Origin of the sequence: Streptomyces sp. NPDC090083 (genome assembly GCF_044747445.1) — a bacterium.
GTDB lineage: Bacteria > Actinomycetota > Actinomycetes > Streptomycetales > Streptomycetaceae > Streptomyces.
Map to the genome: position 1 here is coordinate 227,974 of NZ_JBIVED010000012.1, position 55,652 is coordinate 283,625.

Below are 55,652 nucleotides of genomic sequence, written 5' to 3' on the forward strand. Positions count from 1 at the left end.
CGGGAGACGCCGGCGCGGGTGGCGCGGGCGTACAAGGAGATATTCGCGGGGTTGTGGCAGCGGCCCGAGGACGTGCTGACGACGACGTTCGATCTGGGGCACGACGAGATGGTCCTGGTGAAGGACATCGAGGTGCTCAGCTCGTGCGAACACCATCTGGTGCCGTTCGTCGGGGTCGCGCACGTCGGGTACATCCCGTCGGCCGACGGGAAGATCACCGGGTTGTCGAAGCTGGCACGGCTGGTGGACGTCTACGCCCGGCGGCCTCAGGTGCAGGAACGGTTGACCACACAGGTCGCCGACTCGCTGATGGCGATCCTGGAGCCGCGTGGGGTGATCGTCGTGGTCGAGTGCGAGCACATGTGCATGTCGATGCGGGGCGTGCGGAAGCCGGGCGCCAAGACCATCACGTCCGCCGTACGGGGACAGCTGCGGGATCCGGCCACCCGCAACGAGGCGATGAGCCTGATCATGGCCCGCTGAGACGGCCGCCCTTTTTCGGGGCGCTCAGGGGGCCTGCGCATCCCGTCAGGTGACCGGGGTCGCCCCGGCCGTGTTGTTGTCGTCGTCCTCCGGGAGTTTGCAGATGCGCTCCAGGAAGAGGGCCGCCGCTATGACCGCGATGCCCGCCACGACCGAGAAGCCGGCGTAGATGGCCTGGTCGCGGCGGGCCGGGATGTCGAGGGACTCCAGGAGGTAGACGCCCGTACCGCCGTACATGCCGGCGACGAGGGCGGCCACCAAGGCGCTGGCCTGGCCGAAGACGACCGCGCGGGCGGCCATCAGGGGATCCACGCCCTTGGCGCCGGGGCGGCGCTCTCGCTGCGCCTTGAGGCGGGCGCGCAGGGAGAGCGCCGTGGCCAGCAGGACCACGGCGATCACGGCGAGGACGATGGGGGCGGCCAGTGGCACGCTCGGCAGGGTCCCCACCGCGCTCCACAGCCGGGCCCCCGCCCAGGACAGCACTCCGGCGATCACGAACACGCCGGCCAGCACCCTGATCCGCAGCTCTCTCACGGTGTCCCTTCAGCTCCCCGTGCCCTGTCCGGGCGTAGTGGTCGTCTCGACCTTAACGACTACTCGGGCAGCCGGAGTTCCAGGTCGCCGCGGGGCGCGACGCCGTCACGGGTGACGGCGTCGAGGAGGGCGGCCACCGCACCGCGGCCCGGCAACTGCGCCTCGGGCTCGACGTCGTGCCACGGCGCGAGCACGAAGGCCCGCTCGTGGGCGCGCGGGTGGGGGAGCGTCAGGACCGGGTCGTCCGAGACGACGTCGGCGTACGCGACGATGTCGACGTCGATCGTGCGCGCCCCCCAGTGCTCCTCGCGGACCCGGTGGAAGGCCTCCTCGACCGCGTGCGCCCGCTCCAGCAGGGAGGACGGGGGCAGGGTGGTCTTGAGGACGACGACCGCGTTGAAGTACGACGGCTGGCTGTCCGGGTCGACGCCCCACGGCACCGTCTCGTAGACCGGGGACACGGCCTTGATACGGACTCCGGGGGTGTCCTCCAGGGCGTCGATGGCGCCCTGGAGGGTCTCCAGGCGGTTGCCCAGGTTCGCGCCGATGGAGATCACGGCGCGCCTCGGGTTGCTGAGCGTGGTGTCGGCGGCGTCCACCTGCTGCACCACGGAGGCGGGCACCGGCTGGACGGTCGGGTCGCTGTGACCCTCGGTGAACGAGAAGGTCATACTCGGCTCCGGGTGATGGTGACGGTCACGTCGTCGAAGGGGACGGTGATCGGGGCGTCCGGCTTGTGGACGCGGACCTCGACCTCCTCGACCCCTTCGTGCTTCAGGCAGGTCTGCGCGATGCGCTCGGCGAGGGTCTCGATGAGGTTGACGGGCTCGCCCTGGACGACGGCCACGACCTCCTCGGCCACGATGCCGTAGTGCACGGTCTTCGTCAGGTCGTCGTCGGCGGCGGCCGGCCGGGTGTCCAGGCCCAGGACGAGGTCCACGATGAAGGTCTGGCCCTCTTCGCGCTCCTTCGGGAACACGCCGTGGTGCCCGCGGGCCTTCAGGCCGCTCAGCGCGACACGATCCACGCGAATCACTCCTGCAATCGTCGGTGGTGGCCGGTTCGTACCGTGTGCGGGCGGTACTACGGCCTCGAACGAATCTACCTGCGGGCACTGACAGTGCCGGGCCGCGGGGGCGGGGGCACCGTCCGGGACCAGGGGGGTCCGTCGAGCGTTTCCCCTGGGGAACCCGGTGGCTCATGGGTCGGTAGCCGCCCCTACCCGCACGTTCGTGATTCCAACCACTTCTTGGTCCCGACGGGTTTCCGACGGGTGTGCGACGCGCTCGGACGAGCCCGGTCGGGCGCCCGGCGGGTCTCCAGGAGGGTCGCCTACCCACTCAGGTGGGGGTGTCCTCGCCCTCGTCCTCGTCGTTTTCGGCCATCACCGGGGACGCGTGGTGCGACCACAGTTTCCAGCCGTCGGGTGTGCGCCGGAACACGTTGGTGGCGACCACCAGCTGGCCCACCAGCGGGCCCAGTTCGTCGCTGTCGTCGGGGGCCGGGCCGCCGCTGAGGATGTTCTCCGTGCAGGTGACCAGCGCGGTGTCGCCGGTCACCGAGACATGCACGTCGGTCAGGAAGAACTGGATGTACTCGGTGTTCGCCATGATCAGCGCGTACGACCGGAGGACCTCGCCGCGCCCGGTCAGCACCGGCCAGCCCGGGTGCACGCAGGAGATCACGCCGCTGTCCGCCGGGTCGTGGTACTCCTCGTCGACGCCCAGGTCGGCCGGGGTGAGCCAGAGCGAGGACAGCTCGTCGAAGTCGCCGCGCTCAAGGGTCTCGTAGAACGCGGTGTTGGCGAGTTCCACCTGTTCGACGTCGGTGTGCGGGGTGGTCACAGGGCCGCCTCGGAGTCGGTGTGCGGGGCCGGGTGGGCGCCGGGGGCGCGCGCCCCTTCCACGGCGCGTGCCACCCGTACCGCGTCGGCGGTGGCGCGGACCTCGTGGACGCGCACCGCCCACGCGCCGGCGTGCGCCGCGAGCGCGGAGACGGCGGCCGTGGCGGCGTCGCGCTCGCGCGCGGGCGGGGGCGCGCCCTCGGGGCCCGCGAGGACGCGGCCGAGGAAGCGTTTGCGCGAGGCGGCGACCAGGAGGGGGTGGCCGAGGGAGAGCAGGCGGTCGAGGTGCGCCAGGAGGACGAGGTCGTGCTCGGCGTCCTTGGAGAAGCCGAGTCCCGGGTCGACGACGATCCGGTCGGGTGCGACACCGCCGGCCAGAACGGCCTCCACGCGTGCGTGCAGTTCGTCGACGACTTCGGAGACGACGTCCTCGTAGACCCCCTTCACGTTGCCGCCCTCCAGGAAGCCGCGCCAGTGCATGACGACGAAGGGGGCGCCCGAGGAGGCGACGACCGGGATCATCGCGGGGTCGGCGAGGCCGCCGCTGACGTCGTTGACCAGGACGGCGCCCGCGGCGAGGGACTGCTCGGCGACGGAGGCGCGCATGGTGTCGACGGAGACGGTGACGCCCTCGGAGGCCAGGCCGCGCACCACGGGGATGACGCGCTTGAGTTCCTCGGCCTCGCTCACGCGGGCGGCGCCCGGGCGGGTGGACTCACCGCCCACGTCGACCAGGTCGGCGCCCTCGGTGACCAGATGGAGGCCGCGTTTGACGGCCGCCGTGGTGTCGAAGAAGCGGCCGCCGTCGGAGAAGGAGTCCGGGGTGACGTTCACGACTCCCATGACCGCGCAGCGGTCCCACTCCGGAAGGCCCGTGACGTGCCCGCGTCCGCTCTGCTTGCTCATACGGCCAGCGTAGGCCCAGAGGGAGGGCGTACGGCTCTGCGGGCCGGGTGGAAGCGGCCTGGTCCGGCGGGGGACCGCAGGCCGCTGGACCAGGCCCGGGCGGGCCCGCCCCGGGGGGAGGCGGGGTGCCCGCTCGGGCCCGGCCGGTCCGTCAGGCCGCGCGGACATCCCGTTCCGCCAGCCCGTGGGCGCACGCCGGGGCCGCGGTCGTACGGCGGCGCAGGAAGCGCGGCAGCGGGAGGGCCAGGTTGACGAAGCCCTCGGCCTGCATCGCGGCGAAGCCGATGCGGGGGAGGTCGCCGGAGGCGCGGTAGACGACGAAGCGGGGTTCCCAGCGGGGCTGGAACTTCGCGTTGAACTTGTACAGGGACTCGATCTGGAACCAGCGGGACAGGAAGACCAGCAGTCCGCGCCAGGCGCGCAGCACCGGGCCCGCGCCGATCTTCTCGCCCCGGGCGAGCGCCGCGCGGAACATCGCGAAGTTGAGCGACACGCGCGTGATGCCGAGCTTCGGGGCCGCCTGGAGGGAGGCGACGATCAGCAGTTCGTTCATCCCGGGGTCGGCCGCGCGGTCACGGCGCATCAGGTCGAGCGACATGCCGTCGGTGCCCCAGGGCACGAAGTGCAGGATCGCCTTCAGGTCGCCGTACTCGCCCGGCTGTTCGTCCGCCTTGTGGGCGGTCGCGACGAAGCAGTCGCCGTCGGCCGGGTCGCCGATGCGGCCGAGCGCCATGGAGAAGCCGCGCTCGGTGTCGGTGCCCCGCCAGGCCTCCGCGGCGAGCCGGATGCGGTCCAACTCGCCCTCGCCGAGGTCACGTACACGCCGTACCCGGGTTTCGTAGCCGGCCCGCTCGATGCGCTTCACCATTTGGCGTACGTTGCGCATCGCGCGCCCGGCGAGCGAGAAATCCGCCACGTCGACCACCGCCTCGTCGCCCAGTTCGAGGGCGTCGAGACCGGTCTCACGCGTCCACACCTCGCCGCCCGTCTCCGAGCAGCCCATGACGGCGGGGGTCCAGGAGTGGGCCTTGGCCTCGTCCATGAACCGCTCGATGGCGCCCGGCCAGGCCTCCACGTCACCGATGGGGTCACCGCTGGCGAGCATCACCCCGGAGACGACGCGGTACGTCACCGCCGCCTTGCCGCTGGGCGAGAAGACGACGGCCTTGTCGCGGCGGAGCGCGAAGTGGCCGAGCGAGTCGCGGCGGCCGTGCTTCTCCAGGAGGGCACGCAGACGCGTCTCGTCCTCCGGGGTGAGCCGCGCGGCCGGGTGTTCGGGCCGGAACGCGAGGTAGATGGTGGTGACCGCCGTGAGCAGCCCCAGGGCGCCCAGCGAGAAGGCCACCGTCCAGGAGGTGCTGCCCTCGTAGTCGACGGGTCCCTCGAAGCCGAACAGGCCGTACAGGACGTGCGTGATGCGGTCGGCCAGGCTCGGGTCGCCGACCATGCGCTTGGAGTGGACGCTGACGATGACCAGTCCGAGGAGGAGGGAACCGGCGCCCATGAGCACGAAGTTGGCCAGCGCGCGCCAGCGGCTGCGCGGGTCGGGCAGCGCCCGGAACTCGTCCCGGTGCATCAGCAGCGGCGCGAGCAGCGCGGCCGAGATGACGACTCCTATGAGGGAGTGCCGGTAGGCGAACTGCGCCACGGCGCCCGCCGGGAGCAGCGCGACGGCGGCCCGCCAGGCACGGCGCTTGCGTCGCCTGAGCCCGTGCGCGAGGAGCAGCAACAGCACACCGGCGCTGAGCGAGAGGGCCGCGGCGAAGGGGCCGAGCGCGCCCGGCAGCACCTCCGCCATCGTGTGCATCCGGCTGTGCCGGAAGCGCGGGAACACCCCTGCGGCGATGTCCAGCAGGCCGACGAGGGCACAGGCCCTGGCGACGAGCGTGGGAACGACCTCGGGGCGCGGACCACGGACTATGCGCCGGACCCGGCTTGTTCGGCTAGGAACCTCGCCCGACATTTCCCCATCTATCCTGACAGACATCGCATCCCATAGTTCCGCGAGAGACCTTGGATCCGGGCCCGATCAGGGCATCCGGCGACATTGCGCCCTCTAGGACGGTGTCTAGAGGAAGGAGGTTCCTTCCTCAGCGGAAAGCCGGTTCAAAGGCAGAGGAAAGCCCGGGGCAAACGTTCGCGAAACTCGCGTGCGCGCGGCGGGCGGAAAGCGCGGGCGGGAACAGCTCATGGGACTCACGAGCAGGAAAGTGCTGGTACTGGCGATCGCGTGCGCCGTGCTGCTGTTCATCGGCACGGTGTGGCTGTGGCCCCGCCTGGCCAGGCGGAACTGGCTGGCCGTCAGCGGACGCGTCGGCCTGCTCCTGGCCACCCAGCTGGTGCTCTTCGCGTCCGTCGGCCTCGGCGTCAACCAGGCCTTCGGCTTCTACGCCAGCTGGGCCGACCTGTTCGGCAAGGAGACCGACCAGGGAGTGGTCGTCGACCACTCGGCGCTCCAGGGCTCCGGCGGCCCGCTCCACGTGGTCGACACCCGGCGGGTGGACGCCCCGGGCGGCTCGGTACGGCCGCAGCGCGTGGGCCAGGTGCAGCGGGTCGACATAGTCGGCCGTACGACCCACATCGCCACCCCCGCCTACGTGTACCTGCCGCCGGAGTACTTCCAGCCGCAGTACCGCACCCGCTTGTTCCCGGCGACGGTCGTCCTCACGGGGTACCCGGGCACCGCCCAGGCGCTCGTCGACAAGCTGAACTACCCGCGCACCGCCCTGCAGTTGGCCAGGACGGGCCGGATGCAGCCGATGATCCTGGTGATGCTGCGGCCCACGGTGGCACCGCCGCGCGACACGGAGTGCGTCGACGTCCCGGGCGGACCGCGGACCGAGTCGTTCTTCGCCAAGGACCTCCCCGACGCCGTGACGAGCCACTACAGGGTGAGCAGGAAGCCCGGGAGCTGGGGCATTATCGGCGATTCCACGGGCGGTTACTGCGCCCTGAAGCTCGCGATGCACCACCCGGGGACATATGCCGCGGGGGCGGGCCTGTCGCCGTACTACAAGGCGCCGAAGGACCCCACCACGGGAGACCTCTTCCAGGGCGACCGGACGCTGCGGAACGAGGCCGACCTGTCCTGGTACATCAAGCACCGTCCCGCGCCCGACACCTCACTGCTCGTCACCAGCAGCAGGGTCGGGGAACACAACTACAAGGACACCCTGAAATTCATCGGCCAGGTGCAGGCCAGGAACTCCACCCGCATCGCGTCGATCATCCTGGACAGCGGCGGCCACAACTTCAACACCTGGCGGCGCGAGATCCCGCCGGCCCTCCAGTGGATCAGCGGGCGGCTCACCGAGTGGTGAAAGCGACCACGGGATTCGGGTGAGGGAACAGGGGTGGCTGGGTTTTTACCGGGCGGGGCACCATGATTCGCCTACGCGCGGTAAGTTTCTGGCCATGCCACGTGGACGTCATCGCCATTCCCCGCCGTTGCACCGGTTGTTGCCCCCCTCGGCGATCGCGGGCGTGTCGCTCGTCTGCGCCTTCGGGCCCTGGGTCTTCTCGCAGCCGGCGGCGCTCCGCATAGTGGCGGCCGTCGCCGCCGCGACCGCGCTCGTCGGGGCGGCGTTCATGCGCCGCTGGGACACACAGGCGGGCAAACAGGTCGCCGACCTGATACGCGCGCGTACGAGCGACGAGTGGCGCTACGAGGAGCGGCTCGCCGAACTCGAGTCCGACCTCGACGAGTCGCGCGAGCTCCGCGTCAAGCTGGAGCACAAGCTGCGCGCCAAGCGCACCGAACTCGCGGGCCTGCGCAACGAACACGCGGCACTGCTGCGCCGGTACGCCACGGCGGAGACCGAGCGCGCGAGCGCCCTGGAGGGCCGCCGGCTGCTGGAGATAGAGGCCGCGGAGCCCGCGCGCGCGTTGCCGCCCGTTCCGGTGGCGGGCGAGGACGTCGTGGCGGACGTGGAGCCGGAGTTCGAGGACGACGCTCCCGAGGTTCCCGAGACCGACGACACCGAGGCTGTGGCTGCCTCGGTCGCCGCCGAGGACGGGACGGACGCGGAAGCCGACACCGACGCCGAGGACGCCCAGGACGCCCAGGACACCGAGGACGCCGGGGACGCCGAGCCGGAAGCGGGCGAGGTCGCCGCCGCGGAGGAGCCCGCGGTGGCCACGGTGTTCTCCCCGGAGGGCTCCAAGCTCTTCCTGCGGGCCAAGGCGGCGCTGGGCCGGCGCGGGGACGACGGCGGGACGCCCGGACCCGAGGACCCCGCTCCCAAGGACCCCGCGTCGAAGGACGCCGGGCCCGAGGAGTCGGCGCCGAAGGACGCCGGGCCGAAGGACTCCACGTCGGCGGCCCCGGTGTCGAAGGACGTCGCCTCGAAGGGCGAGGAGTCCGCGGGCGCCGAACCCGCCCCGGTGCGGGCCGACGGCGGCGGCTCCGAGCCGGAGGCCGCGCAGGAGGACGAGGCGGAGGGGAAGCCCGAGGCGGTCGACGGGCACGAGCACGCGGCCGCCGTTCCCCCGGCCGCGCACCCCGCCCAGCCTGCCCAGTCCGCGCAGCCGTCGGGGCACTTCACCGTGCCGACCGCGGTGGCGGTCGTCCCCGCGGCCCCCGTGCGGCGCCCGATGGTCGAGGGCGGCTTCGACTTCTTCGGGATGCAGAAGGGCGCGACGTCCGCCGCGATGGACGCCGTGCAGAACGAGGACCTCGCCGACGTCGTCGGCCAGGAGGCCCTCGCCGTGCACAAGGCGGAGGCCGAGGCGCAGTTCAAGCCGGCCGACGAGCGCTCGCGCGATGTCGGCGTCGGTCAGGTCATCGACCTGACGGCACACGACGAGACCGAGCAGATCAACCTCCACGGGCTGCGCAGCGCGGCCTCCTGAGCCGCCGTCAGGCCATCCAGCGGTCCGGCCGGGCGTCCCTGCGCCCCGTCCGTGACCGCTCGGCCTGGTCGCGCAGCAGCTCAGCGGCCTCCTCGACGCCCCGCAGACGGGCTGTGACGGTCTTGTTGGCCCCCGTGTCCACGTGGACCTCCGCGAGCCGCCAGAGGCGCTGCCAGGGCCCCTGGGTCAGCCGTACGCTCTGCACCTTCGCGTGCGGAACCAGCGCCGTGCTCCGGCGGAGCAGGCCGTGCCGGGCCACGAACACGGTGTCGGTGACCGCGAGGCCGTAGCCGCGCCACCACAGGGGTACGCACCGGCCCGCACGGCGCGGGGGACGGGACAGCGCCTCGCGCGGCGGCACGGTCACGCCGGGCAGCACCCGCGCGACGACCGACTCGGCGACCTCGCGCGGGGCGACCGGCACCAGCACCGAGTTCGACGAGCCGGCCACGTCCAGTTCGACCCGCACCCAGCCGCGCCGCCGCCACAGCAGCGGCTCCACGATCCGCACCGTCTGCACGCGCCCCGGGGGCACCGTCTCGTGCGTGCGGTCCAGCAGCCCGTGGTCGATGCGCAGCCCGTCCGGGGACTCGCCCACCGTCCAGTCGTACTCCCCGACGAACCGTCCCACACTGCTCGCGCCCGCCGCGCCCAGCAGCGGCAGCGCGGTCGCGAGGACCGTCCACACGCTGTGGGTGGCCAGCCACAGGAGCGGCGGTACGACGAGGGCGGCGGCCAGCGAGCCCCAGGTGGCGCCGGTCAGCACCAGGGACGTGGCGAGGACGCCGCCCGGTACGTGCAGCAGCTGCCGCGCGGGCGCCTCGCCGACCTCGTGCGCGGTCTCCGGCGCGAAACCGGCCGCCCGCGCGAGGAGTTCGGCCCGCAGCGCCCGGGCCTCGCCCTCGCCCAGGAAGGCGAGTTCGTCCTTCTTGTCGGTCCCCACGACGTCCAGCTTCAGCTTGGCGACACCCGCCACGCGCGCGAGGAGGGGCTGTGTGACGTCGACGGCCTGGATGCGTTCCAGCCGGATGTGCGCGGTGCGCCGGAACAACAGGCCGGTACGGATGCGCAGTTCGGTGTCGGTCACCGCGAAGTGCGTGAACCACCAGGTCAGGAAGCCGTACAGGCCGGCGGCCGGCACGATCACGGCCAGGGCGATCAGCAGGGTGACGGTGGTCAGCCTCGTCAGCTGTTCCTGCGCCTGGTTCGGGTCGTGCACCGCCCACCCGATGACGACGGCGACCGGCGCCCACGCCCGCCGCAACGGCGTCACCGGATGCAACCGCCGCTCCACCACGGGCGCGCGCTCCCGTATGGCACCGACGCCCTCGGGTACGTCCTTCTCGGCGCCCGGCGTCGTCACAGCCCCGCCGATCGGGCCTCGCCCAGCTCGGTGAGCCGGTCGCGCAGCCGCTCGGCCTCGGCCGGCACGAGCCCCGGGATGGTCGCGTCGGTGGCCGCGGCCGCCGTGTGCAGCTGCACGCTGGCCAGCCCGAAGTGCCGCTCCACGGGCCCCGAGGTGACCTCCACGAGCTGCATCCGCCCGTACGGCACGATCGTCTCGTGGTGCCAGAGCACGCCCCTGGTGATCAGCAGGTCGTCCGCGCGCTCGGCGTACCTCCAGGAACGCCAGTTGCGGCCCAGCACCACCCAGCCCCACACGATCAGGGCGAGCGGCAGCAGCGCGAAGGCGGCCCACCCGGGGCCGACGAACAGCCCCAGCGGCACTGCCAGGGCCACGGCCAGCAGCCCCAGCCACACCACCAGCAACAGGCGTCGCATCTTCAGCAGCCCCGGCGGCAGCCCGGTCCACACCGGCTCGCTCGCCGTGCCGCCCTGGGTGGCAGTCCCCGTCTCCATGCCGCAAGCGTACGTACGACAGACTGTGTCCATGACTCCCACGACGGAGACCACGGTCGGGATCGGCGGCGCCGCGGAGAGCACCGACATGGTGCTCAACATCGGCCCCCAGCACCCCTCCACACATGGCGTGCTGCGGCTTCGGCTCGTCCTCGACGGCGAGCGCATCCAGCGGGCGGAGCCGGTGATCGGCTACATGCACCGCGGTGCCGAGAAGCTCTTCGAGGCGCGCGACTACCGCCAGATCATCATGCTCGCCAACCGCCACGACTGGCTGTCGGCCTTCTCGAACGAGCTGGGCGTCGTCCTCGCGGTGGAGCGCATGCTCGGCATGGAGGTGCCCCCGCGCGCGGTGTGGACGCGCACGCTGCTCGCCGAGCTGAACCGGGTCCTCAACCACCTGATGTTCCTGGGGTCGTATCCCCTCGAACTCGGCGGCATCACCCCGGTGTTCTACGCGTTCCGGGAGCGCGAGGTCCTCCAGAACGTCATGGAGGAGGTCTCCGGCGGGCGCATGCACTACATGTTCAACCGCGTCGGCGGCCTCAAGGAGGACGTCCCGGCGGGCTGGACGGCACGCGCGCGTGAGGCCGTCGCCGCGGTGCGCTCCCGGATGGACCGCTTCGACGACCTGGTGCTCGGCAACGAGATCTTCCGGGGCCGCACGCGCGGGGTGGGCGCGCTGTCGGCGGAGGCCGTGCACGCGTACGGCGTGAGCGGGCCCATCGCGCGTGCCTCGGGCGTCGACTTCGATCTGCGGCGGGACGAGCCGTACCTCGCGTACGGCGAGCTCCAGGACACCCTGAAGGTCGTCACACGCCAGGAGGGCGACTGTCTCGCCCGCTTCGAGGTGCTCCTGGAGCAGACCCACAACGCGCTCGACCTCGCGGACGCCTGCCTGGACCGGCTCGCCGAGCTGGAGCCCGGTCCGATCAACCAGCGGCTCCCGAAGGTCCTCAAGGCGCCCGAGGGGCACACGTACGCGTGGACCGAGAACCCGCTCGGCATCAACGGCTACTACCTCGTCAGCAAGGGCGAGAAGACCCCGTACCGGCTGAAGCTGCGCTCGGCGTCCTACAACAACATCCAGGCGCTCGCGGTGCTGCTGCCGGGGACGCTGGTGGCGGACATGGTGGCGATCCTGGGGTCGCTGTTCTTCGTGGTCGGGGACATCGACAAGTAGGCGGCGGTTCCGCCGGCCGGCTGGCGGGCGGGGGCTGTTCAGGGCTCGTCGAGCGGGTCCGGGATGCCGGCCGGCCGCACCAGCCAGCCGAAGTCGCCGAGGCCGCCCGGCGCGGTGAGTTCGGCCGCCTCACCGGCGCTCGCGAGGGCGCGGACGTAGGCCGCCGGGTCGGTCGAGGCCAGTGCGAGCGGGGGGCGCGTGCCCGTGACGCCGAGGGCGCGCAGGGCGGCGCGTTGGGTGAGCAGGCGTGCGCCGGGGAGCGCGCCCGCCGGAGCGTCGGCCGCCGCGCTCGCGCAGGCGTCCAGGGCGACGTGCGCGGTGATGTCGCACGACCCGTCCGGTACGGGTGCCGTCCCGCGGCCCTCGCGGAAGCCGGTGAGCGTGCCGAACGGGGGGCGGGTGTCCCGGGTGTGCGCGTAGTCGACGGCGATCGCGAGCCCCTGGTCGACGGTGGCGACGGCGGATCCCCAGGCGGTGTCCCTGGGGAGGCCGATCTCGGCCCGCAGCCCCTCCTCGGGAGCCAGCGGCCACCACCGGGCGAGCCACGCGGCCTCCGCGCCGGAGACGGGCTCCCCGAGCCGCTCGGTGCCGTCCTCCCGTACGAGGACGATCCGCGGGACGCCTGCCGGGTCCACCTCCGCCACCTCCAGGGGCACGTTGTCCAGCCACTCGTTGGCGAACAGCAGCCCGGTGATCCCCTTCGGGGGCTCGGCCGTCCACGCGACGCGGGGATCGAGTCCCACGGGACGGTCGGCGAGCTCGACGGCGTGGGCACGCACGCGTGCGGCCACGGCTTCGGGGAGCGCGGCGAGGACGCCGGTCACCAGCTCGCCGCGGCCCGCGCCGAGGTCCACGAAGTCCAGGGCGGCCGGAGCGCCCAGCGCCCGGTCCACCCGGCACAGCAGCCGCGCCACGGCGCCCGCGAAGAGCGCCGAGGCGTGCACCGACGTACGGAAGTGCCCGGCGGGCCCCTCGGGCCTGCGGTAGAAGCCCTCGGGCCCGTACAGGGACTCCTGGGACGCTGTCCGCCAGCCACGCCACCGGCCCGAGGTGTCTTCCGTCACGTGGTCAGACTAAGTGCACAGGACAACGGGGCCTCCACCTTGGGGAGTACGCCGTACGTATACGGATCGATCCTCCGGTTGACCCCCGCACACCGCACGCGTCCCTACGCTGGGTTACGTGCAGCGCCTCTATGACTTCCTCCGCAGACACCCGACATGGGTCGACACCTTCTGGGCTGTCTTCCTGCTGGGGCTGAGCGGCGTGAGCATCGCGAGTACCAGCTACGTGTCGGACCGGCACGGGACGACCGCCGGGGCGATGGCGGTGTCCGCCGTGATGTGTGTGGCGATCGCGCTGCGCCGCCGCTGGCCGGAGAAGGTGCTCCTCCTGGTCGCTGCCACGGGTGTCGTGCAGCTGGTGCTCGACATCGAGCCGGTGGCGGCCGACTTCGCCATGCTGGTGATCATCTACACGGTCGCCGCGACCGGTGCCCGCTACGCCTCCCGCTGCGCCCTGGCCTCCGGTCTGTCCGCTGCCCCCCTGGCGCAGATCCGCTGGCCGCAGGAGGGGACCAGCTCCGCCGGGCTGATCGCGCTGACCGTCTTCCAGACGGTGCCGTTCGCGCTGGCCTGGGTGCTCGGCGACTCGATGCGCACCCGGCGCGCGTACTTCGCGCAGCTGGAGGAGCGCGCCGCCCGGCTGGAGAAGGAGCGGGAGGCGCAGGCGAAGGTCGCGGTCGCCGCCGAGCGCGCCCGGATCGCCCGCGAGCTGCACGACGTGGTCGCGCACAACGTGTCGGTGATGGTGGTCCAGGCCGACGGTGCCGCCTACGTCCTCGACTCCTCGCCGGACCAGGCGAAGAAGGCCCTGGAGACGATCTCCTCCACCGGCCGCCAGGCCCTCGCCGAGATGCGCCGCCTGCTGGGCGTGCTGCGCACCGGCGAGCACAAGGAGGCCGGCGAGTACGTGCCGCAGCCGGACGTCGAGCAGATCGACGACCTGGTCGAGCAGTGCCGTACGTCCGGGCTGCCCGTCGACTTCAAGGTCGAGGGCACCCCGCGCCCGCTGCCCAGCGGCGTCGAGCTGACGGCGTACCGCATCGTCCAGGAGGCGCTCACCAACACCCGCAAGCACGGCGGCCCGAACACGGGCGCCAGTGTGCGGCTGGTCTACTTCGACGACGGTCTCGGGCTGCTCGTCGAGGACGACGGCAAGGGCGCCCCGCACGAGCTGTACGAGGAGGGCGGTGTCGACGGGCAGGGGCATGGTCTGATCGGTATGCGCGAGCGGGTCGGCATGGTCGGCGGCACCCTGGACGCGGGGCCGCGGCCGGGCGGAGGCTTCCGCATCAGCGCGCTGCTTCCGCTCAAACCGGCGCACTGAGTTCCCGTATGCCGGGCAGTGACACCTGTAACGCCTTGACGCCCAACGCCTTGTTGAACGATCTGCCGGACCGGCGACCGACCCGTCGCACCGGTTCACGACCTGTCGAAGCAATTGTTGAACGATCCTGACGGAACGGAAGAGGACCCGATGACGATCCGCGTGATGCTCGTCGACGACCAGGTGCTGCTGCGCACCGGGTTCCGGATGGTGCTCGCCGCCCAGCCGGACATGGAGGTCGTCGCCGAGGCGGGAGACGGCGTCGAGGCCCTTCAGGTGCTCGCCGCGACCAAGGTCGACGTGGTCCTGATGGACGTCCGCATGCCCAAGCTGGACGGGGTGGAGACCACCCGCCGCATCTGCCAGGGCGAGAACCCGCCGAAGGTGCTGATCCTGACCACCTTCGACCTCGACGAGTACGCCTTCTCCGGGCTGAAGGCCGGCGCCTCCGGCTTCATGCTCAAGGACGTGCCGCCCGGCGAACTCCTCACCGCCATCCGCTCCGTGCACAGCGGCGACGCCGTGGTGGCGCCCTCGACGACCCGGCGCCTCCTGGACCGCTTCGCCCCGATGCTGCCCGCCTCCGGCAAGGAGCCCCAGCACAAGGAGCTGGAGCGGCTCACCGAGCGCGAGCGCGAGGTCATGATCCTCGTCGCCCAGGGCCTGTCCAACGGCGAGATCGCGGCCCACCTGGTGCTCTCCGAGGCGACCGTGAAGACCCACGTCGGCCGCATCCTGACGAAGCTCGGCCTGCGCGACCGGGTGCAGGTCGTCGTCCTGGCGTACGAGACGGGCCTGGTGCGCGCGGGCGGGCACGGCTGACTCCCGGCCTCCCAGGAGACCCGGACGGGATGCCCCTGCCCGGGGCGGTCAGCGGAGGATGCCCTCCAGGAAGTCGCTGCCCAGGCGGGCCACCATCGTGACGTCCAGCTGGTGCAGGACGTAGCGGCCGCGGCGGCGGGTGGTGATCAGGCCCGCCTTCTTCAGGACGCCGAGGTGGCGGGATATCTCGGGGGCCGTCATGCCGTGCACCTGGGTCAGCTCGCTGGTGGTGAACGCGCTGCGGGCCAGGCTGCGGCACAGACGCATGCGGACCGGGTGGGAGAGGGCGGTCATCCGCAGGGTCAGCTGCTCCAGGGAGGTCGGCGTGGCGATCTTCGGGGTGTTGTGCACGGGGTAGTGCACGACGGGCTGCCAGCCGAACCGGTACAGGACCGTCAGGTGCGGCCAGCCCAGGGCCGTGGGCACCAGGAGCAGGCCGCCGTCCTGGGTCGCCGTCCGTCCGGTGCCGAGTTTGTCGACCGTGATGCGCGTGGCGCTCTCGTCGAGGGTCACGGCGCTGGACATCGACGTCAGCGCCTCGGCGAGGCCCTTGTGGCGCAGGAGGTCCGTCTTGTGGCGGGCGTCGGCCACGAGTTGATGGTGCGTCCGGGACCAGGTCTCCGCGAAGAACGCCTCGTCGCAGTCCTCCAGGAACTGCCGCAGCCAGGCCCGGGTCTGCGGTGGGTCGGCCAACAGGCGCTCGGTGAAAGCCAGTTGACGCGGACCCCGCGCGACCGCCTGCTCCAGGGCGCGGCGCCGGATCCCGGCGTCGGTGAGCGGGCCGGGCCCGCCCGTGCTGTACGAGGTCGCGCAGGTGGTGAACTCCATCGCGGCGTCCACGAACTGCTCGTCCGTCAGCTTGTCCAGCAGGTCCAGCTCGTCGGCGAGCGTGGCCCCGGGGAGCGTGCTCCGGCCGGGGATGCCCGCGTACGGCAGGAACAGGTCCGAGAACGTCGACCGCCACAGGAAGTCCGCCTCGCACATCCGGTCGGCCAGATGCGGGTCGAGCCGCGCGGTGACCCCGGTCACCCAGCCCTGGAGGCCGGGGTGGTGGCCCGGCTCGGACAGCGCGTGCAGAGCCATGCACAACTCGCCCAGGGGTGAGGGCGCGAAGGTGATCCGCTCCCGCCGCAGCCCGGTGATGTCGATGTGCACGCTCATGTCCCCCATCGTGCACCCCGCCACTGACAACGCCACCCCCGTTTGACGCCGCCCGTCAATCGACGTGACGGCCACGGGGGAGCGGCACAGCCTGGAGGCATGAGCATCACCCAGCAGCACGCCCTCGACACCTACCGCGCCCTGCACCTGGGCCAGACCCCACCGCCCCCGCCCGGCAGCCACGCCTGGCGGACCGCCCGCGAGCTGCGCGGCCACCGGCGGTTCCGCGCGGTCGTCACCGGACGCCCGGCCCGCGGTCGGGTACGGCGGGCGCTGGGGCGACTGGTCGGGACGCGCCCGAGGTCGCGGTCCGCCTGCTGACGAACGGCAACCGGCGACACCCGTGCCGGGCAACCCCCGAGGCGACGTTCCCCCGTCGACCGCGCTGCCTGGCCGTCGCCTTCCAGGAGACGGGCGCTCCAGGGGCCCGTCTCTCGGACGGCTCCCTCAGCTGCGCTTCAGCTCCTCCTCAAGCCGGACCATGAAGTCCGCGACCGCCGTCTTCACGTCCTCGGCGGTCCACTCCAGGCCGGCCGCCCGTACGGAGACCTCGGTCACGGCCAGGCCCGGGCCCCTCGCGCCCCAGGGACTGCCGAAGAGGGCGGTCCTCGTCTCCTGGGTGTGCCGGATCGCCGCCTCCATGACGACGTCGGGGTCGTACGGCAGCCAGAGCTGGAACTCGTTCGTGTGCGGTCGCTCGGGGTGGACCCGTACCCAGGGCACCCCGGCCGCCGCGAACCCCTCGCGCAGCGCGTCGGCGATCACGCGCGCGTGGGCCACGTACGAGGGCAGCCGGGGCAGCTCCCGGTCCAGGCCCGCGAGGGCGGTCAGCGCGGTGGGGAACTGCTGGAAGGCCATGCCTCCGTAGCGGTGCCGCCAGGTCTTCGCCTCGTCGACCAGCGTCTTCGGGCCCGCGACCGCGGCGCCGCCGAGGCCGTCGAGGGACTTGTAGAACGACACGTAGACGCTGTCCGCGAGGTCGGCGATCTCGTCGAGCGGGCGGCCGAAGTGGGCGGCGGACTCCCACAGGCGGGCGCCGTCGAAGTGGACCACGGCGTCGCGTTCGCGCGCGGCCTCGGTGAGGGCGGAGAGCTCCTCCCAGGAGGGCAGCAGGAAACCGGCGTCCCGGAGGGGCAGTTCGAGCATCAGCGTCCCGAAGGGCTCCGGGAAGTCGCGTACCTCGTCGGCGGTCGGCTGCCGGGGCTCGCTCGTCACATGGACCGGGCGGAGCCCGCTGACCTGGCTGAACGCGTTCCGTTCGTGCACTTCGGGGTGGGCGAGCGGGTGCAGGGCGACGGTGGGGTCGCCGGTGCGGCCGGCCCAGCAGCGCAGGGCGACCTGCTGGGCCATGGTGCCGGTGGGGAAGAAGGCCGCGGCCTCCTTGCCGAGCAGTGAGGCGACCCGCTTCTCCAGGACCTCGACGACGCCGTTGCCGTACATGTCCGAGGGCTCGTCCAGGTCGTACAGCTCGGCCGCCTCCTGGACGAAGGCGAGCCGCCCCCGGAGGGGCTCCATGAAGGCGAAGCGGGCGAGGGCGCGCTCCGCGTTCCGGTTCGCGGCCGTGCGCCGCGCGCGGCGCGTCAGCGCGCGATCCTCCTCGGCGGTCGCCTCGGTCGCCTCGGTCGCCCGGTCACTCTGCTCAGCCTGTCCCGCCGTATCGCTCATGCCCCGGATGATGCCTGGCGCGGGTCCGCGTGAACACCTGGTTTTCCCCAGGCTTTCCCGGGTGGCAGGGCTGTGTGACAACCCACAGCCTGTGGACAACCGGACCCCCCTCGAACCGATCGCGTTAACATGACGAGAAATCGTCCGGTACCCGGAGCGGACTGGAACGGGAAGGCCGCCGTCGCGTGAGTACATTCCAACAGCCAGAGCCCAAGGACCGCCCCGCGCGGCTCGCCGTCGGTGTCGTCGGCGCCGGCCGGGTGGGCCCCGCGCTGGCCGCCTCCCTCCAGCTGGCGGGGCACCGCCCGGTGGCCGTCTCCGGAGTCTCCGACGCGTCCAGGCGGCGGGCCGCGCTGATGCTCCCGGACGTGCCGGTCGTCCCGCCCGCGCAGGTCCTGGAGCGCTCCGACCTGGTGCTGCTCACCGTCCCTGACGACGCCCTGCCCGGCCTCGTGGAAGGCCTCGCCGACACCGGGGCCGTACGCCCCGGACAGCTGCTCGTGCACACCTCCGGGCGCTACGGCGCGCAGGTCCTGGACCCCGCGCTGCGGGCGGGCGCGCTGCCGCTCGCGCTGCACCCCGCGATGACCTTCACGGGGACTCCGGTGGACGTCCAGCGGCTCGCCGGATGCTCCTTCGGGGTCACCGCGCCCGAGGAACTGCGGCTGGCCGCCGAGGCCCTGGTCATCGAGATGGGCGGCGAGCCCGAGTGGATCGCCGAGGAGAACCGCCCGCTGTACCACGCGGCCCTCGCGCTGGGCGCCAACCACCTGGTCACCCTGGTCGCCGAGTCCATGGAGCTGCTGCGCACGGCCGGCGTCGAGGCCCCCGACCGGATGCTCGGCCCGCTGCTCGGCGCCGCCCTGGACAACGCCCTGCGCTCCGGTGACGCGGCGCTCACCGGCCCCGTCGCGCGCGGGGACGCGGGCACCGTCGCCGCGCACGTCACCGAGTTGCGCAAGCACGCCCCGCAGACCGTCGCCGGCTATCTGGCGATGGCCCGCGCGACGGCCGACCGCGCCCTGGCCCACGGGCTGCTGAAGCCGGAACTCGCCGAGGACCTCCTCGGAGTGCTCGCCAACGGCGCCGAGGGAGATGCCGGATGACCACCACCCTGTTGCGTACGGCCGAGGAACTGCGGGCACGCACGCGTGCGGGCCGTCGCGCCGTCGTGATGACGATGGGCGCCCTGCACGAGGGCCACGCCACGCTGGTCCGCACCGCGCGCGAGGTCGCGGGACCGGACGGCGAGGTCGTGGTCACCGTCTTCGTGAATCCGCTGCAGTTCGGCCAGGGCGAGGATCTCGACCGCTATCCGCGCACCCTGGACGCCGATCTCAAGGTCGCCGAGCAGGCGGGCGCGGACGTCGTGTTCGCGCCCTCCGCGGACGAGGTCTACCCCGGCGGCGAGCCCCAGGTGCGCATCTCGGCGGGTCCCATGGGCGAACGGCTGGAGGGCGCGGTCCGCCCGGGCCACTTCGACGGCATGCTCACCGTCGTCGCCAAGCTGCTGCACCTCACCCGCCCCGATGTCGCCCTGTTCGGCCAGAAGGACGCCCAGCAGCTGGCCCTGATCCGCCGCATGGTGCGCGACCTGAACTTCGGCATGGAGATCGTCGGCGTGCCGACCGTGCGCGAGGCCGACGGCCTGGCCCTGTCCAGCCGCAACCGCTATCTGTCCTCCCGGGAGCGGCGTACCGCGCTGGCCCTCTCCCAGGCCCTGTTCGCGGGCCGTGACCGGCACGCCGCCCAGGAGGCGCTGCGCGCCCGGGCCCGTGAGGTGCCCGCCACGCGTGCGCGTGCCGAGGCGCTCAGCGCCATCGGGGAGTCCCGCGCGGCGGCCGACGCGCACGCCGTCGCCAAGGCGGTCCCCGGCCCCGGCAGCCCGGCGTCCGTCCGTGCCGCCGCCCGCCTCGTCCTCGACGACGCGGCCCGGCTGGACCCGCCGCTCGTCCTGGACTACCTCGCCCTGGTCGACCCGTCCGACTTCACGGACGTCGGGGAGGACTTCACCGGAGAGGCCGTCCTCGCGGTCGCCGCCCGGGTCGCCACGACCCGGCTGATCGACAACATCCCACTCGCTTTCGGAACCCTCGGAGCCGCCTCGTGAGCAGCACAGGCATACGACTGCACGCACCCGCCCCCGGCTGGTCCATCGACGCGGACGTGGTGGTCGTCGGCTCCGGAGTGGCCGGTCTGACGGCGGCCCTGCGCTGCGAGGCGGCCGGGCTGCGGACGGTCGTGGTCACCAAGGCCCGCCTCGACGACGGCTCCACCCGCTGGGCCCAGGGCGGCATCGCCGCGGCCCTCGGGGAGGGCGACACCCCCGAACAGCACCTGGACGACACCCTGGTGGCGGGCGCGGGCCTGTGCGACGAGGAGGCCGTCCGCATCCTCGTCACCGAGGGCCCCGACGCCGTAGGGCGGCTCATCGAGACCGGCGCCCACTTCGACGAGTCCTCCGAAGGACGGCTGGAGCTGACCCGCGAGGGCGGTCACCACCGGCGCCGCATCGCGCACGCGGGCGGCGACGCGACCGGCGCGGAGGTCTCCAGGGCGCTCGTCGAGGCCGTACACGCGCGTGGTCTGCGCACGATCGAGAACGCGCTCGTGCTGGACCTCCTGACGGACGCCGAGGGGCGTACCGCGGGCGTGAGCCTGCACGTCATGGGCGAGGGCCAGCACGACGGCGTCGGCGCCGTGCACGCGCCCGCGGTGGTCCTCGCGACCGGCGGCATGGGGCAGGTCTTCTCGGCGACCACCAACCCGTCCGTGTCGACCGGTGACGGGGTCGCGCTCGCCCTCCGTGCGGGCGCCGAGGTCTCCGACCTGGAGTTCGTGCAGTTCCACCCGACCGTGCTGTTCCTCGGCGCCGACGCGGAGGGCCAGCAGCCCCTCGTCTCCGAGGCGGTGCGCGGCGAGGGCGCCCACCTGGTCGACGCCGCGGGCGTGCGCTTCATGGTGGGCCAGCACGAACTCGCCGAGCTGGCGCCCCGGGACATCGTCGCCAAGGGCATCACACGGCGCATGCTGGAGCAGGACGCCGAGCACATGTTCCTCGACGCCCGGCACTTCGGCGCCGACATGTGGGAGCACCGCTTCCCGACGATCCTCGCCGCCTGCCGCAGCCACGGCATCGACCCGGTGACCGAGCCCGTCCCGGTCGCCCCGGCCGCCCACTACGCCTCCGGCGGCGTCCGCACCGACTCCCGGGGGCGGACGACCGTCCCCGGCCTGTACGCGTGCGGCGAGGTCGCCTGTACCGGCGTGCACGGCGCGAACCGGCTCGCCTCGAACTCGCTCCTCGAAGGCCTCGTCTACGCCGAGCGCATCGTCGCCGACATCACCGGGAACCAGGCCACGAACGCCCTCCACGCGCGTGTGCCCGAGCCGGTCCCGCACCCCGAGAAGCCCGCGCACCCGCTGCTCGCCCCCGAGGCCCGCTTCGCGATCCAGCGGATCATGACCGAGGGCGCGGGCGTCCTGCGCTCCGCCGACTCCCTCGCCCGGGCCGCGGAACAGCTCCAGCGGCTGCACACGGACGCCCGGGACGCCCTTGAGGAGAACGGCAAGACCGCCGAGCCGGGCGTCGACACCTGGGAGGCCACCAACCTCCTGTGCGTGGCCCGCGTCCTGGTCACCGCCGCCGCCCGGCGCGAGGAGACCCGCGGCTGCCACTGGCGCGAGGACCACGCCGACCGTGACGACACCGCGTGGCGCCGCCACATCGTCGTACGGCTGAATCCCGATCGCACGCTGGCCGTGGACACCACGGACACCGCAGACTTCCCCCCGACCCGGCAGCACCGTCCCCAGGAGCAGTGACAGAAGTGAGCACCCACGACCTTCCCCTCGCCGAGAGCGGCGGCTGCGGCGACGGCTGTGCCTGCGGCGCGGGCGACGACGCCGCGTACGCCGAGTACATGGAGTGCGGTCTCGACCCCGCGCTCGCCGAGCTCCTGGCCGGCGCCGGACTCGACCCCGTGGAGGTCGAGGACATCGCCAATGTCGCCGTCCAGGAGGACCTGGCGGGCGGCGTCGACGTGACGACCGTGGCGACCATCCCCGAGGAGGCCGTCGCCACCGCCGACTTCACCGCGCGCGAGGCCGGCGTCGTGGCGGGACTCCGGGTCGCCGAGGCGGTGATCTCCGTGGTCTGCACCGACGAGTTCGAGGTCGAGCGGCACGTGGAGGACGGCGACCGCGTGGAGGCCGGACAGAAGCTCCTGTCGGTCACGACGCGCACGCGTGACCTGTTGACCGCCGAGCGCAGCGCGCTCAACCTCCTGTGCCGCCTCTCCGGTATCGCGACGGCCACGCGCGCGTGGGCGGACACCCTGGAGGGCACGACGGCCAAGGTCCGCGACACCCGCAAGACGACGCCCGGACTGCGCGCCCTGGAGAAGTACGCGGTCCGCTGCGGCGGCGGGGTCAACCACCGCATGTCCCTCTCGGACGCGGCCCTGGTCAAGGACAACCACGTGGTCGCCGCGGGCGGCGTCGCCCAGGCCTTCAAGGCCGTACGGGAGGCCTTCCCGGACGTTGCGATCGAGGTCGAGGTCGACACCCTGCACCAGCTCCGGGACGTCCTGGACGCGGGTGCCGACCTGATCCTGCTGGACAACTTCACGCCCGGGGAGTGCGCGGAGGCCGTCGGCATCGTCGCGGGCGCCGCCGCCCTGGAGGCCTCGGGACGGCTCACCCTGGAGAACGCGAAGGCGTACGCCGACACCGGGGTGGACTACCTCGCCGTGGGCGCCCTGACCCACTCCTCGCCGATCCTGGACATCGGCCTCGACCTCCGCGAGGCGCAGTAGTCATGCTCCTCACGATCGACGTGGGCAACACGCACACCGTCCTGGGCCTCTTCGACGGCGAGGAGATCATCGAGCACTGGCGCATCTCCACGGACGCGCGCCGCACCGCCGACGAACTCGCCGTCCTCCTCCAGGGCCTGATGGGCATGCACCCGCTCCTCGGGGAGGAGCTGGGCGACGGCATCGACGGCATCGCGATCTGCGCCACGGTCCCGTCCGTCCTGCACGAACTCCGCGAGGTGACCCGCCGCTACTACGGCGACGTGCCCGCCGTCCTCGTCGAACCGGGCGTCAAGACCGGCGTCCCGATCCTCACCGACAACCCCAAGGAGGTCGGCGCCGACCGCATCATCAACGCGGTCGCGGCCGTCGAGCTCTACGGCGGCCCGGCGATCGTCGTCGACTTCGGTACGGCGACCACGTTCGACGCGGTCTCCGCGCGCGGGGAGTACATCGGCGGTGTCATCGCCCCCGGGATCGAGATCTCGGTCGAGGCGCTCGGCGTCAGGGGCGCCCAGCTGCGCAAGATCGAGGTGGCCAGGCCGCGCAGCGTGATCGGCAAGAACACAGTCGAGGCGATGCAGTCGGGCATCGTCTACGGCTTCGCCGGCCAGGTCGACGGTGTCGTCAACCGCATGGCCAAGGAACTGGCCGGCGACCCGGAGGACGTCACCGTCATCGCGACGGGCGGCCTCGCCCCCATGGTCCTCGGCGAGGCCTCGGTGATCGACGAGCACGAGCCCTGGCTGACACTGATCGGCCTCCGGCTGGTCTACGAGCGCAACGTCTCGCGGATGTGACCCCGCGCGCGGGACACCCGACAGGCTGCCCGGCCACCGTGCGGGCGCCTCGGGCGTGAACCCCGCGCGCGGCACCCGCCCCGAGGCGCCCGCGCGTGTGCCACCACCGTCACCCTCCACCGTCCTCGCCGCCACCACCCCCCGCCATCAGGCGAAAACCCCCACGCCACACCCGCCCCCTATGTCGAATTTGTCTGATTAGCGCGTATCGTCGCCGCATGCCCACGCCATACGGATCCCGCGGCGGCATGGCGTTCGGCGCGGAGGAGCTGCGTGTGCTCCGCCGCGCTCTCGCCCTCGCCCTCCAGCCCCGCACCGCCTCCGCCGAGGACGTCCAGGACTGTCTCCGGCTCGCCGAATCCCTCGACGAGGCGGTACGCGAGGGAGTCCGGCTGCGCGCCTTCCTGGTCGCCGACCTCGCCCGGTACCGCGCCGCCCTGCCCGGCACCACCGCCGGCTACCTCACGCTCCTGGAGGAGGCGCTCGGCGCCGGGTACCGCCCGGACGTCGACGACCTCTCCGCGCTGAGGGCCCTGCGCGGCAACCCCTCCGCCGCCGTCCTCCTGGACCGCTGCCTCACGCTCGCCGAACAGGACGTCCGCGCGCGCCTCGCCCGCCGTACGGCCACCCGGCCCGCCCCGACCGTCCCCGCGTCCCGCACCCGCCTCCTGGCGCTCCCCGGAGGCCTCTCCTGCGGCCTTCCCGGAGGTGCCGGGGACGCTGTCGGGGAGGACGCCAGGGAGCCCGTTCGCAAGCCCGCGGAGCGCCCCGGCGAGCGGCCCTCGCCGGCGCCCTCGCCCGCCGCGCCGAAGCCGTCGCGGCCGATCCCCACCCCGGGCGAGGTCTTCCCCCGGCGCAAACCGGCACCGCCCCCCACGAACCCGCCGCAGCAGCTCGCCGCCGGCTGAACCGACCCCGCCCCGTCCTCCCCCAGGCCCGTGGCTACTCTGGAGGACATGGACTATGTCTCCGCGCTCGTGCCCCCGGTCGTCATGGCCGTGTTCTTCATCGGACTGATCCGGGTCATCGTGAAGACCCAGGGCGGGGCCATGAAGGCCAAGGAGGACGCGGCCGTCGACGCCGCCATCGCGCGCGCGGAGAGCGCCCGCCAGGCCTCTTCGGCCACTGACGCCTGAACCCTCCGCTTTCTGCGGCGCCTTCAAGGGCGTACGACTCCCGCACGCGCACGCGTGCTTTCCGAGTCGTACGCCCTTTTTGTTCCTTTTCCACTATGGTTCTGAGCTGTGCCTCGCCCATTGGGAGAACTCGAAGACTCGGTCATGACGCGGGTGTGGAAGTGGAACCGCCCGGTGACCGTTCGAGAAGTCCTGGAAGACCTTCAGCAGGAACGGTCGATCGCCTACACCACGGTGATGACCGTTTTGGACAATCTCCATCAGAAGGGCTGGGTGCGCCGTGAGGCGGAAGGCCGGGCCTATCGATATGAGGCGGTCTCGACGCGAGCCGCCTACTCGGCCGCCCTGATGAACGACGCCTGGTCCCAGAGCGACAACCCGGCCGCGGCTCTCGTCGCGTTCTTCGGCATGATGAGCGACGAACAGCGCGAGGCCCTGCGCAGTGCCGTACGCATCGTCCAGGGACCGGAAACACCCGAACCCGCGGATGGAGTCCAGAACCCCGGCTCCGCACCCTCCGGCGGCGGGCGATAGCGTCCGCTCATGTCAGCAGAGCACCCCGAAGTCACCGCGAAAGCCATCACCGTCCGGAGGGCCAGGACGGGCGATGTCGAGGCGGTGCGCCGACTCCTTGACGCCTACGTCCGCGGTCGCATCCTGCTCGACAAAGCGACGGTGACTCTTTACGAGGACATCCAGGAGTTCTGGGTCGCCGAACGGGACGACAACGCGGAGGTCGTCGGCTGCGGGGCGCTGCACGTCATGTGGGAAGACCTCGCGGAAGTCCGCACTCTCGCGGTGAAGCCCGGCTTGAAGGGTGCCGGTGTGGGCCATCAGTTGCTGGAGAAGTTGCTGCACACGGCTCGTTGGCTAGGCGTTCGTCGCGTTTTCTGTCTCACCTTCGAAGTGGACTTCTTCTCGAAGCACGGCTTCGTGGAGATCGGTGAGACACCGGTTGACACCGACGTCTACGCGGAGCTGTTGCGTTCCTATGACGAGGGCGTGGCGGAGTTCCTCGGTCTCGAACGAGTGAAACCGAACACCTTGGGCAACAGCCGGATGCTTCTGCATCTGTGATCGCCCCGCTCAATTCGGCCCGGTCGCCCTGCCCAGGTTCCCTATGTCCGAAACGCGCATCTTTCCGGGCTGGGGCGGTCGCTCGGTCTCTCCCAGGGGTTTGTGTTTTTCCAGCAAAAGCGGTTTGCTTTCCGACGTACTGCAGTACTGCATATAACAGGGGACGGCGAAACGGCGGACGCCGCAGACCCCAGGCCCGCAAGTAATCGATGAAAGGAAATCCGGTGGCACAGAAGGTTCAGGTCCTTCTTGTCGACGACCTCGACGGCGGCGAGGCGGACGAGACGGTGACGTTCGCGCTGGACGGCAAGACGTACGAGATCGATCTCACCACCGCGAATGCGGACAAGCTCCGTGGACTTCTCGAGGCTTACGTGAAGGGCGGGCGCCGTACCGGTGGCCGTGCTTCTGGCGGTCGCGGAAAGGCGCGCGCCGCCACCGGCGGCAGCCAGGACACCGCGCAGATTCGCGCGTGGGCCAAGGAGAACGGCTACGAGGTCAACGACCGCGGCCGCGTTCCCGCGTCCATTCGCGAGGCCTACGAGAAGGCCAACGGCTGAGCGCACGAGCGCCGCAGCCGGACCCGGTGGCACTGAGTCGCCACCGTGTCCACGAGTCGTACGAGATCAGGGGCGCCCCCAACGCCCCCCACGGCCGACAGCGTCGGCAGCGAGGCCTCGACCTCGCACCCCGGCTCGGGGGGCCGCAGCCATACGGCGGCCCCCTGCAAGGGACGGGAGCGGCCCGGAGGGAGCGATCGATCTTCCGCGGGCCCCGCTCCGGGCAGCGGCGCCCTCGCGAGCCGTTCCCCGGGCCTCGACGGTGCCTCCATGTGCCCGTCCGCGCCGAGCGCCACCAGATCCAGCGCCGACGCCAGCGCGCCCCACTCCAGCCAGTCCAGCAGCCCCGGGAGTTCCTCCGCGCTGCCCGCGGCCACCAGCACTCGCATCCGGTCGCCCCGTACGGCCACCGGGGAGTCCGGGCCCAGCCGCCACAGCGCCGCCGCGCCGGCCTCGACCGGCACGTCCAGGACGTCGAAGCGCAGACCGGTGACGAGCCTCAGCGGCTCTCCGGGCACCGTGCGCCACCCCAGTTCGTTCTCGTACCAGTGCCGCTGCCTGTCGTCCGGATCGAGCGGGCGGCGGGGGAGCGGGACCGTGGTGCGAGGGGGGACCGTGCCAGCCATGCCAAGAGCAACCGTCGAAGCGGGCCGGGAGTTACGCTGGGTGGCCCGGTGAATGCACAGGGTGCCGGAAAAGGGGGCGTTCGGGGGTGTCGACCGGCGCAAGGTTGTTCGCCCGTAGCGGAGGGAACCGGTGCACTCGGCATGGAGTGTCCGTGCGAACGGGTAAGACATCCCTAGTGGGAGGGGGCGACACGCAGAAAAGGGCGTCTCACGTTCGCCATCGGCGTACTCATGGTGAGGGTAACTGCCTGGCCTGCGGGAACATCGTCTCGCACCATCAGGTTGGAGCAGATGTCGGCGTTCGGGTTCAGGAGGCAGTGTTGGTTCTCGGTCCGGTGTCGGCAGTTGGAATGAGCGGTCCCCGCTTGCGGGACTAAGCTGCGGAAGGACAGGGAGGGGAGCGTCCCCTTACTGCCTGACCGCTCTGAGGAGCGATTAACGATGTTCGAGAGGTTCACCGACCGCGCGCGGCGGGTTGTCGTCCTGGCTCAGGAAGAAGCCCGGATGCTCAACCACAACTACATCGGCACCGAGCACATCCTCCTGGGCCTGATCCACGAGGGTGAGGGTGTCGCCGCAAAGGCCCTGGAGAGCCTCGGCATTTCGCTTGAGGCGGTCCGCCAGCAGGTTGAGGAGATCATCGGACAGGGCCAGCAGGCGCCGTCCGGTCACATCCCCTTCACTCCCCGTGCCAAGAAGGTCCTGGAGCTGTCGCTCCGCGAGGCCCTTCAGCTGGGCCACAACTACATCGGCACGGAGCACATCCTGCTCGGCCTGATCCGTGAGGGCGAGGGCGTCGCCGCCCAGGTCCTGGTCAAGCTGGGCGCTGATCTCAACCGTGTGCGGCAGCAGGTGATCCAGCTGCTCTCCGGTTACCAGGGCAAGGAGACCGCCACCGCCGGCGGCCCTGCGGAGGGCACCCCCTCGACGTCCCTGGTCCTCGACCAGTTCGGCCGGAACCTCACCCAGGCCGCTCGTGAGTCCAAGCTCGACCCGGTCATCGGGCGCGAGAAGGAGATCGAGCGGGTCATGCAGGTGCTGTCCCGCCGTACGAAGAACAACCCGGTCCTGATCGGTGAGCCCGGCGTCGGCAAGACCGCCGTCGTCGAGGGCCTCGCCCAGGCCATCGTCAAGGGCGAGGTGCCCGAGACCCTCAAGGACAAGCACCTCTACACCCTGGACCTCGGCGCGCTGGTCGCCGGCTCCCGCTACCGCGGTGACTTCGAGGAGCGCCTGAAGAAGGTCCTCAAGGAGATCCGCACCCGCGGCGACATCATCCTGTTCATCGACGAGCTGCACACGCTGGTCGGTGCGGGTGCCGCCGAGGGCGCCATCGACGCCGCTTCGATCCTGAAGCCGATGCTGGCCCGCGGTGAGCTCCAGACCATCGGTGCCACCACGCTGGACGAGTACCGCAAGCACCTGGAGAAGGACGCGGCCCTTGAGCGCCGCTTCCAGCCCATCCAGGTCGCCGAGCCCTCGCTCCCGCACACCATCGAGATCCTCAAGGGTCTGCGCGACCGGTACGAGGCGCACCACCGTGTCTCCATCACGGACGAGGCGCTCGTGCAGGCCGCCACGCTGGCCGACCGGTACATCTCGGACCGCTTCCTGCCGGACAAGGCGATCGACCTGATCGACGAGGCCGGTTCCCGGATGCGCATCCGCCGGATGACCGCGCCGCCGGACCTCCGCGAGTTCGACGAGAAGATCGCCGGCGTCCGCCGCGACAAGGAGTCCGCGATCGACTCGCAGGACTTCGAGAAGGCCGCCTCCCTCCGCGACAAGGAGAAGCAGCTCCTGGCCGCCAAGGCCAAGCGGGAGAAGGAGTGGAAGGCCGGCGACATGGACGTCGTCGCCGAGGTCGACGGCGAGCTGATCGCCGAGGTCCTAGCCACGGCGACCGGCATCCCGGTCTTCAAGCTGACCGAGGAGGAGTCCAGCCGTCTCCTCCGCATGGAGGACGAGCTCCACAAGCGGGTCATCGGCCAGAAGGACGCCGTCAAGGCGCTCTCGAAGGCGATCCGTCGTACGCGTGCGGGCCTCAAGGACCCGAAGCGTCCCGGTGGTTCGTTCATCTTCGCCGGCCCGTCCGGTGTCGGTAAGACGGAGCTGTCCAAGGCGCTCGCCGAGTTCCTCTTCGGTGACGAGGACGCGCTGATCTCCCTCGACATGTCGGAGTTCAGCGAGAAGCACACGGTGTCGCGGCTCTTCGGTTCGCCCCCCGGATACGTGGGCTACGAAGAGGGCGGCCAGCTGACGGAGAAGGTCCGCCGCAAGCCGTTCTCGGTCGTCCTCTTCGACGAGGTCGAGAAGGCCCACCCGGACATCTTCAACTCGCTGCTCCAGATCCTGGAGGACGGTCGCCTGACCGACTCCCAGGGCCGCGTCGTGGACTTCAAGAACACGGTCATCATCATGACGACCAACCTTGGAACCCGTGACATCTCCAAGGGCTTCAACCTGGGCTTCGCGGCCACGGGTGACACGAAGTCCAACTACGAGCGCATGAAGAACAAGGTCTCGGACGAGCTCAAGCAGCACTTCCGCCCCGAGTTCCTCAACCGTGTGGACGACGTCGTCGTCTTCCCGCAGCTCACCCAGGAGGACATCCTCCAGATCGTCGACCTGATGATCGGCAAGGTGGACGAGCGCCTCAAGGACCGGGACATGGGCATCGAGCTCTCCCAGGCCGCGAAGGAGCTCCTCTCCAAGAAGGGGTACGACCCGGTGCTGGGCGCGCGTCCGCTGCGTCGCACGATCCAGCGCGAGATCGAGGACACCCTCTCGGAGAAGATCCTCTTCGGCGAACTGCGTCCCGGCCACATCGTGGTCGTCGACACGGAGGGCGAGGGCGACGCCAAGACCTTCACCTTCCGGGGTGAGGAGAAGTCGGCGCTTCCCGACGTGCCGCCGATCGAGGACGCCGCCGCCGGTGGCGCGGGTCCGAATCTGAGCAAGGAGGCGTAGCCCTTCGGGGATACGTCGAGGAAGGGGCCGGTGCCTGAGAGGGCGCCGGCCCCTTTCGCGTGCTCAGGGCTGGTACAGGGCGATGTTCGCGCCGGGGAAGAAGGCGTTGTACGTGCCGCGGGCGGCGGTGGAGTCGTAGGAGTTGATGGTCACCGTCCGCAGGCCGGGGAGGCGGGAGCCGAGGGTGTGGAGGTCTTCCTGGGACAGGATCCGGTCCGGGAGGCGGAGGGACTCGATGGCGGGGAGTTCCGGCATGGCGTCCAGGGCGTGACTCGTCGCGGAGATGCTCAGGACGAGGTTCCGCAGGGCGGGGAGGTCCTTCACCTGCTGCCAGTCCCCGTCGTCCAGGGTGCCGTGGAGCCGGGCGAGGCTCAGGGTGCTGAGGGTGGGCCACTGCTCCAGGCCGCGCAGTCCGGTGGTGGCCAGGGTCTCCGGGCCCAGGTACAGGTACTCCAGGGGCGCGTCCAGGGGCAGGTGGTCGGGCAGGTGCCCGCCCGGGAACGGATGGTCCACGGAGAGGCGGTTCAGCCCGTGCAGGGCGCGCAGGCCGGACGGGTCGTCGATCTCGTCGAACGTGAGATCGGTGAGGGGCAGCGCGGACAGGCTGCCGAGGTTCCTGGCGCCGAGGCAGGTGTGGAGCGACAGCCGGTTCAGGGACGTGAAGGCTCGCAGGCCGTGGAGGTCCTCGGCGTCCTGGTTGTCCCGGAGCGTCAGCACCTCCACCGCGCCCGGGGCGACGACGGCCTCGACGATCTCGTCCAGTGGGTGCGCACCGGTGATCGACAGCCGGTGCCACGGGCGCATCAGACGCAGTGCCGCCAGCTGTTCCGGTGAGTCGCAGCCCACGAACAGACCGTCCCGGAGCAGATGGTCGAGCACCTCGACCGCGTACTCCCGGGTGTCGAACCGGTCCCAGGTGCCGGCGAGCTGACGCCGGACACCGAGGGAGTGGTGGCCGCGGAAGCGCCGCAGTACCGCCAGCGCGCCGTCGGGTTCCTCGGTGCCCAGGACCGAGGCGGTCACCGTGACCGCGGCGGCCTCGCCGCTCGTCAGTCCCTCCGGCCCCGGAAGCAGTTCGAGGACGAGTGGTCCCGCTCCCGCCAGGGTGTGCGCCTCCTCCGTCGAGCACGGCGGGATCAGAGCGGCGGCCCGTTCCTCCACCTCCGCCCGCACCCCGGGATCCAACGCCGTCGCGTGCTCCAGGCACGCCAGCGCGAGCAGTGTCAGGCGGGGTTCGTCGCGGGCGAGCAACTGCCGTAGGAGTACGACCCGTTCGCGCGGCCGGGCGTGGGCGACGGCCATGCGGACGACGTCCTCCCACTGGCTGTCGCCCGCGCGGCCGTCGAGGACGTCGAGGTGGCCCTCCTCGATCGCGTACCGCGCCCCCAGGTAGTCCTGGAAGGTGCGGTGCACGAAGTCCAGTACGCCGTCGGCTGGTTGGCGCAGCAGGCCGCTTCTCAGCAGCAGTGTCCGCAGGACCGTCCGTGCGTCGCCCTGGCCCGCCGCCGAGGCGACCGCGGGCAGGCCGCGCTCCACGATGCCCTCGGCCGTCTCCGTGTCCATCTCGGTCCGGCCGCTCAACACCAGCGCGTACGCGAGGCGTTGGAGGATCTCCAGCTGGGCCTCCTCGCCCAGCTCGGCCCCCTCCAGCGCGCCCATGCCCCGCTCCCGGTCGCGGCGGGCCAGCAGCATCGTGAGGGCGGCGTCGTACAACTCCTTGCGGCCGGTGGGGAGATAGCCCCTCCGCTCCCGGTGCAGGGCGCAGATCAGGCCGCACATCAGGGGGTTGGTGGCGAGGCGTGCCAGGTCGCGTTTGGTGCGGAGGGAGTCCAGGAGCGGGATCTCGTACTCCGGGGCCTGGGCCGCCGTGTGCCAGCGCTCGACGAAGGTCCTCACCTCGGGGCGGCGCATCGGGGTGAGGGTCAGTTCGTGGAAGCCCTCGGAGGCCAGCCAGTCGGGGCGTACGGCGGTGGGGCGGGAGGTGAGGAGCCAGCGGTTGCCGGGGAAGGCCCGGATCAGGGACAGGAGCCAGTCGCGGGTGCGGTTGCGGTCGGCGGAGGGGATCTCGTCCAGGCCGTCGACCAGGACCAGGGCCCGGCCGGCCGTCAGGACGCGTTCCGTCCAGCCCCCGGGCGGGGTGTGGGGGCAGCCCGTGGCGGTCAGGAAGGCCTCGGGGGAGGGGAGTTGGCCGGTGCGGATCAGTGTGCGCAGGGGGAGGACGTACGGGATACGGTCGCCGTCCCGTGCCGCCGTCACGGCGAGCCACTGCACCAGCGTCGTCTTGCCGGACCCCGCGTCGCCGCGCAGCAGCACGCGGTCGTGGGCCGACAGGGCTTCCTCGGCGGGCAGTTGGACGGTGAGGGCGGTACCGGGGCCGTCGTCGGGGAGGTCCCGTTCCCCCGTCCCTGTCCCCGTCGCCTCCAGGCTCAGGTACGCCACTTCGAGGGGCCAGCGGTCCGGGGAGTCGCGCAGGTCGATGCCGTAGATGGTGATGTGGTTGTGGCGCTCGGCGACGTACGGCAGGTAGCGGCGTTCGAAGGCGCGGTCCTGGTGGCCGGGGCGTGGGCTGCGGGCGATCAACTCGTCGACGCGTGCGATGAGTTCGGCCTGGGCGCGGGTCTGCTCGACGAGGGTGCGGGCGACAAAGGTGGAGCGGCGGGTGAAGAACTCCAGGATCTGGAGGCAGGCCCACTCGGTCGCCGAGTCGAGGAAGTGGCAGGCGTCGGTGGAGAGTCCGTCGGGGGCGGCGGCCCGGTGCCGGAGTGTCTTCGCGAGTTCGCGATGGCCCAGGCGTACGGCCTGCACGTCGTCCATGTCGAGGTCGCCGAGGGCGAGCAGGCGGCGGGCCAACGCGTCGGCGACGGCGGCCTGTTCGGCGGAGTGGAACGGGTGTTCACCGGGCGAGTCCATCGCCTGCCGGACGACGTGCTCGGCGAGTCTGTGGACGTCCTTCTCGCCGAGCACGCGCTTCTCGCCCTTGAAGGAGACCAGGTGCGAGAGGCGGACCGGTCTGTCGGCCAGTCCCGCACCCGGTCCGTCCGCGACGAACAGCCTCTTCACCAGTGGCGCGATCAGGCTCGACGCCAGCTTTCCTCCGAGTACCGCGGGTTCCATCCGCCGCCTCACCCCCGTCGTCGAGCGGACGGAGGGAGCCTAACGGGTCAGGACAACTGGCCGTCGTAGTCCGGGAGTTTGAAGGTCTTCTCGGCGTGGCCGCCGGAGAGGTCGGTGGCGCTGTTGCCGATGTTCGCGATGATCGTGTAGCCCTTGTTCTCGATCGCGGTGCGCTGGGCCGTCTTGTAGTCGGCGACGTCCTTGAAGAGGTCGAAGAGGCCGCGGACGTAGAGGCCGTCGACGTCGTAGCCGTCGTGTTCGAGGTTGTACTCGGTCGGCAGGTAGATGATGCCGGGGCGGGCCGTGACGAAGAACAGGGAAACCCCGTGCTCCTGGGCGTACTGGGCGACCGCGAGGACCGGCTTGTTGGCCGGCTGGGGCCAGCTGAAGCCGAAGTCGGTCTCCAGGGTGGTGTTGTCGATGTCGAAGACGATCGCCTGCTTCTCGCCCGGCTTCGTGGCCGCGATGCGCTCCTTCAGGTAGGGCAGCGCCTGGTCCATCACCGTCCGGCAGTCGGTCTGCCACGTGGCGTAGTCGACCTTGGCGGTGCTCGTCGCCGTCGTCGTCGCGGCCTGTGCGGGGACGCCCACCGCGACGAGGGCGGCGGCGGTCACGGCGACGGTGGCGGTACGGCGGGCCCAGGGGCGTCGTCTCGTCATGGGGTGGGGGCTCCTCTCACGTCAGTGCGCGACGGGTGCGGAAGGCATGGTCGCGGGCGCGGGTGGCGGGAGGGGAACCGTAAGGTTACTGAACGGTAGGCGTACAGAGGTCTGCGCCACATTTCCGCGGTCGGCGGCGACCCGGCCCGGTGACAAGCCGCACAGGCGATTCGACCCCTACTAGGGCGGGTAGTCGTAACGCGCCTTCGGGGCAAAAAGGACTTTTTGCTCAGGGTTGAAGGGAACCGAATGGGCGTTTTTGCCGTCAGTGGTGCGAATTCTGCCGAACGGGCGCTCTGTCAAGAAGTCGGAAGTTTTGTGATGAAGTACTAGCTTCCGTCGTAGAAGGGCTGTTTGGGGGTTCCCGGGGGTGGGGGTTACCAATGGACGAGTCATCCGGTGGCGTCCGTGCGCCGGGTGGCTTTTCTGTCCCCGTCCCCCGTGAGGTTTCGATGTTCCAGCGCGCCACGTCCCGTTCTTCCCGTACGACTTCGCTCCGCACCCGGATGGCCGTCATGGCCGTCGGACTGGGGGCCACCGCCGTGCTGGGCACCGGGGTCGCGAGCGCCGCCACCGCGAGCGTGGCGCCGAAGGCCGTCAGTGCCAAGGTCGCCGCCTCCTGGGTCGACCCGGTGAAGAAGTACACCCTGTCCGCGAAGTTCGCCCAGGCCGGCGGCATGTGGCAGTCCACCCACAGCGGCCAGGACTTCGCCGTGCCGAGCGGCACCAACGTCGTCGCCGCGCACGGCGGGACCGTCGTCAAGGCCGGCGGCAACGGTGCCGGTGACGGTGCCGCGTACGGCAACGCCATCGTCATCAAGCACGGCAACGGCACCTACTCGCAGTACGCCCACCTCTCGCGCATCGACGTGAAGGTCGGCCAGGTCGTCAGCACCGGCCAGCACATCGCGCGCTCCGGCAACACCGGCAACTCCAGCGGCCCGCACCTGCACTTCGAGATCCGTACGACCGCCAACTACGGCTCCGCCATAGACCCGGTCGCGTTCCTGCGCGGCAAGGGCGTGTCCGTCTGAGCCGACCCTGCTCAGGGCCTGCCGGACACGACCTAGGCGGTCTTCGAGCCCGCGTGGGCCTGCGTGATCAGATCGGTGGCGACCTCCAGGACGGCCTTGTGCTTGTCCTCGGGGTCGCCTTCGAGGTCCTGGACCGCGAACATGCCGGCGTGCAGCGTGAAGATCGCGCTCAGTGAGCGGACCTGGTCGACCAGGCTCGCCTCGGGGTCGATCATGATCTCCCGGAGGCCGCGCATGCGCTCCTTGAAGTGCTCGCCGATGCGCAGGTCCCGTACCGTCGCCTGGTTCTCCTGCATGAAGCGGAACAGGGGGGTCGCGCCGTCGAGCGCGTCGCTGTAGCGCCGCACGATCTCCTGCTTGGTCTCCAGGGTGTGCGGCTGGTCGCGGCCCCACTCGATGAGGTCCTCGATCGGCTTCGTCAGGTCCTCGAAGATGCTGACGAGGATCTCTTCCTTGGTCTTGAAGTGGTAGTAGAGCGCGGCCTTCGTGACGTCCAGGTGCTCGGCGATCTCGCGCAGCGAGGTCTTCTCGTAGCCCTGCTCGGCGAAGAGTTCGAGCGCCACGTCCTGGATGCGCTGGCGGGTGTCTCCGCGACGCTGCCGCTTGGTGCCGTCCATGGTGCCGCCCATTCGTCTCATGCCCCAGCAAACTTACTTGACGCCCGGCTAGTTACGGGTCTACTTTCCCTTAGTGTAGTCAACTAGCCGGGCGGCAAGTAAGTGGCCGGACGGCGGTGGTATTCAGCGGGTTCTAGGGGAGTGGGAACGATGGCGGACACACAGACTGTGGACACCGGTCCGGAGGGGACCGACAAACAGCCCAGGAGCGTGCGGGTCGTCCTGCTCGCCCTGATGATCACCATGATGCTCGCGATGCTCGACAACATGATCGTGGGTACGGCGATGCCGACGATCGTCGGCGAGCTCGGAGGCCTGGAGCACCTCTCCTGGGTCGTCACGGCCTACACCCTCGCCACCGCCAGCTCCACCCCGCTGTGGGGCAAGCTCGGCGACATGTACGGGCGCAAGGGCGCCTTCATGAGCTCGATCGTGATCTTCCTGGCCGGATCCGCGCTCAGCGGCATGGCACAGAACATGGGGCAGCTGATCGGCTTCCGGGCCATCCAGGGTCTCGGTGCCGGCGGTCTGATGGTCGGCGTCATGGCGATCATCGGCGACCTCATCCCGCCGCGTGAGCGGGGCAAGTACCAGGGCATGATGGCCGGCGTCATGGCGCTCGCGATGATCGGCGGACCGCTGGTCGGCGGCACCATCACCGACAACTGGGGCTGGCGCTGGTCCTTCTACATCAACCTGCCGCTCGGCGTCATCGCGCTCGCCGCGATCAGCGCGGTGCTGCACCTCCCGAAGAAGCGGTCCCAGGCCCGGATCGACTACCTCGGCGCGGGTCTGCTGACCCTCGGCATCACCTCCATCGTGCTCGTCACCACGTGGGGCGGTTCGCAGTACGCCTGGACCTCCGCGCGGATCATGGAGCTGATCGGCATCGGCGTGGCCGCGCTCATCGGGTTCGTGTTCTGGCAGACCAAGGCCACCGAGCCGGTCGTACCGCTGCACATCTTCCGCAGCCGCAACTTCAGCCTGATGGCGATCATCGGCTTCATCACCGGGTTCGTGATGTTCGGGGCGACGCTGTTCCTGCCGCTCTACCAGCAGTCCGTGCAGGGCGCGTCCGCGACCAACTCCGGGCTGCTGCTCCTCCCCATGCTCGGGGCGATGCTCGTGACCTCCATGGTCGCGGGGCGGGTCACCACCAACACCGGTAAGTACAAGGTGTTCCCGGTCGTCGGCAGCGTGTTCATGGTCATCGGGCTGTACCTGCTCTCCACCATGGACACCGGTACGACGCGGTTCATGTCCGGTGTGTTCATGGCAGTCGTCGGTCTCGGCATGGGCTGCCTGATGCAGATCACCATGCTGGTCGCGCAGAACAGCGTCGAGATGAAGGACATGGGGGTCGCGTCCTCCACGAGCACGCTGTCCCGGACGCTCGGGTCGTCGTTCGGTGTCGCCATCATGGGGGCGCTGTTCAACCACCGGGTGCAGGACGTCATGGCCGAGCGCGCCGGGTCGATCGGGTCCAAGGTGACCGAGCAGTCCGCGCAGCTGGACGCGAAGAGCCTGGCGAAGCTGCCGGCGGTGGCCCGCGAGGCGTACCAGCACGCGGTGTCCTCCGGTATCCACTCGGCGTTCCTGCTCGGTGCCGTGGTCGCGATCGTCGCCCTGGTGGCCGCGGTGTTCGTCAAGGAGGTTCCGCTCAAGGGTGCGGGCCCCAAGGCCGAGGGTTCCGGCGAAGGCGTGGCGGAGCAGCTGCCGATCGTCGAAGCGGTCTGAGTCCGTCGCCTCTTGACTGAAGGTCCCCCGGTCGGTGTCCGCCCCGGGGGACCTTCTTCTTGTGCGTGGGGATGTACCGGTGGATGTCCCGGGGGCGCGGCCGGTGCGCGCTCGGCGGGGGCGTTGTCAGTGGTGGGTGTCACCATCGGGGCATGGACAAGATGCGGCAGTTGCGGCTTGCCAAGGACGTCATGGACCGGGACTGGGCCGAGCCGACGCTGGATCTTGGCGGGGTGGCCGCGCATGCCGGGTACTCGCGGTATCACTTCCTGCGGGCCTTCAAGGAGGCCTACGGGGAGACACCCGGGCAGTATCTGACGCACCGGCGGATCGAGCGGGCCGAGGAGATGCTGCGGAGCGCCGATCTCTCGGTGACCGAGATCTGCCATCTGGTCGGCTTCAGCAGCCTCGGCACGTTCTCGGCGCGGTTCAAGGCGCGGACCGGGCTGACGCCGAGCGAGTACCGGACCAGGCACGTGGGCCGCGGGGCCGCGCTCATCCCGGGGTGCTACGCGATGCTGTGGGCCGGCGGTTTCCCCAGCGCAACTTTGAAGAAGCGTCGCGCCGCCCGCCCTGCCTACGGTGATGAACAGGAAGCACCCTCACCCGACTCGTCCGACAGGAGTGCGGAGACATGATCCAGGGCCTGGGCATCGCCACCGTGTGGACCTTCGACCAGCAGCGCACCAAAGCCTTCTTCACGGAGAAGCTCGACTTCGAGATCCGCGACGAGATCTCGATGGGCGACATGCGGTGGGTCACCGTGGGCGCCAAGAACCAGCCCGCCGTCGCCCTCACCCTGATGAGCCTGGACGGGCCGGGCCTCGACCCCGAGTCCGCCGAGGCGCTGAAGAAGCTGGTCGCCAAGGGGGCGGTGGGGGCGGGGGCGTTCACCACCGACGACTGCCGCGGTGACCACGCGACCTTCGCGGCGCGGGGCGTCGAGTTCCTCCAGGAGCCGACCGAGCGGCCGTACGGCATCGAGGCGATCTTCCGCGACGACAGCGGCAACTGGTACTCGCTGACCGAGCGCCGCGCGGAGCTGGACTTCTCCAAGGACTTCGGATGAGCCCGGAGCGGGCGATGGACGTGGCCGAGGCCGAGCCGGACCACACGGCGGTGCGGGTCGCCCTGTGGCGGGCCCTGCACGTCCGGGCCGACCCGCCGCCGCACGTCATCGAGGACGAGGTCGGACTGGCGCTGGCCGACCCCGGGGACGACTGGCGGGAGCGTCCCGACATGGACGTCGAGGCCACGCGCCGGGTGCGGGCGTCGATCGTGGCGCGGGCCCGGTTCGTCGAGGACGTGGTGGAGGAGCAGGCGGGCCGTGGGGTCGACCAGTACGTCGTCCTCGGCGCCGGTCTCGACACCTTCGCCCAGCGGCGGCCCGAACTGGGCGGAAAACTCCGGGTGTTCGAGGTCGAGCGGCCCGGCACGCAGGCCTGGAAGCGGCGGCGGCTGGCCGAGTTGGGATACGCCGTCCCGGACTGGCTGCGCTTCGTGCCGGTGGACTTCGAGGGCGACTGGTGGGGCCGGCTGTCCGCCGCCGGTCTCGACACCGAGCGTCCCGCCGTGGTCGCCGCGACCGGTGTGACGATGTACCTCACCCTCGACGCCGTCACCACCATGTTCCGCCGGGTCGCCACCCTCGCCCCGGGCTCCACCCTGGTCACCACGTTCCTGCGCCCGGTGGACGACGTCGAGCCGGAGCAGCGCGCGCAGTTGGACGTGGCGGTACGAGGAGCACGTGCCGCCGGGACACCCTTCCTGAGCTTCTTCACCCCGGAACAGATGCTGGAGCTGGGCCGCGACTGCGGATTCCGGGAGACCCGGCATGTGACGGCGGCGGAGCTCGCGGAGCGGTATTTCCGGGGAGCGGGGGACGGGTCGATGCCGTCCCGGGGGGAGGAGGTGATGGTGGCGGGCAGGTGAGGGGGCAGAACTCCGGGCCCCGCCCCGAGCCACACCGGGACCGCGGCCTGCGGCCCCTACCCGTGACCGCACCCCGTACCGCACTCCCGCCCCGCACCGCCCCTACGGCAGCATCGGATAACTCCCCGTACTCGTGGGCGCGTGCTCCGGCAGCCACAGCACCGCCACCGCCCCCTCCGCCGGGATGTGGTCCGCCGCCCACGCGGGCCGTACGTTGCGGAAGGTGAGGCGGGCGCCCAGGACACGGGCCTGGCCGGCGGCGATGGTGAGGCCCAGGCCGTGGCCGTGGCCCGCGCGGTCCTTGCTGCCGGTGCGGAAGCGGCTCGGGCCCTCCGCGAGGAGTTCCTCGGGGAAGCCGGGGCCGTGGTCGCGGACGCGGATGACCCGGCCCTCGACGGAGACCTCGATCGGCGGCTTGCCGTGCCGGGCCGCGTTGGCGAGGAGGTTGAACAGGACGCGCTCCAGACGGCGGGGATCGGTGGTGACCTCCGACTCGTGCACGACGTGCACCACCGCGTCCGGGTCCTTCGCCATGACCCGGCGGCTCACGAACTCGCCCAGCATGAGGTCCTGCAACTCGGCCCGCTCGGAGGCCCCGTCGAGCCGGGCGACCTCCAGCACGTCCTCGACGAGCGTGCGCATCGCCTTCGCCCGGTCCAGGACCAGTTCGGTCGGGCGGCCGGGAGGCAGCAGTTCGGCCGCCGTCAGCAGGCCCGTCACCGGGGTCCGCAGCTCGTGCGCGATGTCCGCCGTGACCCGGCGCTCCGCCTCCAGCCGCTGCTGCAGCGCGTCCGTCATGGCGTCCACCGCGCGCGCGAGGTCGTCGGTCTCGTCCCGTACGACCCCGCCGATCGCGTCCCGCACCCGCACGTCCGTCTCACCCTTGGCGACCTGGTTCGCCGCCGCCGCGGCCTTCCGCAGCCGGCGCGAGAGCTGGCCGCCGATCAGCACACCGAGCGCGCTGCCGCCGAGTACGGCCGCGATCGAGCCGATCACCAGGGCCTGGTCGAGGTCCTTGAGGATGTCGGTGCTCCGGTCGGTGAACCCGGTGTGCAGGGACATCACATGGCCGTCCTTGAGCGGTACGGCCGCCCAGATGTCCGGCACACCGTTCGGCCGGTCGGTGACATAGGTCGCCCGCCTGCCCTCCAGGACCTTCTGGCGCAGGGCCGGCGGCAGGTTCGGGTCGTCGATCTTGATGCTGGGGAAGTTGGGCCGCCCGGACAGTTCGTAGTTGCGCTGCGCGATCTGGACGCGTTCGTCCGCGAGGTCACGCGCGTTGTCCAGCATCGAGACCCGGGCCGCGTTGTGCACGACCAGGCTGAGCGCGATCGCGACCAGTGTGCCGACCAGGGCGATGGCCGCGCTGAGCTTCCATCGCAGGCCGGTACGGATGCTCGCTCTGTCCCTGAACGACGGCATCCTGCGCTGTGAATTCCCCCGCATACCCCTGCTCAGGCCTTCAACTTGTAGCCGAAGCCGCGGACCGTCTCGATCCGGTCCTGGCCGATCTTCGTCCGCAGCCGCTGCACATGGACGTCCACGACCCGGGTGTCTCCGCCCCAGCCGTAGTCCCACACCCGCTCCAGGAGCTTGTCCCGGGACAGCACCGTGCCCGGCGCCGAGGAGAACTCCAGCAGCAGCCGCATCTCGGTCGGCGTCAGGGCCACCGGCTGCCCGGCCCGGCGCACCTCCATGCCCTCGGTGTCGATCTCCAGGTCCCCGAAGGTCAGCACCCCGCCGGCGACCGGCGCCGCGTCGGCGTCCGCCGTACGGTCGCCGCCGCTCGCGTGTCCGAAGCGGCGCAGCACGGCACGGATGCGGGCGACCAGGACGGCGCCGTCGAAGGGTTTGGTGACGTAGTCGTCGGCGCCGGCCTCCAGGCCGAGCACCACGTCGATCGAGTCCGCGCGCGCCGACAGCATGATCACCGGAACCGTCGACTCGTCCCGGATGCGGCGGCACAGGCTCACGCCGTCCAGGCCCGGGACCATCACGTCGAGCAGCGCGATGTCGGGGCGGTCGGCCCGGAACGCCTCCAGGCCCGACAGTCCGTCGGGCATCGCGGTCACCACGAAACCGTCCCGCTCCAGGGCGAGTTGGGTGGCCTCGCGGATGACGTCGTCGTCCTCGACGAACAGGACGTGGGTCTGGTCTGCCATCCCGGTGCTCTCAGTCCTCGTGTGGGGTCGTTCTCAAGCATGGGACGCCCGGAGGGGCGTCCACGTTCACTGAAGGATCGGATCGGCGGGCCCGATCGGTTCGGTCGTGACCGGTCCGGTTCCGCCAGTGGTCGATTCCGGTCGGGTCAGTTCTTGCCGGGGACGGGCGAGGCGTCGCCCCCGACCGCGTTGCTGTACTCGTTGTGCGTGCTGTACTCCTGCACGAAACGGCCCGAGGTCCAGCGGTACGTGATCACATTCTCGCCGGACGGACTCGACACCGGGTCGCCCTTCTCGTACACCTGCTTGGTGATGACGAGATCGCCGCGGTCTATCTCCGCGTAGACCGGGGGTTCCTCGGCCTTGAACACGTTCTCGTACGCGCCACCGGTCTCGCGGTACACGTACGAGCCGATCCCCACCGCATCGCCGCAGGTCATCACGTTGACGACGACGTCGTTCGCGGTGCCGCCGGTCAGCATGCCGTACGACACGTCGACCGCGTACTCGTCGGCGACGCACGGTTTCAGCTCGTGCTTGACCGCCGTCGAGACCTTCGGGTCGTCCATGACGAGCTTGACCGCGTTCACATGGTCGTCGACGGTCGCGGACGGCGAGGGCGTCGCCGCCTGGGCGGCCCCCGCCACCGAGTCGGAGTGCGCCGGTCCCTCGTCACGCGCGCCGGTGCCGCCCGTGGCGCAGCCGGACACCAAAAGGGCGAGGGCGGCGAGCACGGCCATCGCCGTGAGCGCCGCCTCCAGGCTCCCGCGCACCCGCCCGGGCCCGGGGGTGTGGCTCGGGCCGGGCCCAGGCGTGTCGTCGCTCAGGCCGCGCAACGCTCCCGCTCCTCACGCTCCAGCGCGCGTGCGTCCAGGTCGCGGGCCTCCAGCTCCTCCCGGAGCCGGGCGAGCGCCCGGTGCAGCGTGCTCTTGACCGTACCGGCCGACATGCCCAGGGCGGCGGCCGTCTCTTCGGTGGACATCTGCTCCCAGTGTCGCAGGACGACCACACTGCGCTGCTTCGGAGCGAGAACTTTCATGATGTCCATAAGAAGCGCCCGGTCCGCGTGCTGTTCGGTCGCGTCGTCGACGCTCGCGTCCGGCAGCTGCTCGGTGGGCACCTCCTCCAGCTTGCGGGCCCGCCACCACTCGGTCCGCGTGTTGATCATGACCCGGCGCAGGTAGGCGTCCGCGAGACGCTTGTCCTCGATGGTCTCCCAGCGGCCGTACGTCCGTACCAGCGCCGTCTGGAGCAGGTCCTGGGCGTCGACGGGGTCCGGCACCAGCCGGCGGGCGCTGCGCAGCAGCGCGTCCTGCCGGGTGCGCACGTACTCCTCGAATTCGAGCACCTCGCCCTGCGCCATGATCAACCGCCTCCATCCCCGTTTCCGACCCGCCTGCTGCCGGTTGTCCTCTGCTGCCGTCCCGCCGGTCTGCGGCACACAAAGGAAGCTACGGAGCGGTTGTCACGGCACTGTGCGGAGCAGCCTGCGGAGAGCGCTCGGCTGTCCGTCGGTTGTGTAACGGAAGTAGGTCCGGGGTAAGGGGGCGAGGTGCTTGGTCCAGTTATGGGGTGGTTTGGGACCCGTGGGAGTGTGACGAGAGCTGGGTGTGGGCTGTGATGTTCGCCGGGGTGGGACGCGGGTCTGTGAATTGACCCAGCGTCAGGTGCGGGCCGCGGGCAGCCGGTAGAAGCCGTCCGGGAGGGGCTCCACCAAGCCGTCCGACACCAGACCGTCCAGTGCCCTGGCCCGCTGCACCGGCTCGTGCCACACCCGGTCGAGCGCCGACTGCGGCACGGGGCTGTCGGCCGCGGCCTCACGGAGTACGGCGAGGAGCTTGCCGCGCACCTGGCGGTCCGTGCCGGCGTACGTCTGGCCGCGGCGGGCCGGACCGTCGTGCTCCGGCTTGCCCGCGAGGTTCCAGGCGCACTGGGCGGAGATCGGGCAGCGGTGGCAGGTCTCGTTCTTCGCGGTGCAGACCAGTGCGCCGAGTTCCATGGACGCGGCGGCCCAGCGGGCGGCGGTCGGCTCGTCCGGGGGAAGGAGGGCGCGCGCGAGCTTGCGTTCGGCGGCCGTGGTGGCGTTCGGGGGGTACTGGACGCCGGTGACCGCGCGCGCGAAGACCCGGCGGACGTTGGTGTCGAGGACGGCGTGGCGCTGGCCGTAGGCGAAGGAGGCGACGGCGGCGGCCGTGTACTCGCCGATGCCCGGGAGCGCGAGGAGCTGTGCGTGGTCGGTGGGGACGTCGCCGCCGTGCCGTTCCGTTATGGCGGTGGCGGCGCCGTGCAGCCGCAGCGCGCGGCGCGGATAGCCGAGCCGGCCCCAGGCGCGGACGGCCTCGCCGGGGGCGTCCTGGGCGAGGTCGGCGGGGCGGGGCCAGCGGGCGAGCCACTGCTCGTAGACCGGGAGGACCCGGCTGACCGGCGTCTGCTGGAGCATGAACTCGCTGACCATCACGCCCCAGGGGCCGGCGTCGGGGCGCCGCCAGGGGAGGTCGCGGGCGTTCTCCTCGAACCAGTCGATGACCGGGGCGTGGAGGGAGGCTCCCTGGGCGGGGCCGTCGGAGGGGCTGCTGTGCGGGGGTTTCGTGGGCGCAGTCATGGCCTACCGATCCTGCCATGGCCGTGCGGGGTTGCGGTGCTTTGCCCGCGGGGGAGGTGGTACGACGATCGGCCGCGCGGCGTACGCCCCCGTCTCCCGCCCACGCGCCCGAGCCCCCTTGCCCCGCGCGCCCGAGCCCCCTCCGCCCGCGCGCCCGCACCCCTGCCCGCGCGTCGGCGGGTTCGGCCCTTTGGTCCATCCCGGCCGGTTCCAGGCGGGGTTGCCGGGATGATGATCCGGAAAAGTTGGGGCTGGGGCGGCGGGTGGGGCGAGGTAACCCGCCGATCTCTCGTACAGTTTGGGCCGTGGGATCTCTGCGCAATCCGGTCGGGCCGCTTCCCTCCTCCATCTATTGGCGACGGAGGGTCCTCATGGTGTCCGCGGTCGCCCTGTTGGCACTGCTGATCACCTGGATCGTCACCTCGGGTGGCGGTGGCGGCAAGAACGGTGCGGACGGCGACAAGAACGGCAAGACTCCCGCGCCCACGATCACCGCGGGCCCGTCGGGATCGGGTCCCGCGATCAGTCAACACCCGGGCGGGCGCGACGAGTCGAGCGGTGGCGGCTCCGGCGGCGGCAGCGGGGACGGATCGGGTTCCGGCGGGTCCGGGGACGGGTCCGGCGCCGGATCGGGTGACGGCGGCGGCAGCGGTTCCGGTGGGACCGGCGGTTCCGGCGGATCCGGCGGGTCGTCAACTGGCGTCAGCAGCACGGGTACCACGGTCCCCGCCGACTCGACACTGCCCAACTGCACCGGCAGCGCTGTGCGGTTGAGTCTGCGGAGCCTGCACAACTCGTACTCGCCCGATCAGACCCCGACCTTCGTGCTGACCGCCAAGAACTCCTCCGGCAGCGACTGCAAGGTCGATCTCGGGCCCAAGAGCGCGGTGTTGACGATCACGGAGGCGGGCGGCGCGGCCGACTTCTGGTCCTCGGCCGACTGCCCGAAGAACTCCGCGAGCGTGTTCTACCGCGTGTCCGCCGGGAGCAGCGTCACGTACACCCTGAAGTGGGACCGCAAGCCGAGTGCCCCTCAGTGCGCGACCCCGCCCGCCGGTTCGGCCGGGGCCGGGACCTATCTGGTGGAGGCGGAGGCCTCCGGCTTCACCAAGGCGCAGACCTCGTTCGTCCTGGCCAGCGACTAGGACAGGCCCCAGGGTCCTGGGTCCGGGACAGGGTCCACCGGCCAAGCCGCCAGGGGCAGTTGGGCCGCGTGATCGGGCGGTGGTCGAGCCGTGCCGTCACGGGCGCGCTGAGCCGAGCCGTCAGGAGTGAGCCGGCCCGAGCGGCAGACTGCTGCCGGGGCAGGTGATCCGCGGCGGTCGGGTCAGACGTAGCGTTCGAGGATCGAGGACTCCGCCAGGCGGGAGAGGCCCTCGCGGACGCTGCGGGCCCGCGCCTCGCCCACGCCGTCGACCGTCTGCAGGTCGTCGACGCTCGCCGCCAGGAGCTTCTGCAGGCCGCCGAAGTGCTCGACCAGGCGGTCGATGATCGCGCCGGGGAGGCGCGGGACCTTGGCCAGCAGGCGGAAGCCCCTGGGGGAGACCGCCGAGTCGAGGGCCTCGGGAGAGCCGGTGTAGCCCAATGCGCGGGCCACGGTGGGGAGTTCGAGGAGTTCCGCGTGGGAGAGGGCGTCGAGTTCGGCGAGCGCCTCGTGCACCGTGCGGGATCGTTTGGCCGTGGGCTCGGGGACGTAGTCGCGTACGACGAGTTCGCGCTCCGGCTCCACGCCCGCGATCAACTCCTCCAGCTGGAGGGCGAGCAGGCGGCCGTCCGTGCCCAACTCCACTACGTACTCGGCGATTTCGGTGGCGATCAGCCGGACCATCTCCAGGCGCTGCACCACCGCGGAGACGTCCCGGACCGTCACCAGGTCCTCGATCTCCAGCGCCGACAGCGTGCCCGCCACCTCGTCCAGGCGGAGTTTGTAGCGCTCCAGCGTCGCCAGGGCCTGGTTGGCGCGGGACAGGATCGCCGCCGAGTCCTCCAGGACACGGCGCTGGCCGTCCACGTAGAGGGCGATCAGGCGCATGGACTGGGAGACCGAGACCACCGGGAAGGCGACCTGTTTGCTGACGCGGTCCGCCGTGCGGTGGCGGGTGCCGGTCTCCTCGGTGGGGATGTCCGGGTCGGGGACCAGCTGGACGCCCGCCCGCAGGATCTTGGAGAGGTCGGACGACACTACGATGCCGCCGTCGAGCTTGCACAGTTCGCGCAGGCGCGTGGCCGTGAACTCGACGTCCAGGATGAAGCCGCCCGTGCACATGGCTTCGACGGTCTTGTCGGAACCGAGCACGATGAGGCCGCCCGTGTTGCCGCGGAGGATGCGCTCCAGGCCGTCGCGCAGGGCCGTGCCGGGGGCCACGGCGCTCAGTGAGGCGCGCATCAGGCCATCGCCGCCGGACTTTCCGGGAGCTGACGCCCGGTCGTTGGCTGCCACTGCACTCCTCCGGTCGCAGGTGTTTCCGGTGCTCCCGTTTCCGCGCGCTCTCTTCGTACGGACGGGCGAGACCAGGGCAAAGTCTACCGGCGGTCCTCGTCGTCCCGTGGGGCCTCTCGCTTACGGGAGCGCGGAAGGACCCGGAGAGCGTCTCCTATGTCGGCCACTTCGATGACCTTCATGCCCGCCGGGATCTTGCCCGGGTCGCTCGGGACGAGGGCGTGCGTGAAGCCCAGACGGTGTGCCTCGGAGAGCCTGCGCTGGACGCCGGTGACCCGTCTGACCTCGCCCGCGAGGCCCACTTCGCCGATCGCCACCAGGTTCTTGGGGAGGGGGGTGTCGCTCGCCGCCGAGGCCAGGGCGAGCGCGATGGCCAGATCCGCGGCAGGCTCGGAGAGCTTCACCCCGCCCACCGTCGCCGAGTAGATGTCCCGCTTGCCCAGGGCGCTGATCCTGCCGCGCTGCTCCAGCACCGCGAGCATCATCGAGACGCGGGAGGTCTCCAGGCCCGAGGTGGTGCGCCGGGGGGAGGGGATCTGGGAGTCGACCGTGAGCGCCTGGACCTCGGCGACCAGGGGGCGGCGGCCCTCCAGGGTGACAGTCAGACAGGTGCCGGGGACCGGCTCCGCGCGGCGGGTCAGGAACAGGCCGCTGGGGTCGGCCAGGCCCGTGATGCCCTCGTCGTGCAGCTCGAAGCAGCCGACCTCGTCGGTCGTGCCGTAGCGGTTCTTGACGCCCCGTACGAGACGGAGGCGGGCGTGGCGGTCGCCCTCGAAGGACAGGACCACGTCCACCAGGTGCTCCAGGAGGCGGGGGCCCGCGATCGCGCCGTCCTTGGTGACGTGGCCGACCAGGAGGGTGGACATGCCGCGCTCCTTGGAGGCGCGGATCAGCGCGCCGGCCACCTCGCGGACCTGGGCCATGCCTCCGGGGGCGCCGTCGATCTCCGGGGAGGCCACCGTCTGCACGGAGTCGAGGATCAGCAGGGAGGGCTTCACCGCGTCCAAGTGGCCGAGGATCGTGGCGAGATCGGTCTCGGCGGCGAGATACAGGTGGTCGTCGATCGCCTTGATGCGGTCGGCGCGCAGCCGGACCTGGCTCGCCGACTCCTCGCCGGTGACGTAGAGCGTGCGGTGCTCGTCGGTCGCCGACTTCGCCGCCACGTCGAGGAGCAGCGTCGACTTCCCCACGCCCGGTTCGCCCGCGACGAGGACGACCGCTCCGGGGACCAGGCCGCCGCCGAGGACGCGGTCCAGCTCGGGCACGCCGGTCGAGCGCGCGGTGGCCGTACGGCCGTCGACCTGGCCGATCGGGACGGCGGAGGTGGTGACGCGGCCGGGGGCGGTGGTGCGGACCGCGGGCGCGCCGTACTCCTCGACGGTGCCCCAGGCCTGGCACTCGGAGCAGCGGCCGAGCCACTTGGCCGTCTGCCAGCCGCACTCGGTGCAGCGGTAGGACGGTCGGTCCTTGGTGGTCTTCGTACGGGCAGCCATGCGTGAACCGTAACCGCCGCCACTGACAACGCGGTCGGCGGTCGGGCCGCGCGCCCGCGGTATCCGGCCACCGCCCGCCGGGAACGAGTCAGGGAGGTCAGGATGCCGGTCCCCTTTTGAGGGATCGTTTCACCCGTACGGATTAAAAGTGCTCAAGGGGGCGGAAGGGGGCATCACCGGCCGCCTACGGTCGCACGGGTGATGAGCAGCAGTCCGGAGACCTCGACCCGCACCACCGGCGCACACCGGGCGCATCGGGAGGCGCGTGACCGCGGGGCGGCGCGCACGCTGGCGCAGCGTCCGCCCGCGCGCTACGAGCCGTATCTGGACGGCCTGTTCACGTACTGCCTGTCCGTGCTCTGCGACCACGACGCGGCGACCGCCGCCCTGGGGGACGTGCTCGCGCTCGCCGAACGCCGGGGCGCCCGCGCGCCGGAGACCGCCGGTGACCGCCGCGCCTGGCTGTACGCGCTGGCCCGCTGGTCCTGTCTGCGCAAGCTCGCCGAGGCCAGGCAGAAACGTCAGGGCACGCACGCGGTGGGACGCACCGAGGCGGAAGAACCGTCTCTCTCCGAGGAGCTGAAGGACCAGCGGCGCCGCGAACTCGCCCAGCTCGCCTGGCCGGAGGCCGCCGGTACCACCCCCGAGCAGCGCGAGGCACTCGAACTCGCCGTACGCCACCGGCTCGCCGCCCACGAGGTCGCCGCCGTCCTGGGCATGGACCTCGCCGGGGCACGGGAGCTGCTGGCGGCCGCCGCCTGCGAGGTGGAACGCACGCGTGCCGCCCTGGCCGTCGTGGAGACCGGGAGCTGCCCGAGCGTCGCCCGCCTCACCGGTGACCACCAGCTCGTGCTGAGCAGCGCGCTGCGCCGCGAACTGGTCCGGCACGTCGACGACTGCCCGCACTGCCGCCGCACCGCCGAGCGCGCGATCCCCGGCGCCTGGCCGGGCGCCAGTGTCACGCCCGCCGAACTGCCCGTCCTGGAGGCGCCCCGCGCGGCCCTGCACGTCGCCATGGCACACCTGCCACGCGCGCGTGGAGCCGCCGCACCGCGCTTCGACCGGCGCGGATTCCCGATGGACCCGAAGGACCGCGCCGCCCGGCGGGACCGTCTCCGCGCGCGTGCCGTCACGACGACCGTCGTCGCCACCGTGATCGCGGCCCCGGTCCTCGCCCTGTGGGCCGCCTACCGGGGCACCCCGACCGGCGAGGGCGTCGACGGCAGGCCCGCCACCGCGAGCGAACAGCACGGGTCCGGCAGCCTGGAGGGCGAGGCCGCGAGCGGCGGCTACGAGAACACCGGCAACGACACCACCGGCCCCCGCCGCGGCAAGGGCGGCAAGAACGACGTCTCCGTGGAGGTCATCAGCGTCACCGGCGCCGACGGGAAGGGCGCGGGCCGGCTCGCCGTCTCGGCCGCCAACAGCGGTGACACCACCCTGATCACCCTCACCGCGTCCGGCCAGGCCCCGGTCCGCTGGTCCGCGACCACCACCGCACCCTGGCTCTACTTCAGCCGGTCCTCGGGAACCCTCGCCCCGGGCGACTCGTTGACGATCAAGGTGTACGTCGACCACCTGCGCGAGCCCTCCGGCCACTGGACCGCGCGCGTGGCCGTCTCCCCGGCGGGCGCCGTCGTCTCGATCGACGGCTACGGCAGCGCGCCCGCCCCGACGGACCCGACCGACCCGTCGGGCCCCACGGACCCCGGCGACCCGCCCTCGTCGTCCAGTCCGGACCCGACGCCCACGAGCAGCGCGCCCACCGACCCCACCCCGAGCGACCCGCCGGCCTCCCCGACCCCGACCCCGACGCCCACGGGCTCGTCCCCCAGCGACCCGGGCGGCTCGACACCACCGCCCGGCGACAGCGACGACCCGAGCCCGGGGACGTCGTAGAGGGTCGTAGCGGCCCTAGGGGACCGGGTCCGCCGGATGCTGGACCGGGTCCGCCGGGTGCGGTGCCAGCAGCGGGAGCCGGGAGGCGAGGCGCTCCTCGCAGAGCTCGACCAGGCGGTCGTAGCCGGCCTTGCCCATCAGTTCGGTCAGCTCCGGGCCGTAGGACACGTAGACCGGGTCGCCCGCGCCGTGCGCCGAGGTCGCCGACGTGCACCACCAGTGCAGGTCGTGGCCGCCGGGACCCCAGCCCCTGCGGTCGTACTCACCGATCGACACCTGGAGGACGCGCGTGTCGTCCGGGCGGTCGATCCACTCGTAGGTCCGCCGGACCGGGAGCTGCCAGCAGACGTCCGGCTTGGTCTCCAGGGGCTCGCGGCCCTCCTTGACGGCCAGGATGTGCAGCGAGCAGCCCGCGCCGCCGGCGAAACCGGGGCGGTTCTGGAAGATGCACGAGCCCTGGAAGGGACGCGTCTGGCGGTCGCCGTCCTCGTCCTTGGAGATCCAGCCGTTCTCCACGCCCTCGTCGTGGTGCTGCCAGATGTCGGGCGTGAGCCTCGCCACATGCCCGGCGACCCGCTTCTCGTCGTCCTTGTCGGAGAAGTGCGCGCCCAGGGTGCAGCACCCGTCGTCCGCGCGGCCCGCCTGGATGCCCTGGCAGCCGCTTCCGAAGACGCAGTTCCAGCGAGAGGTCAGCCAGGTCAGATCGCAGCGGAACAGCTGCTCGTCGTCCGCGGGATCCGGGAACTCCACCCACGCCCGCGCGAAGTCGAGCCCCTTCTCGTCGGCTTTCAGGGCCTTCTTCGACGGCTTCGGGGGCCTGGCCGACGTCACCGGCGAAGAGTCGCCGGGTGATTTGGCCGCCTTGTCGGTCTTCGCCTTTTTCGTCTTTGGCACGCGTCCAGGGTAAGTCGCCCGAGGCGGCCCGAGACACCGCTCCGAGGACCTGGGTAGGTGCAGGTGGCAGTAGCGTTCCGTACATGAGACTCGGTGTCCTCGACGTGGGATCGAACACGGTGCATCTGCTGGTGGTGGACGCACACCCCGGCGCGCGCCCGCTGCCCGCGCACTCGCACAAGGTGGAACTGCGCCTTGCCCAACTCCTCGACGAGGACGGCGCGATCGGCCCCGAAGGGGTCGACAAACTCGTCGGCGTCGTCCAGGAGGCGCTGCAGGCCGCCGAGGACAAGGGCGTCGAGGAACTCCTCCCGTTCGCCACCTCCGCCGTCCGCGAGGCCAGCAACGCCGACGACGTCCTCGCGCGCGTGCAGAGCGAGACCGGCGTCGAGCTCCAGGTCCTCACCGGCGCGGAGGAGGCCCGGCTCACCTTCCTCGCCGCCCGCCGCTGGTTCGGCTGGTCCGCGGGCAAGCTCCTCGTCCTCGACATCGGCGGCGGCTCCCTGGAGATCGCCTACGGCATCGACGAGGAACCCGACGCGGCCGTCTCCCTGCCCCTCGGCGCGGGCCGCCTCACCGCCGCCTGGCTGCCGGGCGACCCGCCGGAACCGGACGCGATAAGGGCCCTGCGCCGCCATGTGCGCGCCCAGATCGCCCGCACGGTGGGGGAGTTCAGCCGGTTCGGCGCCCCCGACCACGTCGTCGCCACGTCGAAGACCTTCAAGCAGCTCGCCCGCCTGGCCGGCGCCGCCCGCTCCGCCGACGGCCTCTACGTCCAACGGGAGCTGAAGCGCGGCTCCCTGGAGTCGTGGGTCCCGCGCCTGGCCGGCATGACCACCGCCCGGCGTGCCCTCCTCCCCGGCGTCTCCGAGGGCCGCGCCGAACAGCTCATCGCGGGCGCGATGGTGGCCGAGGGGGCGATGGACCTGTTCGGCGTCGAGACGCTGGAGGTCTGTCCCTGGGCGCTGCGCGAGGGCGTGATCCTGCGACGGCTGGATCAGCTGCCGTCGCGCAGGGGCGGCGGCGGGGAGGCGTAGCGGCGGCTCAGGGGGCGTCGGGGCGGGAGCGCGCGGCTGCGGGGCGGGCGTGAGGTGCCCTGCCCGAGATGCCGTGCCCGAGGTGCCGTTCGTGACGCACGCGCGTGTGCCCGCTGTGCATGCCGTACGCACGCGTGCCCCCACCGGAACCCGCCCGGAACCCCGTACCGAACGCGCGTACCGAACGCACGCGACTGAACATCCGAACGCCGGCCCCACGCGCGCGTACTGAACGCCGACCCGGTACGTGACGTATCAGAGCCGCATGAAGGATCGCCACCACACGGCCGCTCGCCGGACTTGGCCGGTTGCCGCCTCCCGCACAGCGCGCGCACAGCGACCGGCTCCCCCGCGCAAAGCACCGCCCCGTAGTCTGTCCTCCGTGGCAGAACCAGTCGTGCGCATCCCGGATGCGAAGGTCGCGCTGTCCACGGCGTCCGTGTATCCGGAGTCGACGGCGACGGCCTTCGAGATCGCCGCGCGCCTCGGCTACGACGGCGTCGAGGTCATGGTGTGGACCGACCCGGTCAGCCAGGACATCGAGGCGCTGCGCAGACTCAGCGACTACCACCAGGTCCCGATCCTCGCCGTCCACGCCCCCTGCCTGCTCATCACGCAGCGGGTGTGGTCCACCGACCCGTGGATCAAGCTCCAGCGCGCCCAGGTGGCCGCGGAGAAGCTCGGCGCGAGCACGGTCGTGGTGCATCCGCCGTTCCGCTGGCAGCGCCAGTACGCGCGCGATTTCGTCAGCGGGATCTGGCGGATGGCGGACGAGACGGATGTGCGGTTCGCCGTGGAGAACATGTACCCGTGGCGCTACCGCGACCGCGAGATGCTCGCCTACGCCCCCGACTGGGACGTGACGAACGAGGACTACCGGCACTTCACGATCGACCTCAGCCACACCGCGACCGCCCGCTCCGACGCGACCGGGATGATCGAGCGCATGGGCGACCGGCTCGGCCATGTCCATCTCGCCGACGGCAACGGCTCCAACAAGGACGAGCACCTCGTCCCCGGCCGCGGCACCCAGCCCTGCGCCGAGCTGCTGGAGCGGCTCGCGACGACCGGCTTCGACGGGCATGTCGTCATCGAGGTCAACACCCGGCGCGCCATGTCCAGCGCCGAACGCGAGGCCGACCTCGCGGAGGCGCTCGCCTTCACACGGCTGCATCTGGCCTCGGCCGTGAAAGTGCCACGGCGGTGACCGACGCCACCGCCAGGCGCCGGGGCCGGCCCCCTCGTACGGAGTCCGCCGACACCCGCGACCGCATCCTGGCCGCGGCCCGCGAGGAGTTCTCCGAGCGGGGGTACGAGAAGACATCCGTGCGCGGCATCGCCAAGGCCGCCGGGGTCGACTCGGCGCTCGTGCACCACTACTTCGGTACCAAGGAGCAGGTTTTCGAGGCGTCGGTCGAGGTCGCCTTCGCCCCGGCCACGAACGCGCCCGAGGCGGTCGCCGAAGGGCCGTTGGACGGCGTCGGCGAGCGGCTGACCCGCTTCATCTTCGGCGTCTGGGAGAACCCCGCCACCCGCAAGCCGCTGCTCGCGGTCGTCCGGTCCGCCGTCAACAACGAGGCCGCCGCGGCCGTCTTCCGCCGGCTCGTCGTCTCCCAGGTGCTGGGCCGGGTCGCCGCGCAGCTCGACCAGCCGGACGCGCACCTGCGCGCCGAACTGGCCGCGGCCCAGCTCGTCGGTACGGCGATGCTGCGCTACGTGATCAAGGTGGAACCGCTGGCCTCGGCGGACCCGGAGCAGATCATCGCGAGGCTGGCCCCGGTGGTGCAGGGGCATCTGACGGGGCCGTGAGGCCACTGCCTGCGGGACGGCGTGGCCGTCCCCGGGCGGCCGTGGGGTGACTTTCGCGCCGGTTCCCCGAGACAGGCGTCCCGCGATGCGGACACCGTGTCCGACCCCTGGATGACCGGCGTACGCTCAATAGCAGCCCTATCTGTCTGAAGGAGCGAGCGACGATGCCCGAGCTGAGGTCCCGCACAGTCACCCACGGCCGCAACATGGCGGGCGCACGCGCCCTTATGCGCGCCTCCGGTGTACCCGGTGCGGACATCGGCCGGAAGCCGATCATCGCGGTGGCGAACAGCTTCACCGAGTTCGTGCCCGGCCACACCCACCTCCAGCCCGTCGGCCGGATCGTCAGCGAGGCGATCACCGAGGCCGGCGGCATCCCGCGCGAGTTCAACACCATCGCGGTGGACGACGGCATCGCGATGGGCCACGGCGGCATGCTCTACAGCCTGCCCTCGCGCGACCTGATCGCCGACTCGGTCGAGTACATGGTCGAGGCGCACTGCGCCGACGCCCTGGTCTGCATCTCCAACTGCGACAAGATCACCCCGGGCATGCTGAACGCCGCCCTGCGGCTGAACATCCCGACGGTCTTCGTCTCCGGCGGCCCGATGGAGTCCGGCCGCGCCACGCTCGTCGACGGCACGGTCCGCACCCTGGACCTCGTCGACGCGATCTCGGACGCGGTGAACGACAAGATCTCGGACGAGGACATCCTCCGTATCGAGGAGAACGCCTGTCCGACCTGCGGCTCCTGTTCCGGCATGTTCACCGCCAACTCGATGAACTGCCTGACGGAGGCGATCGGCCTCTCCCTCCCCGGCAACGGCTCGGTCCTCGCGACCCACACGGCCCGCAAGGGCCTGTACCAGGACGCGGCCCGCACGGTCATGGACATCACCCGCCGCTACTACGAGCAGGACGACGAGACGGTCCTGCCGCGCAACGTCGCCACCTTCGCGGCCTTCGAGAACGCCATGGCCCTCGACATCGCGATGGGCGGCTCCACCAACACGATCCTGCACCTCCTCGCCGCCGCGCAGGAGGCGGAGGTCCCGTTCGGCCTGGACGAGATCAACGCCGTCTCGCGCCGCGTCCCGTGCCTCGCGAAGGTCGCCCCGAACGTCGCGAAGAACCGCACGTACTACATGGAGGACGTCCACCGCGCGGGCGGAATCCCGGCCCTGCTGGGCGAGCTGCACCGCGCGGGCCTGCTGAACGAGGACGTCCACTCCGTCCACAGCCCGTCCCTGGCGGACTGGCTGAAGACGTGGGACGTGCGCGGCGGCTCCCCGTCGCCCGAGGCCGTGGAGCTGTGGCACGCGGCCCCCGGCTGCGTCCGCTCGGCCGAGGCCTTCTCCCAGTCGGAACGCTGGGAGGCGCTGGACGAGGACGCGGCCGAGGGCTGCATCCGCTCCGCCGAGCACGCGTACTCCAAGGACGGCGGCCTCGCGGTCCTCAAGGGCAACCTCGCCGTCGACGGCTGCGTCGTGAAGACGGCCGGCGTCGACGAGTCCATCTGGACCTTCGAGGGCCCGGCGGTCGTCTGCGAGTCGCAGGAAGAAGCGGTCGAGAAGATCCTCAACAAACAGGTGACGCACGGCGATGTCGTCGTCATCCGCTACGAGGGCCCCAAGGGCGGCCCCGGCATGCAGGAGATGCTCTACCCGACGTCCTTCCTCAAGGGCCGCGGCCTCGGCAAGACCTGCGCCCTCGTCACCGACGGCCGTTTCTCCGGCGGCACTTCGGGCCTCTCCATCGGCCACGCGTCCCCCGAGGCGGCCTCCGGCGGCACGATCGCCCTCGTCGAGAACGGCGACCGCATCCGCATCGACATCCCGAACCGCTCGATCGAACTCCTCGTCGACGACGCGGAGTTGGCCCGCCGCGAAGCAGCCCTGGACGGCCGCTACGCCCCGAAGCAGCGCGAGCGCAAGGTGTCGGCGGCACTGCGGGCCTACGCGGCGATGGCCACCAGCGCGGACCGCGGCGCGGTGCGCGACATCAGCAAGCTGGGCTGACCTCCGCCGGGGCCGCAACTCCGGTGGCCCCGTGGTGCGTTCGTCTTCGGGCCGTCCCTTCCCTGAAGGGGCGGCCCTTCGCCTTGCCGGACCTGCGACGGCTACCAGGCGCCCGGAGTACGGGAGTCGACTGCGAAGACGGTGCCGTCGGGGGCGGCGGCGTACACATGGCCCTCCGCCAGGACGGGTTCGGGCAGCGCCGCGCTGATCCGGCCGGAGTTGGCGTCGAGGCGCGCCGGAGTCTGCCCGACGAGCCGTCCCGCGCGGGCGTCCACCGCGAGCAACCGCCCGTCCCCTGAGGTGACATACACCTGCCGCCCGTCCGCGACCGGAGCGGAAGCCCGTGCCACGGCCGTCTCCAGACTCCACACCTGCTTCCGCGCGGCCATGTCCACCGCGCTCAGCGAGCCGCCCGCTCCCATGAGGTAGACGACGTCCCCGCGGACGGTCCCGTGGGCCTGGTCGACCCGCACGGGCAGCGTCACGCGCCGCGAGGCACCGCTGTCCGGGCTGTAGCGGACCA

Annotated in this window: 53 protein-coding genes (2 of these 53 only partly in view); 29 read left to right on the forward strand and 24 right to left on the reverse strand. The window is 71.6% G+C overall.

Annotated elements, in window-relative coordinates:
• A protein-coding gene (folE, locus tag ACIPTO_RS34510; protein ID WP_366322266.1) for a GTP cyclohydrolase I FolE crosses the window boundary here: on the forward strand, positions 1 to 483 show its 3' portion. Its footprint begins 123 nt before the window's first position; 483 of the gene's 606 nt are visible here — the last part of the coding sequence; its start codon lies off the left edge, out of view; it ends in the stop codon at positions 481 to 483.
• Between the two features lie 45 nt (positions 484 to 528).
• Here folE and ACIPTO_RS34515 read toward each other — a convergent pair whose 3' ends face one another.
• From ACIPTO_RS34515 to ACIPTO_RS34540, 6 genes are all read right to left on the reverse strand, one after another.
• Positions 529 to 1,017, reverse strand: coding sequence for a DUF3180 domain-containing protein (locus ACIPTO_RS34515; RefSeq protein ID WP_401198651.1), 489 nt, complete (start codon positions 1,015 to 1,017; stop codon positions 529 to 531).
• A 59-nt stretch (positions 1,018 to 1,076) separates the two neighbouring features.
• On the reverse strand, positions 1,077 to 1,688 hold the full coding sequence (gene folK, locus ACIPTO_RS34520) for a 2-amino-4-hydroxy-6-hydroxymethyldihydropteridine diphosphokinase (protein ID WP_366322262.1): 612 nt from the start codon (positions 1,686 to 1,688) through the stop codon (positions 1,077 to 1,079).
• Positions 1,685 to 2,044 (reverse strand): dihydroneopterin aldolase, encoded by a 360-nt coding sequence (gene folB / locus ACIPTO_RS34525; protein ID WP_019064273.1) that lies wholly within the window; start codon positions 2,042 to 2,044, stop codon positions 1,685 to 1,687. Before folB ends, folK begins: the two co-directional genes overlap by 4 nt.
• 313 nt (positions 2,045 to 2,357) lie before the next feature.
• A complete protein-coding gene (locus tag ACIPTO_RS34530; protein WP_366322260.1) occupies positions 2,358 to 2,861 on the reverse strand; it encodes a nuclear transport factor 2 family protein in 504 nt (167 codons plus the stop codon).
• Positions 2,858 to 3,766 carry a dihydropteroate synthase gene (folP, locus tag ACIPTO_RS34535; RefSeq protein WP_366322258.1) on the reverse strand — a complete coding sequence of 303 codons (909 nt, stop codon included), beginning with the start codon at positions 3,764 to 3,766 and terminating at the stop codon, positions 2,858 to 2,860. The genes ACIPTO_RS34530 and folP overlap by 4 nt, the downstream gene beginning before the upstream one ends.
• Positions 3,767 to 3,917: 151 nt before the next feature.
• The gene (locus ACIPTO_RS34540; RefSeq protein ID WP_366322256.1) at positions 3,918 to 5,729 is read right to left on the reverse strand and encodes a phosphatidylglycerol lysyltransferase domain-containing protein; all 1,812 of its coding nucleotides are present in this window, start codon (positions 5,727 to 5,729) and stop codon (positions 3,918 to 3,920) included.
• Between the two features lie 226 nt (positions 5,730 to 5,955).
• On the opposite strand from ACIPTO_RS34540, the gene ACIPTO_RS34545 reads away from it, so the two are divergent.
• Entirely contained in the window at positions 5,956 to 7,086 is a 1,131-nt protein-coding gene (locus ACIPTO_RS34545; protein WP_401198654.1) for an alpha/beta hydrolase, read from the forward strand.
• Positions 7,087 to 7,180: 94 nt separating this feature from the next.
• Complete coding sequence (locus tag ACIPTO_RS34550; RefSeq protein WP_401198656.1) at positions 7,181 to 8,617, forward strand: hypothetical protein; 1,437 nt, start codon at positions 7,181 to 7,183, stop codon at positions 8,615 to 8,617.
• A 7-nt stretch (positions 8,618 to 8,624) separates the two neighbouring features.
• On the opposite strand, the gene ACIPTO_RS34555 is transcribed toward ACIPTO_RS34550, so the two are convergent.
• Positions 8,625 to 9,980 carry a PH domain-containing protein gene (locus tag ACIPTO_RS34555; RefSeq protein WP_401198658.1) on the reverse strand — a complete coding sequence of 452 codons (1,356 nt, stop codon included), beginning with the start codon at positions 9,978 to 9,980 and terminating at the stop codon, positions 8,625 to 8,627.
• On the reverse strand, positions 9,977 to 10,477 hold the full coding sequence (locus tag ACIPTO_RS34560; protein ID WP_401198660.1) for a PH domain-containing protein: 501 nt from the start codon (positions 10,475 to 10,477) through the stop codon (positions 9,977 to 9,979). Before ACIPTO_RS34560 ends, ACIPTO_RS34555 begins: the two co-directional genes overlap by 4 nt.
• A gap of 31 nt (positions 10,478 to 10,508) precedes the next feature.
• Here ACIPTO_RS34560 and ACIPTO_RS34565 point away from each other — a divergent pair, with 31 nt between their 5' ends.
• A complete protein-coding gene (locus ACIPTO_RS34565) occupies positions 10,509 to 11,660 on the forward strand; it encodes an NADH-quinone oxidoreductase subunit D (protein ID WP_366322246.1) in 1,152 nt (383 codons plus the stop codon).
• Positions 11,661 to 11,698: 38 nt separating this feature from the next.
• Here ACIPTO_RS34565 and ACIPTO_RS34570 read toward each other — a convergent pair whose 3' ends face one another.
• Positions 11,699 to 12,724 carry an SAM-dependent methyltransferase gene (locus ACIPTO_RS34570; RefSeq protein WP_401198662.1) on the reverse strand — a complete coding sequence of 342 codons (1,026 nt, stop codon included), beginning with the start codon at positions 12,722 to 12,724 and terminating at the stop codon, positions 11,699 to 11,701.
• Positions 12,725 to 12,842: 118 nt separating this feature from the next.
• Here ACIPTO_RS34570 and ACIPTO_RS34575 point away from each other — a divergent pair, with 118 nt between their 5' ends.
• Together ACIPTO_RS34575 and ACIPTO_RS34580 are read left to right on the forward strand one after the other, a co-directional pair.
• Positions 12,843 to 14,048 (forward strand): sensor histidine kinase, encoded by a 1,206-nt coding sequence (locus ACIPTO_RS34575; RefSeq protein WP_366322243.1) that lies wholly within the window; start codon positions 12,843 to 12,845, stop codon positions 14,046 to 14,048.
• Between the two features lie 150 nt (positions 14,049 to 14,198).
• Entirely contained in the window at positions 14,199 to 14,870 is a 672-nt protein-coding gene (locus ACIPTO_RS34580) for a response regulator transcription factor (RefSeq protein ID WP_366322241.1), read from the forward strand.
• 48 nt (positions 14,871 to 14,918) lie between these two features.
• On the opposite strand, the gene ACIPTO_RS34585 is transcribed toward ACIPTO_RS34580, so the two are convergent.
• Positions 14,919 to 16,031: a DUF5937 family protein gene (locus tag ACIPTO_RS34585; RefSeq protein WP_401198665.1), complete on the reverse strand. Its 1,113-nt coding sequence runs from the start codon at positions 16,029 to 16,031 to the stop codon at positions 14,919 to 14,921.
• A 99-nt stretch (positions 16,032 to 16,130) separates the two neighbouring features.
• Between ACIPTO_RS34585 and ACIPTO_RS34590 the strand changes: the two genes are divergently transcribed.
• Positions 16,131 to 16,352, forward strand: coding sequence for a hypothetical protein (locus tag ACIPTO_RS34590; protein ID WP_401198667.1), 222 nt, complete (start codon positions 16,131 to 16,133; stop codon positions 16,350 to 16,352).
• 126 nt (positions 16,353 to 16,478) lie between these two features.
• Here ACIPTO_RS34590 and ACIPTO_RS34595 read toward each other — a convergent pair whose 3' ends face one another.
• Positions 16,479 to 17,696: a threonine aldolase family protein gene (locus ACIPTO_RS34595; protein WP_401198669.1), complete on the reverse strand. Its 1,218-nt coding sequence runs from the start codon at positions 17,694 to 17,696 to the stop codon at positions 16,479 to 16,481.
• Positions 17,697 to 17,881: 185 nt separating this feature from the next.
• Here ACIPTO_RS34595 and ACIPTO_RS34600 point away from each other — a divergent pair, with 185 nt between their 5' ends.
• The 10 genes from ACIPTO_RS34600 (at position 17,882) to ACIPTO_RS34645 (ending at position 26,086) form a co-directional block, all read left to right on the forward strand.
• Complete coding sequence (locus ACIPTO_RS34600; protein WP_366322233.1) at positions 17,882 to 18,802, forward strand: DUF2520 domain-containing protein; 921 nt, start codon at positions 17,882 to 17,884, stop codon at positions 18,800 to 18,802.
• Positions 18,799 to 19,806 carry a pantoate--beta-alanine ligase gene (gene panC / locus ACIPTO_RS34605; RefSeq protein WP_401198671.1) on the forward strand — a complete coding sequence of 336 codons (1,008 nt, stop codon included), beginning with the start codon at positions 18,799 to 18,801 and terminating at the stop codon, positions 19,804 to 19,806. The genes ACIPTO_RS34600 and panC overlap by 4 nt, the downstream gene beginning before the upstream one ends.
• Positions 19,803 to 21,521, forward strand: coding sequence for an L-aspartate oxidase (locus tag ACIPTO_RS34610; RefSeq protein WP_401198673.1), 1,719 nt, complete (start codon positions 19,803 to 19,805; stop codon positions 21,519 to 21,521). Before panC ends, ACIPTO_RS34610 begins: the two co-directional genes overlap by 4 nt.
• 5 nt (positions 21,522 to 21,526) lie before the next feature.
• Positions 21,527 to 22,513 (forward strand): carboxylating nicotinate-nucleotide diphosphorylase, encoded by a 987-nt coding sequence (gene nadC, locus ACIPTO_RS34615; protein WP_366322227.1) that lies wholly within the window; start codon positions 21,527 to 21,529, stop codon positions 22,511 to 22,513.
• Positions 22,514 to 22,515: 2 nt separating this feature from the next.
• Positions 22,516 to 23,313, forward strand: a complete 798-nt coding sequence (locus tag ACIPTO_RS34620) for a type III pantothenate kinase (RefSeq protein WP_366322225.1) — start codon at positions 22,516 to 22,518, stop codon at positions 23,311 to 23,313.
• A gap of 248 nt (positions 23,314 to 23,561) precedes the next feature.
• The gene (locus ACIPTO_RS34625) at positions 23,562 to 24,221 is read left to right on the forward strand and encodes a hypothetical protein (RefSeq protein WP_366322561.1); all 660 of its coding nucleotides are present in this window, start codon (positions 23,562 to 23,564) and stop codon (positions 24,219 to 24,221) included.
• A gap of 48 nt (positions 24,222 to 24,269) precedes the next feature.
• Positions 24,270 to 24,449, forward strand: coding sequence for a hypothetical protein (locus ACIPTO_RS34630; protein ID WP_043685379.1), 180 nt, complete (start codon positions 24,270 to 24,272; stop codon positions 24,447 to 24,449).
• A 120-nt stretch (positions 24,450 to 24,569) separates the two neighbouring features.
• On the forward strand, positions 24,570 to 24,983 hold the full coding sequence (locus ACIPTO_RS34635; RefSeq protein ID WP_078623229.1) for a BlaI/MecI/CopY family transcriptional regulator: 414 nt from the start codon (positions 24,570 to 24,572) through the stop codon (positions 24,981 to 24,983).
• 9 nt (positions 24,984 to 24,992) lie between these two features.
• Complete coding sequence (locus tag ACIPTO_RS34640; RefSeq protein WP_019064250.1) at positions 24,993 to 25,526, forward strand: amino-acid N-acetyltransferase; 534 nt, start codon at positions 24,993 to 24,995, stop codon at positions 25,524 to 25,526.
• Positions 25,527 to 25,750: 224 nt separating this feature from the next.
• Positions 25,751 to 26,086 carry an Lsr2 family protein gene (locus ACIPTO_RS34645; protein ID WP_055512928.1) on the forward strand — a complete coding sequence of 112 codons (336 nt, stop codon included), beginning with the start codon at positions 25,751 to 25,753 and terminating at the stop codon, positions 26,084 to 26,086.
• Here the strand turns inward: ACIPTO_RS34645 and ACIPTO_RS34650 are convergent.
• A complete protein-coding gene (locus tag ACIPTO_RS34650; protein WP_401198676.1) occupies positions 26,065 to 26,712 on the reverse strand; it encodes an SCO3374 family protein in 648 nt (215 codons plus the stop codon). The genes ACIPTO_RS34645 and ACIPTO_RS34650 overlap by 22 nt on opposite strands.
• A gap of 441 nt (positions 26,713 to 27,153) precedes the next feature.
• On the opposite strand from ACIPTO_RS34650, the gene ACIPTO_RS34655 reads away from it, so the two are divergent.
• Positions 27,154 to 29,682, forward strand: coding sequence for an ATP-dependent Clp protease ATP-binding subunit (locus ACIPTO_RS34655; RefSeq protein ID WP_366322220.1), 2,529 nt, complete (start codon positions 27,154 to 27,156; stop codon positions 29,680 to 29,682).
• A gap of 63 nt (positions 29,683 to 29,745) precedes the next feature.
• Here the strand turns inward: ACIPTO_RS34655 and ACIPTO_RS34660 are convergent, their stop codons facing one another.
• Positions 29,746 to 32,796, reverse strand: coding sequence for an NACHT domain-containing protein (locus ACIPTO_RS34660; RefSeq protein ID WP_401198678.1), 3,051 nt, complete (start codon positions 32,794 to 32,796; stop codon positions 29,746 to 29,748).
• A gap of 47 nt (positions 32,797 to 32,843) precedes the next feature.
• Positions 32,844 to 33,455 (reverse strand): HAD family acid phosphatase, encoded by a 612-nt coding sequence (locus tag ACIPTO_RS34665; RefSeq protein WP_401198680.1) that lies wholly within the window; start codon positions 33,453 to 33,455, stop codon positions 32,844 to 32,846.
• Positions 33,456 to 33,907: 452 nt separating this feature from the next.
• Between ACIPTO_RS34665 and ACIPTO_RS34670 the strand changes: the two genes are divergently transcribed.
• On the forward strand, positions 33,908 to 34,489 hold the full coding sequence (locus ACIPTO_RS34670; RefSeq protein ID WP_366322214.1) for a M23 family metallopeptidase: 582 nt from the start codon (positions 33,908 to 33,910) through the stop codon (positions 34,487 to 34,489).
• A 32-nt stretch (positions 34,490 to 34,521) separates the two neighbouring features.
• Here ACIPTO_RS34670 and ACIPTO_RS34675 read toward each other — a convergent pair whose 3' ends face one another.
• Entirely contained in the window at positions 34,522 to 35,118 is a 597-nt protein-coding gene (locus tag ACIPTO_RS34675; RefSeq protein ID WP_366322559.1) for a TetR/AcrR family transcriptional regulator, read from the reverse strand.
• Positions 35,119 to 35,256: 138 nt separating this feature from the next.
• Here ACIPTO_RS34675 and ACIPTO_RS34680 point away from each other — a divergent pair, with 138 nt between their 5' ends.
• The 4 genes from ACIPTO_RS34680 to ACIPTO_RS34695 all read left to right on the forward strand — a co-directional run bounded on the left by ACIPTO_RS34680 (position 35,257) and on the right by ACIPTO_RS34695 (position 38,775).
• Positions 35,257 to 36,843, forward strand: a complete 1,587-nt coding sequence (locus ACIPTO_RS34680; RefSeq protein ID WP_366322212.1) for an MDR family MFS transporter — start codon at positions 35,257 to 35,259, stop codon at positions 36,841 to 36,843.
• Positions 36,844 to 37,004: 161 nt separating this feature from the next.
• The gene (locus ACIPTO_RS34685; protein ID WP_366322557.1) at positions 37,005 to 37,481 is read left to right on the forward strand and encodes a helix-turn-helix transcriptional regulator; all 477 of its coding nucleotides are present in this window, start codon (positions 37,005 to 37,007) and stop codon (positions 37,479 to 37,481) included.
• The gene (locus ACIPTO_RS34690) at positions 37,478 to 37,912 is read left to right on the forward strand and encodes a VOC family protein (protein ID WP_366322210.1); all 435 of its coding nucleotides are present in this window, start codon (positions 37,478 to 37,480) and stop codon (positions 37,910 to 37,912) included. The genes ACIPTO_RS34685 and ACIPTO_RS34690 overlap by 4 nt, the downstream gene beginning before the upstream one ends.
• On the forward strand, positions 37,909 to 38,775 hold the full coding sequence (locus tag ACIPTO_RS34695; protein WP_401198683.1) for a class I SAM-dependent methyltransferase: 867 nt from the start codon (positions 37,909 to 37,911) through the stop codon (positions 38,773 to 38,775). Before ACIPTO_RS34690 ends, ACIPTO_RS34695 begins: the two co-directional genes overlap by 4 nt.
• A gap of 102 nt (positions 38,776 to 38,877) precedes the next feature.
• Here ACIPTO_RS34695 and cseC read toward each other — a convergent pair whose 3' ends face one another.
• The 5 genes from cseC to ACIPTO_RS34720 all read right to left on the reverse strand — a co-directional run bounded on the left by cseC (position 38,878) and on the right by ACIPTO_RS34720 (position 43,539).
• A complete protein-coding gene (gene cseC, locus ACIPTO_RS34700; RefSeq protein WP_366322206.1) occupies positions 38,878 to 40,221 on the reverse strand; it encodes a two-component system sensor histidine kinase CseC in 1,344 nt (447 codons plus the stop codon).
• Positions 40,222 to 40,229: 8 nt separating this feature from the next.
• Complete coding sequence (gene cseB / locus ACIPTO_RS34705) at positions 40,230 to 40,937, reverse strand: two-component system response regulator CseB (RefSeq protein WP_352184062.1); 708 nt, start codon at positions 40,935 to 40,937, stop codon at positions 40,230 to 40,232.
• Positions 40,938 to 41,083: 146 nt separating this feature from the next.
• Positions 41,084 to 41,773, reverse strand: coding sequence for a hypothetical protein (locus ACIPTO_RS34710; protein WP_401198686.1), 690 nt, complete (start codon positions 41,771 to 41,773; stop codon positions 41,084 to 41,086).
• Positions 41,761 to 42,300, reverse strand: a complete 540-nt coding sequence (locus tag ACIPTO_RS34715) for a SigE family RNA polymerase sigma factor (protein ID WP_019064956.1) — start codon at positions 42,298 to 42,300, stop codon at positions 41,761 to 41,763. The genes ACIPTO_RS34710 and ACIPTO_RS34715 overlap by 13 nt, the downstream gene beginning before the upstream one ends.
• Positions 42,301 to 42,600: 300 nt before the next feature.
• Positions 42,601 to 43,539, reverse strand: a complete 939-nt coding sequence (locus ACIPTO_RS34720) for an A/G-specific adenine glycosylase (RefSeq protein ID WP_366322203.1) — start codon at positions 43,537 to 43,539, stop codon at positions 42,601 to 42,603.
• 305 nt (positions 43,540 to 43,844) lie between these two features.
• Here ACIPTO_RS34720 and ACIPTO_RS34725 point away from each other — a divergent pair, with 305 nt between their 5' ends.
• Positions 43,845 to 44,684, forward strand: coding sequence for a hypothetical protein (locus ACIPTO_RS34725; RefSeq protein ID WP_366322201.1), 840 nt, complete (start codon positions 43,845 to 43,847; stop codon positions 44,682 to 44,684).
• Positions 44,685 to 44,866: 182 nt separating this feature from the next.
• Here ACIPTO_RS34725 and disA read toward each other — a convergent pair whose 3' ends face one another.
• Both disA and radA read right to left on the reverse strand, forming a co-directional pair.
• On the reverse strand, positions 44,867 to 45,925 hold the full coding sequence (gene disA, locus ACIPTO_RS34730; RefSeq protein ID WP_366322553.1) for a DNA integrity scanning diadenylate cyclase DisA: 1,059 nt from the start codon (positions 45,923 to 45,925) through the stop codon (positions 44,867 to 44,869).
• Positions 45,926 to 46,062: 137 nt separating this feature from the next.
• The gene (gene radA, locus ACIPTO_RS34735) at positions 46,063 to 47,472 is read right to left on the reverse strand and encodes a DNA repair protein RadA (protein ID WP_366322199.1); all 1,410 of its coding nucleotides are present in this window, start codon (positions 47,470 to 47,472) and stop codon (positions 46,063 to 46,065) included.
• Positions 47,473 to 47,670: 198 nt separating this feature from the next.
• Between radA and ACIPTO_RS34740 the strand changes: the two genes are divergently transcribed.
• Positions 47,671 to 49,371, forward strand: coding sequence for a BACON domain-containing protein (locus ACIPTO_RS34740; protein WP_366322197.1), 1,701 nt, complete (start codon positions 47,671 to 47,673; stop codon positions 49,369 to 49,371).
• Positions 49,372 to 49,386: 15 nt separating this feature from the next.
• Here ACIPTO_RS34740 and ACIPTO_RS34745 read toward each other — a convergent pair whose 3' ends face one another.
• Positions 49,387 to 50,265 carry a hypothetical protein gene (locus ACIPTO_RS34745; RefSeq protein WP_366322195.1) on the reverse strand — a complete coding sequence of 293 codons (879 nt, stop codon included), beginning with the start codon at positions 50,263 to 50,265 and terminating at the stop codon, positions 49,387 to 49,389.
• Between the two features lie 83 nt (positions 50,266 to 50,348).
• Here ACIPTO_RS34745 and ACIPTO_RS34750 point away from each other — a divergent pair, with 83 nt between their 5' ends.
• The 4 genes from ACIPTO_RS34750 (at position 50,349) to ilvD (ending at position 55,129) form a co-directional block, all read left to right on the forward strand.
• Positions 50,349 to 51,302 (forward strand): Ppx/GppA phosphatase family protein, encoded by a 954-nt coding sequence (locus ACIPTO_RS34750; RefSeq protein ID WP_366322193.1) that lies wholly within the window; start codon positions 50,349 to 50,351, stop codon positions 51,300 to 51,302.
• A 382-nt stretch (positions 51,303 to 51,684) separates the two neighbouring features.
• Positions 51,685 to 52,509, forward strand: a complete 825-nt coding sequence (locus tag ACIPTO_RS34755; RefSeq protein ID WP_366322191.1) for a sugar phosphate isomerase/epimerase — start codon at positions 51,685 to 51,687, stop codon at positions 52,507 to 52,509.
• Positions 52,506 to 53,111, forward strand: a complete 606-nt coding sequence (locus ACIPTO_RS34760) for a TetR family transcriptional regulator (protein WP_366322189.1) — start codon at positions 52,506 to 52,508, stop codon at positions 53,109 to 53,111. The genes ACIPTO_RS34755 and ACIPTO_RS34760 overlap by 4 nt, the downstream gene beginning before the upstream one ends.
• A 164-nt stretch (positions 53,112 to 53,275) precedes the next feature.
• The gene (ilvD, locus tag ACIPTO_RS34765; protein ID WP_401198690.1) at positions 53,276 to 55,129 is read left to right on the forward strand and encodes a dihydroxy-acid dehydratase; all 1,854 of its coding nucleotides are present in this window, start codon (positions 53,276 to 53,278) and stop codon (positions 55,127 to 55,129) included.
• 101 nt (positions 55,130 to 55,230) lie between these two features.
• On the opposite strand, the gene ACIPTO_RS34770 is transcribed toward ilvD, so the two are convergent.
• Positions 55,231 to 55,652, reverse strand: the end of a protein-coding gene (locus ACIPTO_RS34770) for a serine/threonine-protein kinase (RefSeq protein WP_401198692.1). Its footprint extends 1,672 nt past the window's final position; the window shows 422 of its 2,094 coding nt (coding positions 1,673–2,094); its start codon lies beyond the right edge, outside the window; its stop codon occupies positions 55,231 to 55,233.

Excerpts from the sequence above, each read along its gene's own strand:
- radA (WP_366322199.1), bottom strand. The coding sequence starts at position 47,472 with ATGGCTGCCCGTACGAAGACCACCAAGGACCGACCGTCCTACCGCTGC.
- ACIPTO_RS34650 (WP_401198676.1), bottom strand. The coding sequence starts at position 26,712 with ATGGCTGGCACGGTCCCCCCTCGCACCACGGTCCCGCTCCCCCGCCGC.
- ACIPTO_RS34670 (WP_366322214.1), top strand. The coding sequence starts at position 33,908 with ATGTTCCAGCGCGCCACGTCCCGTTCTTCCCGTACGACTTCGCTCCGC.
- ACIPTO_RS34540 (WP_366322256.1), bottom strand. The coding sequence starts at position 5,729 with ATGTCGGGCGAGGTTCCTAGCCGAACAAGCCGGGTCCGGCGCATAGTC.
- ACIPTO_RS34560 (WP_401198660.1), bottom strand. The coding sequence starts at position 10,477 with ATGGAGACGGGGACTGCCACCCAGGGCGGCACGGCGAGCGAGCCGGTG.
- ACIPTO_RS34595 (WP_401198669.1), bottom strand. The coding sequence starts at position 17,696 with ATGAGCGATACGGCGGGACAGGCTGAGCAGAGTGACCGGGCGACCGAG.
- panC (WP_401198671.1), top strand. The coding sequence starts at position 18,799 with ATGACCACCACCCTGTTGCGTACGGCCGAGGAACTGCGGGCACGCACG.
- ACIPTO_RS34660 (WP_401198678.1), bottom strand. The coding sequence starts at position 32,796 with ATGGAACCCGCGGTACTCGGAGGAAAGCTGGCGTCGAGCCTGATCGCG.
- ACIPTO_RS34630 (WP_043685379.1), top strand. The coding sequence starts at position 24,270 with ATGGACTATGTCTCCGCGCTCGTGCCCCCGGTCGTCATGGCCGTGTTC.
- cseB (WP_352184062.1), bottom strand. The coding sequence starts at position 40,937 with ATGGCAGACCAGACCCACGTCCTGTTCGTCGAGGACGACGACGTCATC.
- ACIPTO_RS34625 (WP_366322561.1), top strand. The coding sequence starts at position 23,562 with ATGGCGTTCGGCGCGGAGGAGCTGCGTGTGCTCCGCCGCGCTCTCGCC.
- folP (WP_366322258.1), bottom strand. The coding sequence starts at position 3,766 with ATGAGCAAGCAGAGCGGACGCGGGCACGTCACGGGCCTTCCGGAGTGG.
- ACIPTO_RS34585 (WP_401198665.1), bottom strand. The coding sequence starts at position 16,031 with ATGAGCGTGCACATCGACATCACCGGGCTGCGGCGGGAGCGGATCACC.
- ACIPTO_RS34715 (WP_019064956.1), bottom strand. The coding sequence starts at position 42,300 with ATGGCGCAGGGCGAGGTGCTCGAATTCGAGGAGTACGTGCGCACCCGG.
- ACIPTO_RS34680 (WP_366322212.1), top strand. The coding sequence starts at position 35,257 with ATGGCGGACACACAGACTGTGGACACCGGTCCGGAGGGGACCGACAAA.
- disA (WP_366322553.1), bottom strand. The coding sequence starts at position 45,925 with ATGCGCGCCTCACTGAGCGCCGTGGCCCCCGGCACGGCCCTGCGCGAC.
- ACIPTO_RS34675 (WP_366322559.1), bottom strand. The coding sequence starts at position 35,118 with ATGGGCGGCACCATGGACGGCACCAAGCGGCAGCGTCGCGGAGACACC.
- ACIPTO_RS34590 (WP_401198667.1), top strand. The coding sequence starts at position 16,131 with ATGAGCATCACCCAGCAGCACGCCCTCGACACCTACCGCGCCCTGCAC.
- ACIPTO_RS34550 (WP_401198656.1), top strand. The coding sequence starts at position 7,181 with ATGCCACGTGGACGTCATCGCCATTCCCCGCCGTTGCACCGGTTGTTG.
- ACIPTO_RS34720 (WP_366322203.1), bottom strand. The coding sequence starts at position 43,539 with ATGACTGCGCCCACGAAACCCCCGCACAGCAGCCCCTCCGACGGCCCC.
- ACIPTO_RS34565 (WP_366322246.1), top strand. The coding sequence starts at position 10,509 with ATGACTCCCACGACGGAGACCACGGTCGGGATCGGCGGCGCCGCGGAG.
- ACIPTO_RS34665 (WP_401198680.1), bottom strand. The coding sequence starts at position 33,455 with ATGACGAGACGACGCCCCTGGGCCCGCCGTACCGCCACCGTCGCCGTG.
- ACIPTO_RS34580 (WP_366322241.1), top strand. The coding sequence starts at position 14,199 with ATGACGATCCGCGTGATGCTCGTCGACGACCAGGTGCTGCTGCGCACC.
- ACIPTO_RS34545 (WP_401198654.1), top strand. The coding sequence starts at position 5,956 with ATGGGACTCACGAGCAGGAAAGTGCTGGTACTGGCGATCGCGTGCGCC.
- ACIPTO_RS34690 (WP_366322210.1), top strand. The coding sequence starts at position 37,478 with ATGATCCAGGGCCTGGGCATCGCCACCGTGTGGACCTTCGACCAGCAG.
- ACIPTO_RS34620 (WP_366322225.1), top strand. The coding sequence starts at position 22,516 with ATGCTCCTCACGATCGACGTGGGCAACACGCACACCGTCCTGGGCCTC.
- ACIPTO_RS34695 (WP_401198683.1), top strand. The coding sequence starts at position 37,909 with ATGAGCCCGGAGCGGGCGATGGACGTGGCCGAGGCCGAGCCGGACCAC.
- ilvD (WP_401198690.1), top strand. The coding sequence starts at position 53,276 with ATGCCCGAGCTGAGGTCCCGCACAGTCACCCACGGCCGCAACATGGCG.
- ACIPTO_RS34655 (WP_366322220.1), top strand. The coding sequence starts at position 27,154 with ATGTTCGAGAGGTTCACCGACCGCGCGCGGCGGGTTGTCGTCCTGGCT.
- folK (WP_366322262.1), bottom strand. The coding sequence starts at position 1,688 with ATGACCTTCTCGTTCACCGAGGGTCACAGCGACCCGACCGTCCAGCCG.
- cseC (WP_366322206.1), bottom strand. The coding sequence starts at position 40,221 with ATGCGGGGGAATTCACAGCGCAGGATGCCGTCGTTCAGGGACAGAGCG.
- ACIPTO_RS34750 (WP_366322193.1), top strand. The coding sequence starts at position 50,349 with ATGAGACTCGGTGTCCTCGACGTGGGATCGAACACGGTGCATCTGCTG.
- ACIPTO_RS34685 (WP_366322557.1), top strand. The coding sequence starts at position 37,005 with ATGCGGCAGTTGCGGCTTGCCAAGGACGTCATGGACCGGGACTGGGCC.
- ACIPTO_RS34640 (WP_019064250.1), top strand. The coding sequence starts at position 24,993 with ATGTCAGCAGAGCACCCCGAAGTCACCGCGAAAGCCATCACCGTCCGG.